The 57,307-nt window shown below is 46.5% G+C and carries 53 protein-coding genes and 3 tRNA genes (1 of these 56 cut by a window edge); 33 read left to right on the forward strand and 23 right to left on the reverse strand.

Going from position 1 to position 57,307, the window contains the following annotated elements; translation table 11 throughout:
• The 3 genes from QUA07_RS00020 to QUA07_RS00030 all read right to left on the reverse strand — a co-directional run.
• Window positions 1-661 (reverse strand): DUF5331 domain-containing protein (locus QUA07_RS00020; RefSeq protein WP_333321371.1); only part of this gene is annotated, 661 nt, incomplete at its 3' end.
• Window positions 662-695: 34 nt separating this feature from the next.
• Window positions 696-1,562, reverse strand: a complete 867-nt coding sequence (bchL, locus tag QUA07_RS00025; protein WP_006634709.1) for a ferredoxin:protochlorophyllide reductase (ATP-dependent) iron-sulfur ATP-binding protein — start codon at window positions 1,560-1,562, stop codon at window positions 696-698.
• Between the two features lie 1,093 nt (window positions 1,563-2,655).
• Window positions 2,656-4,818 (reverse strand): CBS domain-containing protein, encoded by a 2,163-nt coding sequence (locus QUA07_RS00030; protein ID WP_333321373.1) that lies wholly within the window; start codon window positions 4,816-4,818, stop codon window positions 2,656-2,658.
• Between the two features lie 145 nt (window positions 4,819-4,963).
• On the opposite strand from QUA07_RS00030, the gene QUA07_RS00035 reads away from it, so the two are divergent.
• Complete coding sequence (locus tag QUA07_RS00035) at window positions 4,964-7,522, forward strand: PhoD-like phosphatase (RefSeq protein ID WP_333321376.1); 2,559 nt, start codon at window positions 4,964-4,966, stop codon at window positions 7,520-7,522.
• A 383-nt stretch (window positions 7,523-7,905) separates the two neighbouring features.
• On the opposite strand, the gene QUA07_RS00040 is transcribed toward QUA07_RS00035, so the two are convergent.
• The 3 genes from QUA07_RS00040 to QUA07_RS00050 all read right to left on the reverse strand — a co-directional run bounded on the left by QUA07_RS00040 (window position 7,906) and on the right by QUA07_RS00050 (window position 10,147).
• Window positions 7,906-7,977: transfer RNA gene (locus QUA07_RS00040), tRNA-Thr, on the reverse strand.
• A 73-nt stretch (window positions 7,978-8,050) separates the two neighbouring features.
• Window positions 8,051-8,132, reverse strand: a tRNA-Tyr gene (locus QUA07_RS00045).
• A 197-nt stretch (window positions 8,133-8,329) separates the two neighbouring features.
• On the reverse strand, window positions 8,330-10,147 hold the full coding sequence (locus QUA07_RS00050) for an ABC transporter ATP-binding protein (RefSeq protein ID WP_333321378.1): 1,818 nt from the start codon (window positions 10,145-10,147) through the stop codon (window positions 8,330-8,332).
• Between the two features lie 23 nt (window positions 10,148-10,170).
• On the opposite strand from QUA07_RS00050, the gene QUA07_RS00055 reads away from it, so the two are divergent.
• Window positions 10,171-10,401, forward strand: a complete 231-nt coding sequence (locus QUA07_RS00055; protein WP_333321380.1) for a hypothetical protein — start codon at window positions 10,171-10,173, stop codon at window positions 10,399-10,401.
• Window positions 10,402-10,436: 35 nt separating this feature from the next.
• On the opposite strand, the gene QUA07_RS00060 is transcribed toward QUA07_RS00055, so the two are convergent.
• Entirely contained in the window at window positions 10,437-10,577 is a 141-nt protein-coding gene (locus QUA07_RS00060) for a hypothetical protein (RefSeq protein WP_172188980.1), read from the reverse strand.
• Between the two features lie 219 nt (window positions 10,578-10,796).
• On the opposite strand from QUA07_RS00060, the gene QUA07_RS00065 reads away from it, so the two are divergent.
• The 4 genes from QUA07_RS00065 (at window position 10,797) to QUA07_RS00080 (ending at window position 14,253) form a co-directional block, all read left to right on the forward strand.
• A tRNA-Gly gene (locus QUA07_RS00065) sits at window positions 10,797-10,868 on the forward strand.
• A 249-nt stretch (window positions 10,869-11,117) separates the two neighbouring features.
• Entirely contained in the window at window positions 11,118-11,522 is a 405-nt protein-coding gene (locus QUA07_RS00070; protein ID WP_333084666.1) for a hypothetical protein, read from the forward strand.
• 4 nt (window positions 11,523-11,526) lie between these two features.
• Complete coding sequence (locus QUA07_RS00075) at window positions 11,527-12,792, forward strand: glutamate-5-semialdehyde dehydrogenase (protein WP_333321382.1); 1,266 nt, start codon at window positions 11,527-11,529, stop codon at window positions 12,790-12,792.
• 321 nt (window positions 12,793-13,113) lie between these two features.
• Window positions 13,114-14,253, forward strand: coding sequence for a fatty acid desaturase (locus QUA07_RS00080; protein WP_333321384.1), 1,140 nt, complete (start codon window positions 13,114-13,116; stop codon window positions 14,251-14,253).
• A 118-nt stretch (window positions 14,254-14,371) separates the two neighbouring features.
• Here QUA07_RS00080 and QUA07_RS00085 read toward each other — a convergent pair whose 3' ends face one another.
• Together QUA07_RS00085 and QUA07_RS00090 are read right to left on the reverse strand one after the other, a co-directional pair.
• Window positions 14,372-16,075: a lipoxygenase family protein gene (locus QUA07_RS00085; RefSeq protein WP_333321386.1), complete on the reverse strand. Its 1,704-nt coding sequence runs from the start codon at window positions 16,073-16,075 to the stop codon at window positions 14,372-14,374.
• A gap of 321 nt (window positions 16,076-16,396) precedes the next feature.
• Window positions 16,397-17,530, reverse strand: a complete 1,134-nt coding sequence (locus QUA07_RS00090) for a class I SAM-dependent methyltransferase (protein WP_333321388.1) — start codon at window positions 17,528-17,530, stop codon at window positions 16,397-16,399.
• Window positions 17,531-18,083: 553 nt separating this feature from the next.
• Here QUA07_RS00090 and QUA07_RS00095 point away from each other — a divergent pair.
• The 3 genes from QUA07_RS00095 to QUA07_RS00105 all read left to right on the forward strand — a co-directional run bounded on the left by QUA07_RS00095 (window position 18,084) and on the right by QUA07_RS00105 (window position 20,122).
• Window positions 18,084-19,139, forward strand: coding sequence for an adenylate/guanylate cyclase domain-containing protein (locus QUA07_RS00095; RefSeq protein ID WP_333321390.1), 1,056 nt, complete (start codon window positions 18,084-18,086; stop codon window positions 19,137-19,139).
• 36 nt (window positions 19,140-19,175) lie between these two features.
• Window positions 19,176-19,604 (forward strand): NUDIX domain-containing protein, encoded by a 429-nt coding sequence (locus tag QUA07_RS00100; RefSeq protein WP_333321392.1) that lies wholly within the window; start codon window positions 19,176-19,178, stop codon window positions 19,602-19,604.
• Between the two features lie 62 nt (window positions 19,605-19,666).
• Window positions 19,667-20,122 carry an HD domain-containing protein gene (locus tag QUA07_RS00105; protein ID WP_333321395.1) on the forward strand — a complete coding sequence of 152 codons (456 nt, stop codon included), beginning with the start codon at window positions 19,667-19,669 and terminating at the stop codon, window positions 20,120-20,122.
• An 82-nt stretch (window positions 20,123-20,204) separates the two neighbouring features.
• Here QUA07_RS00105 and fabG read toward each other — a convergent pair whose 3' ends face one another.
• A complete protein-coding gene (fabG, locus tag QUA07_RS00110) occupies window positions 20,205-20,969 on the reverse strand; it encodes a 3-oxoacyl-[acyl-carrier-protein] reductase (protein ID WP_333321397.1) in 765 nt (254 codons plus the stop codon).
• 73 nt (window positions 20,970-21,042) lie between these two features.
• Here fabG and trxA point away from each other — a divergent pair, with 73 nt between their 5' ends.
• A complete protein-coding gene (gene trxA, locus QUA07_RS00115; protein WP_333321399.1) occupies window positions 21,043-21,360 on the forward strand; it encodes a thioredoxin in 318 nt (105 codons plus the stop codon).
• A gap of 87 nt (window positions 21,361-21,447) precedes the next feature.
• Window positions 21,448-22,041 (forward strand): hypothetical protein, encoded by a 594-nt coding sequence (locus QUA07_RS00120; protein WP_333321401.1) that lies wholly within the window; start codon window positions 21,448-21,450, stop codon window positions 22,039-22,041.
• 54 nt (window positions 22,042-22,095) lie between these two features.
• Here the strand turns inward: QUA07_RS00120 and prmA are convergent, their stop codons facing one another.
• Both prmA and serA read right to left on the reverse strand, forming a co-directional pair.
• Complete coding sequence (prmA, locus tag QUA07_RS00125; protein ID WP_333084681.1) at window positions 22,096-22,986, reverse strand: 50S ribosomal protein L11 methyltransferase; 891 nt, start codon at window positions 22,984-22,986, stop codon at window positions 22,096-22,098.
• 183 nt (window positions 22,987-23,169) lie between these two features.
• Window positions 23,170-24,753 carry a phosphoglycerate dehydrogenase gene (gene serA, locus QUA07_RS00130; protein ID WP_333321403.1) on the reverse strand — a complete coding sequence of 528 codons (1,584 nt, stop codon included), beginning with the start codon at window positions 24,751-24,753 and terminating at the stop codon, window positions 23,170-23,172.
• Window positions 24,754-25,042: 289 nt separating this feature from the next.
• Between serA and QUA07_RS00135 the strand changes: the two genes are divergently transcribed.
• The 5 genes from QUA07_RS00135 to QUA07_RS00155 all read left to right on the forward strand — a co-directional run bounded on the left by QUA07_RS00135 (window position 25,043) and on the right by QUA07_RS00155 (window position 31,583).
• Window positions 25,043-25,549: a hypothetical protein gene (locus QUA07_RS00135; protein WP_333084683.1), complete on the forward strand. Its 507-nt coding sequence runs from the start codon at window positions 25,043-25,045 to the stop codon at window positions 25,547-25,549.
• A gap of 74 nt (window positions 25,550-25,623) precedes the next feature.
• The gene (locus tag QUA07_RS00140; protein ID WP_333321405.1) at window positions 25,624-26,214 is read left to right on the forward strand and encodes a Uma2 family endonuclease; all 591 of its coding nucleotides are present in this window, start codon (window positions 25,624-25,626) and stop codon (window positions 26,212-26,214) included.
• 220 nt (window positions 26,215-26,434) lie between these two features.
• Window positions 26,435-29,725, forward strand: a complete 3,291-nt coding sequence (locus QUA07_RS00145; RefSeq protein WP_333321407.1) for a DEAD/DEAH box helicase — start codon at window positions 26,435-26,437, stop codon at window positions 29,723-29,725.
• Between the two features lie 15 nt (window positions 29,726-29,740).
• Window positions 29,741-30,565 (forward strand): SWIM zinc finger family protein, encoded by an 825-nt coding sequence (locus QUA07_RS00150; RefSeq protein WP_333321409.1) that lies wholly within the window; start codon window positions 29,741-29,743, stop codon window positions 30,563-30,565.
• Between the two features lie 238 nt (window positions 30,566-30,803).
• Window positions 30,804-31,583, forward strand: a complete 780-nt coding sequence (locus QUA07_RS00155; RefSeq protein WP_333080757.1) for a photosystem II S4 domain protein — start codon at window positions 30,804-30,806, stop codon at window positions 31,581-31,583.
• A 166-nt stretch (window positions 31,584-31,749) separates the two neighbouring features.
• Here the strand turns inward: QUA07_RS00155 and QUA07_RS00160 are convergent, their stop codons facing one another.
• Window positions 31,750-32,535, reverse strand: a complete 786-nt coding sequence (locus QUA07_RS00160; RefSeq protein ID WP_333321412.1) for an SDR family oxidoreductase — start codon at window positions 32,533-32,535, stop codon at window positions 31,750-31,752.
• A gap of 95 nt (window positions 32,536-32,630) precedes the next feature.
• On the opposite strand from QUA07_RS00160, the gene QUA07_RS00165 reads away from it, so the two are divergent.
• On the forward strand, window positions 32,631-33,965 hold the full coding sequence (locus tag QUA07_RS00165) for a hypothetical protein (protein WP_333321414.1): 1,335 nt from the start codon (window positions 32,631-32,633) through the stop codon (window positions 33,963-33,965).
• Between the two features lie 86 nt (window positions 33,966-34,051).
• Here QUA07_RS00165 and QUA07_RS00170 read toward each other — a convergent pair whose 3' ends face one another.
• Together QUA07_RS00170 and cobQ are read right to left on the reverse strand one after the other, a co-directional pair.
• Window positions 34,052-34,288, reverse strand: a complete 237-nt coding sequence (locus tag QUA07_RS00170; RefSeq protein WP_333321416.1) for a 2Fe-2S iron-sulfur cluster binding domain-containing protein — start codon at window positions 34,286-34,288, stop codon at window positions 34,052-34,054.
• 75 nt (window positions 34,289-34,363) lie between these two features.
• The gene (gene cobQ / locus QUA07_RS00175) at window positions 34,364-35,830 is read right to left on the reverse strand and encodes a cobyric acid synthase CobQ (protein WP_333321418.1); all 1,467 of its coding nucleotides are present in this window, start codon (window positions 35,828-35,830) and stop codon (window positions 34,364-34,366) included.
• Between cobQ and QUA07_RS00180 the strand changes: the two genes are divergently transcribed.
• Window positions 35,795-36,031, forward strand: a complete 237-nt coding sequence (locus QUA07_RS00180) for a hypothetical protein (RefSeq protein ID WP_333321420.1) — start codon at window positions 35,795-35,797, stop codon at window positions 36,029-36,031. The genes cobQ and QUA07_RS00180 overlap by 36 nt on opposite strands.
• 90 nt (window positions 36,032-36,121) lie before the next feature.
• Here QUA07_RS00180 and QUA07_RS00185 read toward each other — a convergent pair whose 3' ends face one another.
• Complete coding sequence (locus QUA07_RS00185) at window positions 36,122-37,699, reverse strand: Ycf66 family protein (RefSeq protein WP_333321422.1); 1,578 nt, start codon at window positions 37,697-37,699, stop codon at window positions 36,122-36,124.
• Between the two features lie 371 nt (window positions 37,700-38,070).
• On the opposite strand from QUA07_RS00185, the gene QUA07_RS00190 reads away from it, so the two are divergent.
• Complete coding sequence (locus QUA07_RS00190) at window positions 38,071-38,253, forward strand: hypothetical protein (RefSeq protein WP_333080764.1); 183 nt, start codon at window positions 38,071-38,073, stop codon at window positions 38,251-38,253.
• 370 nt (window positions 38,254-38,623) lie between these two features.
• Window positions 38,624-39,061, forward strand: coding sequence for a DUF6918 family protein (locus QUA07_RS00195; protein ID WP_333311384.1), 438 nt, complete (start codon window positions 38,624-38,626; stop codon window positions 39,059-39,061).
• A 120-nt stretch (window positions 39,062-39,181) separates the two neighbouring features.
• On the opposite strand, the gene QUA07_RS00200 is transcribed toward QUA07_RS00195, so the two are convergent.
• The 3 genes from QUA07_RS00200 to QUA07_RS00210 form a co-directional block, all read right to left on the reverse strand.
• Window positions 39,182-40,681: a HoxN/HupN/NixA family nickel/cobalt transporter gene (locus QUA07_RS00200; protein ID WP_333321426.1), complete on the reverse strand. Its 1,500-nt coding sequence runs from the start codon at window positions 40,679-40,681 to the stop codon at window positions 39,182-39,184.
• A gap of 257 nt (window positions 40,682-40,938) precedes the next feature.
• Window positions 40,939-42,345, reverse strand: coding sequence for a tetratricopeptide repeat protein (locus QUA07_RS00205; RefSeq protein WP_333321430.1), 1,407 nt, complete (start codon window positions 42,343-42,345; stop codon window positions 40,939-40,941).
• A gap of 109 nt (window positions 42,346-42,454) precedes the next feature.
• On the reverse strand, window positions 42,455-43,669 hold the full coding sequence (locus tag QUA07_RS00210) for a DUF4331 domain-containing protein (protein WP_333321433.1): 1,215 nt from the start codon (window positions 43,667-43,669) through the stop codon (window positions 42,455-42,457).
• 621 nt (window positions 43,670-44,290) lie between these two features.
• Here QUA07_RS00210 and QUA07_RS00215 point away from each other — a divergent pair.
• The 4 genes from QUA07_RS00215 to QUA07_RS00230 all read left to right on the forward strand — a co-directional run bounded on the left by QUA07_RS00215 (window position 44,291) and on the right by QUA07_RS00230 (window position 47,279).
• Window positions 44,291-44,860 (forward strand): sigma-70 family RNA polymerase sigma factor, encoded by a 570-nt coding sequence (locus tag QUA07_RS00215; RefSeq protein WP_333321436.1) that lies wholly within the window; start codon window positions 44,291-44,293, stop codon window positions 44,858-44,860.
• Window positions 44,861-45,004: 144 nt separating this feature from the next.
• Window positions 45,005-45,625, forward strand: coding sequence for a cupin domain-containing protein (locus QUA07_RS00220; protein ID WP_333321438.1), 621 nt, complete (start codon window positions 45,005-45,007; stop codon window positions 45,623-45,625).
• A 191-nt stretch (window positions 45,626-45,816) separates the two neighbouring features.
• The gene (locus QUA07_RS00225; protein WP_333321440.1) at window positions 45,817-46,290 is read left to right on the forward strand and encodes a DUF732 domain-containing protein; all 474 of its coding nucleotides are present in this window, start codon (window positions 45,817-45,819) and stop codon (window positions 46,288-46,290) included.
• 11 nt (window positions 46,291-46,301) lie between these two features.
• Window positions 46,302-47,279 (forward strand): hypothetical protein, encoded by a 978-nt coding sequence (locus QUA07_RS00230; protein ID WP_333321442.1) that lies wholly within the window; start codon window positions 46,302-46,304, stop codon window positions 47,277-47,279.
• Between the two features lie 92 nt (window positions 47,280-47,371).
• Here the strand turns inward: QUA07_RS00230 and QUA07_RS00235 are convergent, their stop codons facing one another.
• Entirely contained in the window at window positions 47,372-47,959 is a 588-nt protein-coding gene (locus tag QUA07_RS00235) for an acireductone dioxygenase (protein ID WP_333321444.1), read from the reverse strand.
• 356 nt (window positions 47,960-48,315) lie between these two features.
• Between QUA07_RS00235 and der the strand changes: the two genes are divergently transcribed.
• The 8 genes from der (at window position 48,316) to QUA07_RS00275 (ending at window position 54,893) form a co-directional block, all read left to right on the forward strand.
• A complete protein-coding gene (gene der, locus QUA07_RS00240) occupies window positions 48,316-49,677 on the forward strand; it encodes a ribosome biogenesis GTPase Der (RefSeq protein WP_333321446.1) in 1,362 nt (453 codons plus the stop codon).
• Window positions 49,678-49,843: 166 nt separating this feature from the next.
• Entirely contained in the window at window positions 49,844-50,839 is a 996-nt protein-coding gene (locus tag QUA07_RS00245; RefSeq protein ID WP_333321448.1) for an energy-coupling factor transporter transmembrane protein EcfT, read from the forward strand.
• A 166-nt stretch (window positions 50,840-51,005) separates the two neighbouring features.
• Window positions 51,006-51,464, forward strand: a complete 459-nt coding sequence (gene acpS, locus QUA07_RS00250; RefSeq protein ID WP_333321451.1) for a holo-ACP synthase — start codon at window positions 51,006-51,008, stop codon at window positions 51,462-51,464.
• A gap of 42 nt (window positions 51,465-51,506) precedes the next feature.
• A complete protein-coding gene (gene pipX, locus QUA07_RS00255; RefSeq protein ID WP_333058020.1) occupies window positions 51,507-51,776 on the forward strand; it encodes a transcriptional coactivator PipX in 270 nt (89 codons plus the stop codon).
• A 72-nt stretch (window positions 51,777-51,848) separates the two neighbouring features.
• A complete protein-coding gene (locus QUA07_RS00260; protein WP_333321453.1) occupies window positions 51,849-52,514 on the forward strand; it encodes a YggS family pyridoxal phosphate-dependent enzyme in 666 nt (221 codons plus the stop codon).
• 117 nt (window positions 52,515-52,631) lie between these two features.
• Window positions 52,632-53,249 carry a cell division protein SepF gene (locus tag QUA07_RS00265; protein WP_333158943.1) on the forward strand — a complete coding sequence of 206 codons (618 nt, stop codon included), beginning with the start codon at window positions 52,632-52,634 and terminating at the stop codon, window positions 53,247-53,249.
• A 199-nt stretch (window positions 53,250-53,448) separates the two neighbouring features.
• Entirely contained in the window at window positions 53,449-54,294 is an 846-nt protein-coding gene (proC, locus tag QUA07_RS00270; RefSeq protein WP_333321455.1) for a pyrroline-5-carboxylate reductase, read from the forward strand.
• 11 nt (window positions 54,295-54,305) lie between these two features.
• Window positions 54,306-54,893, forward strand: a complete 588-nt coding sequence (locus QUA07_RS00275; protein WP_333321457.1) for a Uma2 family endonuclease — start codon at window positions 54,306-54,308, stop codon at window positions 54,891-54,893.
• 22 nt (window positions 54,894-54,915) lie between these two features.
• On the opposite strand, the gene plsY is transcribed toward QUA07_RS00275, so the two are convergent.
• On the reverse strand, window positions 54,916-55,596 hold the full coding sequence (gene plsY / locus QUA07_RS00280; RefSeq protein WP_333321459.1) for a glycerol-3-phosphate 1-O-acyltransferase PlsY: 681 nt from the start codon (window positions 55,594-55,596) through the stop codon (window positions 54,916-54,918).
• A gap of 18 nt (window positions 55,597-55,614) precedes the next feature.
• Between plsY and QUA07_RS00285 the strand changes: the two genes are divergently transcribed.
• The gene (locus tag QUA07_RS00285; protein WP_333321461.1) at window positions 55,615-55,788 is read left to right on the forward strand and encodes a hypothetical protein; all 174 of its coding nucleotides are present in this window, start codon (window positions 55,615-55,617) and stop codon (window positions 55,786-55,788) included.
• Here the strand turns inward: QUA07_RS00285 and QUA07_RS00290 are convergent.
• Entirely contained in the window at window positions 55,775-57,106 is a 1,332-nt protein-coding gene (locus QUA07_RS00290; protein WP_333321463.1) for a DUF3086 domain-containing protein, read from the reverse strand. The two genes, QUA07_RS00285 and QUA07_RS00290, sit on opposite strands and share 14 nt — an antisense overlap.
• Window positions 57,107-57,164: 58 nt before the next feature.
• A protein-coding gene (locus QUA07_RS00295) for a DUF3119 family protein (protein WP_333321465.1) crosses the window boundary here: on the reverse strand, window positions 57,165-57,307 show its 3' end. Its footprint extends 250 nt past the window's final position; 143 of the gene's 393 nt are visible here — the last part of the coding sequence; its start codon lies beyond the right edge, outside the window; it ends in the stop codon at window positions 57,165-57,167.

Raw genomic sequence — 57,307 nt, forward strand, 5'->3', positions numbered from 1 at the left:
CCATGTCGAAGTCGGAGACCGCTTCTTCCTCGTCATCGTCCATGTCGAAGTCGGAGACCGCTTCTTCCTCGTCATCGCCCATGTCGAAGTCGGAGACCGCTTCTTCCTCAAACTCATCGAAGGATTCCTCCTCTGAGCTCAGTGCTGACGCTGCTGCTGCCAGACCTGCTGCTCCGGCGACTCCGGCGACTACTCCGGCTGTTGCCAAGGCAGCACCGCCCAATTTATTAGATTTGGCTGCGGCGGGTGCTGCAGTTGCAGTTTGAGCTGCGGCGGGTGCCGCAGTGGCAGTTCGAGCTGCGGCGGGTGCTGCAGTTGCAGTTTGAGCTGCTGTGGGTGTTGGAGATTTACCGGCCGTCTGCGGCGCGATATTTGAGGGCATACCCAGCGCGATGTCCGGGTCAAAATTGAGTCCCAACACTTCTATCAGGCTGTCTGCATCCGGCTTGAGTTTTGAGAAGGGCAGCATTAATTGCTGGAGTTCCGGCTCCAGGGCAGCCGCAATTCCCAGGATGAGGTAAGAAACAGGCCTTTTCCCGCCGTCGGGTGTGGCGACCGTGTTCTCAGCCGTCATGTGCAGGAGCAGCCAAGCCCGATTTACCTGGTAGTAGTCCAACCACTTCTGTTTGAGAGCAACTGAAAAAGTATCAAAAAAAGCCATAACCTCTTTATCCTCATCCTGATCGCTAGACCTATTAAACCATCATCAGGTCTAGCTCATCTTCCTCCTTCTTGACCACCGGTTGCACTGGATTTAGATAAAAATCTGAAAGTAAGGCAAATAATTCGCGATCGGGCGTGTCGTTGGGCACTACTCCTTCGGGCATTGCCAAAATCTGGTCAGCGATGTTGAGGTAGTAATCGCAGACATAGTTGAGGGAAGGATCGCTTTCGGCCATCTCAAACAATGTTTTGCCTTTGACGCGAGAAACGCGAATGTCTTCAATCAGGGGCAGCACTTCCAGCACCGGCATGGGTACAGAGTCAATGTACTTGTCGATCAAGTCGCGCTTTGAGGTGCGGTTGCCAATTAAACCAGCGAGCCGCAACGGGTGAGTGCGGGCTTTTTCGCGGACTGAGGCGGCGATGCGGTTGGCTGCAAATAAAGCGTCGAACCCGTTGTCGGTAACAATCATGCAGTAATCGGCGTAGTTCAAGGGGGCTGCAAAACCGCCACACACTACGTCACCTAGCACGTCGAACAGGATGATGTCGTATTCGTCGAAGGCATTGAGTTCTTTTAGGAGTTTGACGGTTTCACCGACTACATAGCCGCCGCAGCCAGCTCCTGCGGGAGGGCCACCTGCTTCTACGCAGTCAACGCCGCCGTAGCCTTTGTAGATGACATCTTCGGGCCAAACGTCTTCGTAGTGATAGTCCTTTTGCTGAAGGGTGTCAATAATTGTGGGGATCAAGAAGCCAGTGAGGGTAAATGTGCTGTCGTGCTTTGGATCGCAACCGATTTGCAAAACTTTCTTGCCGCGCTTGGCTAGGGCAACGGAGATGTTGCAGCTTGTTGTCGATTTGCCAATTCCACCTTTTCCGTAAACTGCGAGTTTCACTCTTTGTTCTCCTATAGGTTTCTATCAAAACGATGAGGGCTGGGTTTTCATGCTTTTTTTCGATCGCCCAATTGCAATAGCCCAATTGCAATAGCCCAATTGCAATGCCCTTACTGTCAGTCGATTGGAGATTTCAGATTTGAGATTAAAGAATCGACTCCACAGATGAATCTGGGGCTTCTCTCTAACTAAAATTTTCGATCTCGACGACTTTTGTTTGGGGCTTGTATCCGTCTTTGGGTTAGGCCAATTTTGGACTCGGCCCTTAGTCACCTCGTTGAAAGCATTATTAGCTAACTTGCGATGAAAAGAAAGGGGGCGTCTAAATGAAAATGCTAGTAAATTTGTTTATTTTGCATCTTTGGGAATCTTAACTGGTTTTTTGATATAAAAATCTATTTTTAGATTCTTTTTAGATTTTAAATTAATTTTAGAATACTTTCTTAATATAAAGAGGTACAAAAATAAAACAAAAATTAACTTCTCAAACAATCTGGGCTTTTGGCTTTGGGGCTAGGATCCAGGCAGTTGATGGCTTGTGCGGGTAAGTGGAACGGTCATAAACGCGCTAGTGGATGAGGCAAACTCGAAGTGAGTTCGGATCAGTTGGGTCAGGGGAGAGCAAAGTGATGGGATTTTAGATTTTAGATTTTAGATTTTAGATTGGGAAAGATTGACTTTGCTGGGGTTTCGGGTGTTTTGTAAAAAATTGTGAATTTTTAGGAAATGGTGGGGAGTCGGAGAGTGGGGGAGTGAGTCGGGAAGAGGGAGAAAGTTATGGGATTTTAGATTCTAGATTGGGAAAGATTGACTTTGCTGGGGTTTCGGGTGTTTTGTAAAAAATTGTGAATTTTTAGGAAAGGGTGGGGAGTTGGAGAGTAGGGGAGTGAGTCGGGAAGAGGGAGAGTGGATGGGGAGAGTGGGGGATTGGGAGAATATCATGTCTTCCCCATGACTACTGATACGAGTTGAAAAAAAGAATGCAACTGTAGGCCCGTGCTCCAAACCACGAGCTTAATGAGTCATTTCCAATTCTTCAATTCTTCAATTCTTCAATTTTTAAATCTAAAATCTAAAATCCTATGACTGCTGACTAATGACCACTGACGATCGGAATCTCGATCGCAAATTCAGTGCCCCGTCCAGCTTCCGAAACGCAATCGAGTCGCCCCCCGTGCTGTTCGACAACTAAATGGTAAGAAATCGACAGTCCCAACCCAGTGCCCTTGCCGACTGGTTTGGTAGTAAAAAACGGGTCAAATAATTGGTGGCGAATCTCATCCGGTATGCCCCGCCCGTTGTCGGAAATGCGGATCGCGACAAAATCGCCGCCAACAACTTCAGTACGAATTTTAATTGTGGGAACAGTCAATGGAGAATTAGGATTTGACGGGGGTGAATTTTTCGCATTTCTCGCCGCCCATTCCCCTTTCTGGATTTCTTCATCCAAAGCATCAATAGCATTGCCGATAATATTCATGAACACCTGATTGATCTGACCGGCACAGCACTCGATGTTGGGCAAATTACCGTATTCTTTAATAATGTGAATAGTTGGATGTGCGCCGTGGGCTTTGAGCCGGTGCTGCAAAATCAACAAAGTGGTTTCAAGTCCCTCGTGAATGTCAACGAGCTTGATGTTAGATTGATCGGATCGCGAAAAATTACGCATCGACACAACTATTTGGCGGATGCGCTCGGTTCCTACTTGCATAGAAGACAGGATCTTAGATAAGTCTTCTACCAAAAAATCGACTTCCATATCTGCTGCTGCTTTCCGAATTTCCGAGACTGGTTCGGGATAGTGCTGCTGGTAAAGTTGCAACAGTTGGAGCAATTCTTTGATGTAGTGGCTGGCGTGGGAAAGGTTGCCGTAGATAAAATTAACAGGGTTGTTAATTTCGTGAGCGATACCGGCAATCATTTGTCCCAAAGAAGACATTTTTTCGGTTTGCACCAATTGAGTTTGAGTTTGCTGCAACTTTCGCACAGTTTCCTCTAATTGCTGCGCTTGATTTTTCAAGCAAGTTTGCTTTCGCCGCAGGACTTCTTCAACTCGCTGGCGCTTGATAATATCCCGTCTCAACAATTCATTTGATTCTAAAAGTTGAGCGGTGCGTTCTTCAACTTGTTGTTTTAAGTCGTCGTGAGCTTGGCGCAGGGCTTCTTGGGCCCGCTGCCGCTCTAAAATTTCTTGCTGCAAAAGTTCGTTGGCTTTCTGCAATTGGGTGGCTCGATCGTCCACTGCTTGTTGCAACAGCTCGATCGTTCCATACATTTCAGATTGGTTAAAAACCTGCGGCAAATTTGTCTGAGACACAACGCCCAAAAGTTCTCCCTGGTTGCCAACTACTACCAAACGGCGGACGCAGTGGCGCTGCATGGACTGGTGGACATTCCAGAGGGAATCGGCGGGAGATATGCAAAATAAAGGCGCACTCATGGCCCTTGCTGCTGGGATTTCGGAGAGGTTTAATTCGAGGGCGTGAAACTGCACGATGTCGCGCTCGGTGACAATGCCGATCGGAATTTGATAATTTTGTGTTGGTGCGATCGCCCGATCAGGATGCTGAGTTTGCTCTTGGACAATGACGACGGAACTAACTCGATGCTTGACCATGAGCTGGGCTAAATCGAGGGCTGAGGCAGTTGTTGGGGCAGAAATGACTTCTTTAGTCATGACATCTGCTGCACAGCGCAAATTGGTTAGCAAGTTAATCGGTTGCAGGGCTTCGTGAATGGCTTCGCGGGTGATGATGCCGATAAGTCGCGAGTCCTCGTCCACTACGGGCAAATGCCGGATGGAGTGCTGGCGCAACGTGAACATAGCTGTGAAAATATCTTGAGACTCGGATTTTTTGAGGGTAATGGGCGATCGAGTCATTACGTCAGCAATTGTCAGTCCGACTGTACAAGCAGCGACGGTAGTTAGCTTGACGATATCCCGTTCTGTAAAAATGCCGATGGGCCGATTATCTTCGACGACTAACACGCAACTGCGCTTGGCTGCGCTAGCAACAGCGTTTTGTTTTTCGCCACAAAGGTGACAGGAGACGCGCATCGGGTTCATGAGAGCCAACACCTGGGCGATCGGGGTTTCTGGAGCCACGGTAAGGGGGTGGCGGTCGATCGCCCGATCTAAAGGTGACGAGTAGAGCTGCCTGCTGTTGGGGCGTCCAGCGGGTTCTGATGATTTAATTACCGACAACTGCGGGGCTGAATCTCGGAAATGGTGTAATTGTTCTTCTTGTAGCATGATTATTAATTTTAGTTAATGAATTGTTACAATTTTGGAGACTTGGGTTGGCAGACTTAGCATTAATTAACCGGGTCACAGATGCTCGATCGCCTAAAATCTGATTGCTAGAACACTCTTATTTAATTTTTATTTTTTAAATCCTATGTCGTGGACTCCCTTAAGTCATCGAATTCATCACTTGCCGCTGATCCTTGCGGGCCCGATTTTGCGCCGGACTGAAAGTCGGGCCGTGACAGTTTGGCTGGCTCTGAAAGCACCCCGCCAAGTCGAACTCAAGGTTTATTCGACAGAGGGCGGAACCGGCGAAATTGTCGATCGGCCATTGCTGCAAGGTGCGAACTCTACCGTACAGCTCGGCAAATACCTGCACGTAGTCGCGGTGACTGCTAAACCAATTAATAGCAATGTCTTGACATCTGGGGAAATTTATGCTTATGACATCAAGTTTGCGGGGAGTAGCGAGTCGAACGTCGGGGGTGCAGTCCCAGAAAATGAGAAAGAAAATCTCATTTCTTGCCTGTGGCCTGCCACCCCTGATTTATCGGCTTTGGGGCCGGAGACGATTAGTTATTTCGCTCACCAGTTGCCCACTTTTGCCCTGCCGCCACAGGATTTAAACTATTTGCGTATCGTTCACGGTTCTTGTCGCAAGCCCCACGGAGATGGCAGAGATGCGCTGCCAATCTTGGATAATTCGATCGAACAGTTTGCAGGTACGGCAAATAGCAGGCCCCACCAACTGTTTTTAACCGGCGACCAAATTTACGGCGACGACGTGGCCGATGCGATGCTGTGGGCTTTGACGGATGCTGGCGATACCCTGTTGGGCTGGGAAGAGAGTCTACCCCTGATGGATGATGCCCAAATTAAAAAGAATTTGTGTATCAGTATACCTAAAAATTCGGCAAACGAAAATGCAGGTGGCCAAGAGAGGGAAATTTTTAGAGAGTCCCCTATTCAGAAACCGTCTGATGCTGAATATGAGTCCAAAAAACCAATTGAGTTAAAACCGGGGACTCGCAGCGATATTGCCAGAGATTTTGGCGGCTTTACGGCGATGTTGGTAAATAAACCCGCCAATGCTAAAAGTCACTTATTTAGCTTGGGGGAATATTGTGCGATGTATTTGTTCGTTTGGTCGCCGGTACTTTGGTGCACGGGTTTTCCGAAGGGTAAGGATATTTGTCCAAATTCTAAGCAGGCAAAAGTCTGGGATAGAGAAGTTGTTGAACTTAACGGTTTTGCTCGCAATTTGTGGAGGGTGAGGAGGGCGCTAGCGAATATTTCTACTTATATGATTTGCGATGATCATGATGTTAGCGACGATTTGTATTTGAATCGAGAGTGGTGTTACCGGGTGCTGGGGAAGCCGCTGGGACGACGGGTGGTGCAGAATGCTTTGCTGGCTTACGCTGTGTTTCAGGCTTGGGGAAATACGCCTGCACAGTTTGAGCGCGAAAAACCGGGAGATAAATTATTAAAGGCTGCTGAAAAATGGTCGGATTCGGCGGGGACTGATGTTTCTGTTTGGGAGGAGGTGGCTTCGTATTTGGGAATTCCAGGACTCGATCCGAAAACTCATTTGCCTAAGTTGAAATTAGATGAAGATGTTTTTATTTTGGATCGGGATGGCGAGGGTGTAAGTGAGGTTTTGAATTGGCATTTTACTGTGAGAAGTTTTAAGCATGAGGTGATTGTGCTGGATACGCGGAGTTGGCGGGGGTATCCGGTGAAAAGCGCGATCGATCCGCCGATGCTTTTGACTCACAAAGGTTTTGAGGAGCAAATTCAGCAGCCTTTGCATGAAACTAATTTGCTGAATAAAACTGGGGAGTTTGAGATTGAGGCGACGCTAGTAGTTGTGCCGACAAATTTAGTGGGTTTGTGGATTATTGATGCGGTGCAAAAGCGGGATGTGGAACAGGGGAAGGTTTTTAATAGCGATGCGGGGGATGCTTGGAATTTTCACGAGTTGGCTTTTGTGAAGCTGTTGTCGGAGTTTTTTAAGCAGCGCGATCGGGTGATTGTGTTGAGCGGGGATATTCACTATGCTGCTGCTGTGCGGCTGAGTTATTGGTCTGATTGTCATTTTGGCGATTCTCGATCGAATATTGAGCCTTTGAATATGGCGAATTATCAATCAAATTGTCACTATTCTGTGTTGGCGCAGTTGACTGCTAGTGCTTTTATCAATGAGGAGTGGAAAACGCATTTAATTCATACTAAGATTAAGTCGCTGCTTCCTGAGCGATCGCACGAATGTTTGGGATGGAATGAGCCGCTGGAATTAATGAAAATTCCCAGGAGTAGCAGAAAGAAAGCTATGGCTGCTGCTTTCAGGAATAGACAATCTCTGCCTGATTGGGGTTATCGGATTGACTGGATTAAACGGCAAAGAGCTCGGGTGTTTTTGCTGCTAGAAAAGGGAACTCCGTCAGATAGAACACATAAAAATAAACAATTGTCATTCCTGCGTAGGTTGTGGAATTTTATATCGCTGTTGTGGCGCAATCGCTGGCTGCAAGAGGGTGATGAGATTGTGGGATATAGCAATATTGCGATCGTCAGTTTTCAGTGGCCTGCGGATAGTGATGGGGAGAAAGCGGTGATCCAAAATGTTTATTGGCGGCCGCTTTGGGAGCCGAATAGTGTGGTTTACAGTCAATATTTTGTGCCGCTGGGATTGGATGAGGATGATTAGATTCCCGATTTCTTGAACAAGTCGGGGATTTCGATACGGGTACAATATTCTGATGAGTTTGTGGCACTGTCCGCCGGGAGCATCTCAAGGAAAGCAGCCAAGCTAGAAACTGGAGTTGGGAGCCAGGAGCCAGGAGCCAGGAGGACAGAGGAAGAAGGAAGGAGTGTTCTTACAAATATGATATGCTCCCGTGTCCGCCGGGGGTTGAAATCCTGACTATGCAGGACTACGGGGATTTTCTTCTGATTTATAGCGTTTCCTTAGCTGATCAGGTACAACCAATCCTTATCCATTAAGGATTTTAGCTCTAAAAATGTACCTCATTTGACTGAGAAACGCTATATTGAAGCTGAAGCCCTTGGTGGATATACTATAAATTAGGAAGCCCGTGACGAGATTTGAACTCGTGACTTCCTCCTTACCAAGGAGGTACTCTACCACTGAGTTACACGGGCATAAAAAATTAAGAACCTCCAATTAAAAAATTAATTTTTAATTCTTAAATTTTAACTTTTTATTAAATTGAGGTGGGCCGAGCTAGATTTGAACTAGCGTAGGCGTAGCCAGCGGATTTACAGTCCGCCCCCATTAACCGCTCGGGCATCGACCCATTTCCATCACAGTTATATATCCTAGCACCACAATCTTTATTTGCAACATTATATTTGAAACTCTAATCATTCAGTGGAGAACCCATAAGTGAGTTAGCGGTAGACGGGAAAATTGAACACTGTTTAAGGTGTGCATTGCTACGTCTAGGCTGGGTGCCCGCCCGGAGCACCCTAAGTCTAGACTAAGAGGAAATTCCTAATTCACTAATTCCCCGGTTTCTTGCAGGGAGTGCAGGCGACGGTAAATACCTTGTTGGCTTAAGAGTTCTTCGTGGCTGCCAACTTCGACGATTCTACCGCCGTCGAGTACGACGATCGTATCGGCTTCGCGAATTGTACTCAGTCTGTGGGCAATAATTATGGTGGTGCGCGTACCGAGGATATTCTGCATGGCTATCTGGATCGATCGCTCGCTTTCATAGTCCAAACTAGAAGTAGCCTCATCAAAAATTAACACATCCGGCTCCACCAAAAGCGCCCTCGCAATCCCCAACCGCTGCCGCTGACCGCCGGACAACCGCATTCCTCTCTCCCCGACCACGGTATAGTAACCTTGGGGCAACAGCCGCACAAAATCGTCTACTTTGGCAATGCGACAAGCATCCTCAACTTGCTCGAAAGTTGCATTTCTGTTTCCGTAAGTCAAATTTTCCAGCAAAGTACCGTTAAAAACGTCTACTTCTTGGTGAACAATGGCTAAACGCTGGCGGTAGCGAGTCACGTCTAAGCTGCAAATGTCTTCGCCGTCGATCAGAATGCGGCCGGAGTTGGGTTCAAAGTAGCGAAACAGAAGTTTAACTAAAGTCGATTTCCCAGAACCTGATCGCCCGACTAACGCTACTGTCTGACGGGGATGAATCAATAAATTCACATCTTGCAAAACGGGTTTTTGACTGTCGTACCCGAAGGTCAAACCGCTGATCTCAACTTTGCCGGTAAATTTATAAGGCGACGCCGATCGAGCATTTTCTGCTAAATTAACCGCATCAACACCGTCTGGTAACTGCATAAACTCGTGGAACCGGATCATTGAAGAATAACGCCGTGCCAATAATTCGGCGATAACGCTAATCGGACGCAGTTGGGAATATGCCATGCTTGCCAGGGTGTAGACGGTAACAAAATATCCGAGGGAAATTTTGCCTGCAACCGTGGCTGCTAGGCTAAAACCGAGGACTGAAAACAAACACAACTGGACGATCGTCTGCTGGTATGTCCCCAGGATGACGTATCCTTTGTGAATGCGGTTGATCACGACTTTTGATTCGCGATCGAGTCTGGTTGTTTGCCTTTTGAGTTCATGGCTTTCTGTCGCAAAAGCTTTGACTGTTTTGATGTTGGTGATAATTTCCGAGTTGCGGCTTTCGGTATCTTCGATGTATTCATCCAGACTTTCTTCCTGCGCCGTCACCTGTTGCAGGCCTTTTAAGGTGAAACTGAGGATAAATAGAAATGAAACCAAAATTAATAAGCCAATCCGCCACTCAATTAAGCAGATAACGGCAAAAATGCCGATTAAGCGAACGACTTCGGGGATGAATTCGCCGGCAATTTCTGGGTAAGTCCAAGTATGGTTGGCGATGCCTTTGGCGATGCGGCTGGCAATCCGTCCGGCGTTGTTTTCGTCGTAGAATTCTAGGGGTAAGGTAAGGATTTTGCCGATCGCACTTCTCATTTGATCGCGCCTTGCCCTCAATGGTATCGCCCAGTGGAACCAATTTGCCACCCAAGGCTGTACCGGTGCTTTGGCGACTGTTACCAGAAAAATTAGGCCCAGCAAGACTGATAGCGATAATATTTTGTTGGGTGAGTGCTGGGTAACAGAGGCGATGGCTGTTATCAGTTTTTGGGTTACTGTATCTGTAGGTTGACCCGACAATACGTTTAATATTTGACCGATCGCGTAAGGAACAAGCAAATCGGCTAGTGCCAAAACGCTGGAGCTAGCTATGCTGTAAAGTGATATTTTCCAGTAGCGACTGTAGTATTTGAAGATGTCCTGAAAGCTTGCCATAAATTTGTGTTGAGATACAACCCTTGCAAACACTTGCATTTAGAACTGCGCTCTCGGCGCGCCGTGTTTACAAGTGTACTACAAAAGTATTCGATCCGGGAGTCATCTCGGCTCATGCTAGCGACTCGCCCGATCGGGTGATTTATGGCAATTATTCGATCGTCAGCGATCGATCCGCATTCCTGGGCAATAAATTCAAGACTAAGGGCAAAAAAATGCAAAAGACAGAATTTTTCTTAAATTCTGCCTTCTGAGCAAGACCTTATAAGTTTTACGTTTGAGTAGTCTGTTAGCTGAAGGTGTAGGCTGATTGCAACGCCCACCAGATCAAGAAGCCGATTCCGCCGGCAATGACAATCGCCGAAATGGCGATCGCTATAGGACTGTCAGCTCCCTTGAACTTCATGATTCCGCGATTTAAATCTGACATGACAGTGTTCTCCCACAATTCCAGCTTGATTGTAGCTTTGCCGTCGGCCGATGGCGGTCAATTTTCACGGCAATTACTGATTTGGTTAATGATCTGGCTGCTGAAATTTCCGGTGGGGATAGGCTTTGGGGGTTTTTACAGGGTGTCTGAAAAAAAACTTACTAAAAAGACTTGACAAATTTCGAGAATTGAGACAATATTGTTAATACCGCAGGAAATGCGGGTGTAGCTCAGTGGTAGAGCGTCACCTTGCCAAGGTGAATGTCGCGCGTTCGAATCGCGTCACCCGCTTTAGAAAATAAAAAAAATCAAGGAAACCGGAAAGTAGATGAAGAAAGTTTTCGGTATACTCCTAATGATGGTTGATAATACCTAAGTTAGTGGTAAGATTGAATGCAGAACTTGCAACTCAAAATTGCCGATCGGGTCATATCTCGGAACAGGCAGTTGAGAGCCTAGGTATGGCGGAATTGACAAGTTTGATTCAGTGGATATGTTAACGATTATTTTTGCAAAAACGCTTTTTTTATCCGATCGCTAGTGCCCTCTCAAAAAGCTCCCAAGATTGACTTAAACGATGAGTACCCCTGTCCTTGCCGACGCCGGGGTCGTCTAGTTCCCATAACGTTGACAGAAGCCTTGGGCTGCAACCGCTGTCAACAAATATTTGTATTGGACGAAAGTGGATACGTGATCGAGCAACTATCAACGAACTATCCTTACAAGCAGGCTTGGCGGTGGACGGGCAACCAGTGGAACAGAGCGCATCCGGGTTTGAAGGCTTATTACTTGCCACTGGCTTTGGGTATGATATTGGTGCCGCTAGTGATTTGGTTGCCCTTGGCGCTACACTCGCCGGGCCCGAATATTATTCTGTGGGCAATGGTCGCGGTGCTGCTAGCAATGCTGCCGGCGCTGATGGTATGGCTGGCTTATAGGCGTTAGCTAGATGATAATAGAGGATTTTACCCATTCATCAGATGCCGCAAATGTCGCGCGTCGCGCTTATCAAGCTTCTTTGGAGTTGGCTGCGACAAAGAGTGCTGATCGCGCTGCAGGTTTGCAGGCGATGGCGGGCTCGCTGAAACGCCGGCAAAATGACATTTTAGAAGCAAATACTCTGGATCTAGAAGCGAGTCGGGACATGGCGATTCCCGAGTTGATTGTGGAGTGGCTGAAGCTGACGCCGGAACGGATCAAGACAACTGTGCAAATTCTGGAACGGTTGGGGGAAATGCCAGATCCGATCGGCAGGGTGATCAATGCTTCTTATCAGGTCGATCGCTGTCAGGTTTACTGTCAGTCGCTACCACTGGGGGCGATCGCTCTAATTTATGAGGCATTTCCAGAGTTGGGGGCGATCGCAGCCGGTCTGTCTCTCAAAAGCGCTAACAGTTTGATTCTTAAAGGCGGGAGCGAAAGCTGGCACACTAATACAGTAATTGGAGAAGCTTTGGTTTCGGCGATCGATGAGGTCGGTTTGCCATCGGGATGTTTGCAGATACTGCCGCCGGATCGGGGCGCTTCGATCAGAGAATTGGTCACTCAAGACCAATATCTCAATTTAATTATTCCCTACGGCAGGCCAAGTTTGGTGCAGCAGGTGGTTAGGCTGTGTACAGCACCAGTTTTGAGGTCGGCAATGGGAAATTGTTACCTTTATTGGTCGCCGACTGGTAGTTTGGAGATGGCAAGGTGGATGATTTTGGACAGCCATCAAAGCGTTCCCGATCCTGTTAATGCGATCGAGAAAGTGCTGATTGATCGCAACCAAAAGCCTTCTTCCTTAGTTAGGCTGTGGAACAGTTTAAAAGAAAAAGGCTTTCAAATTAGCGGCGATGCGGATCTTGTTGCAGATTTCCCAGACTTGAAGCTGGCGGAACCATACGAGTGGACTCAACCGTATTTAAACAAAACCATCGCGTTTAAAGTTGTCGATAGTTTAGAGATTGCGATCGGCTGGATCAACCGCTACAGCAGCGGCCACGCTGACTGCATCGCCACTGAATCTTACTTAGAAAGTCGCCAATTTGCTCTGGATGTTAACAGCGCCTCAACTTTTATTAATGCCTCACCTCGGTTTTGGCGCTATCAAAATCGGGGAGATGCGATATTTTTGGGAATGTCCAACCAAAAAGGTTATCGTCGAGGATTGATCGGGTTAGATACGCTGACGACAATCAAAGAAATTGTTCAGGGAAACGGACTTTTTTAATCTTATAGGTTATTTAGGATTGGTTATTGAGATTAAACCAAACTGAAAAGTGGGAGAGTATTATCGATAGGTAAGCCTTTAAGAGGTGTTCCAAAATTATTTTTATAGGATACAATAATATCTGGGTAGAACAATCAGGCAGCCTTGATATAAAGCAATTTGATCACAAGCTCCCGGATAGCCGCAGTGGAGACCGATAAAATCTCCGCATCCTAACAATAAGCCGCCGGATTTATGTGTGGGTTCAATCTCAAATCGGGTACAGGATCTAATTAAATTTAGAAACTTATTAAGTCACATGAAAATACTCTTAGCGATCACATGCAATCAGAAAAATTACTCAATACTTTAGACAAGACGGCAACGCCGACTTTAGGCAAAGAAACGCTAATTAACCACTCGCTCTATATAAAAAAATTGCGTCCGTTGCTGCCGTCAAATGCCTTTGAACCAGATCCTAGCAAGTTAGCAATACTACTCATCAACGCTGCTATTTTATTGCTGGGATGGGGAATTGCTGCTAATCTCGATCGCTGGCCTGTCTATCTTTTAGGGCTTTACTTACCTTTAGCCGTCATCATGGGCAATAGTATCATAGTTTTGCTATTTAGCTCCCACGATTTGATGCACGGTAGCGTTCAGAAAAAGTCTCGCCTGACTTATCCGATCGCCTTTTTGGGACTAAGTATGCTGTTTATGCCGCCTACTCAGTGGAAAAATCTGCACAACCTCGTACATCACAATAACACGAATTCTTTGGCAGACCCCGATCGCAACTATCTGTACCAGCAACCAGACACTTGGGGAAAATGGATTCAAAATCTGTTTGTACCGTCGGTGGAAGTCAACCCGGTGTGGTTAATTGTAGGGATGGCCGGTTCGTGGTTAGTGCATAATTTCCGCAATCTCACCTCGGTACTGTTATTTAACGATAAATCTGTTGATTACGTACCGGCTGCCTTTACAGTGAGTCCTAAAGATAGATTGACAATTGCATTTGAATGTCTGGGAATTTTAGGAATTCATGCGAGCATTTTATTCTACCTAAATTTTCATCCCCTCAAAATCGCTCTTGCGTACTTTTTGCCGATCGCAATTGGTCATGCAGGCGCCATGTTTTACATCTATACCAACCACATGGGTTGCCGGATGACCGTCATTAATGACCCGCTGATCAACAGTATGTCAGTGCGGGTTCCTAAAATATTTGACCTGCTGCACTTAAATTTTGCTTACCACACAGAGCATCATATTTTCCCCAGCATCAACTCAGACTATTATCCGATGGTGCAAGAGTTGTTGCAAACTCACTATCCCGGACGCATGAATTTAATAGATGCTGGAGAAGCTTGGCGGTTGCTGATGCAAACACCACGGCATTATCAAGATGAAGTCACCTTCTCTGATTCCTCTGGTACAATGTGCGTGAATTGCTCGATTGTTGAAGACTATAAAAGCTGAGAATTCGTATTGCAACTCACATCTTGAACCATGCTGAAGAACAGGCTTTTGGGCCTGTTCCACAAAGAATGAATTTTCTTGTGGGGTGGGCGTCTCGCCCGCCCCAAAAAATACAATTCTACATACTGATGCTATTGAGTACCAACGAAGGCTTGAGAGCAAAATAAGGGATTACTCGTTTTTGATTGTTGGCATCAATCCTTTGTTCTGCCATATTCAAATTTTGCTGGAACTGTCTGGCTAAAAATGCGATCGGCGTTCCCTCAAAAACTTCATCAAAGCTCATCCGGTAGAGTTCTTGGAAAGATTTATCGTAATAACCTAAACGGTCATATCGATAAGCTGACAAAATAAACAGAATTTTCAGTTGTTCAGCCGCTCGCTTGTACGGAGGAAGCAACCGTAAAATGTCCTTTTCCGTAATCACTTCGAGAGTCCCAGAAGCATTAATTTTGGGAATGTCCCGGTATGCTGCCAAGGGCATATTGGGAGCAAAACTCATGTATTCATACTGGGGAAAATTGACTGCTGAATGCTGCGGGCCGCAGGTAAAAATTATGGTTGTGACAATTTTAATTAATTGTTCAACTGTGTCGATTTTACTGGGCATTCCTTTGACTTTACCGCCCTCATTCGAGGCTAATTCTTGGGCCCAAGTTTGCAGTTCCACATCTTGGACGAGTGCTTCATTTGTCGGGTAAAAGAATTTGAGATAGCCACATACAAAGGTTTCGATCGCATTCCACAGCAGCAATCCATCATCTCGGTAAGGATAGTGAGGCAGTTGATTTGGATCGTCCATGCCCCGATTTTTCAGTTCGGTTGGGAAGGCAAATTGATCCAGACTCCAGTTACTGCAAGCCTCTCTAGCTATTTCCATTGTCTCTGGCAAGCTACCGCTTAGCAAGTCATCGACTGGCCCGCCCGGAGCGATCAAATAAGAACGTGCCAGCTCGTTGTTAGTCAACATAAACCGAAAGTGCGGTTTCAGCAGCAGGCTAAGGGGGTGATTTTTAGCCAACTGTCGGGCGGTGACGATCGCGATTGGTTCCATCACCAGATGAGTTCGACCTAAATGCGAGCTCATTTCATGGTGATTGGCATCTGCTACTTGCACGCAGAGTTTGGCAAACAGCCAATCGACAGGAGGATCGAATGGGGTGTAGACATGGCTACCTGGCGTGGGATCTAGTTGAATGGCAATCGGTGTCATTTCACCGCGATCGCGGATTCCCGTCCACCGCCAAGCGAAAAAAGCTCGCGGTTTTGGCAAGAATTTTCTGCCTTTTTCATAGCTGCCGCCTCCAATTTTTGAAGGCGCGCGATAGTGTTGGTCGCTACCCGTATAATCGGCAATGTAAATGTTTTTTTGTTGCAACTCTTGACCCAGATCGAATAATGGGTGAAAGCTGGAAATTTGTGCCAGTGTTTGCGCCCGAGGATCGCCGGCATCTAACAAACGAAGCACCATCGGATTTACTCCAGACAGGCGCTGTTCTGCAAAAGAGCGATCGGTTTGGTAGATTTTGGCAACAGCAGGTAGCGGCAGCAGAGTAAAGAAATCTTCATAGTCTTGGAGCTCGTCGAGAGGATCGAGAAAACTTCTCGAATCGGCCGCCAACATATTTCCGGGAAGTTCCGATGTTGCTAGTATCCGCTCTCCAATATACTTGCTCGAAAAGTTCTCGACTGCGGGCACATCTTTCAATAATGCCAAAGGTGATAAACTCTCATAGTCAAACTGATAAGCTTGTTGCTGACGATTCAAGGAATCTTGGCGCTGTTCTTGGTTGGGGTCGTCTTGAGGAAGAGAAGGTTTCATATTGTCTACCATTGTATAAATCAACTCTCTTTTTGTAGTAAAATATCGGACATCATCACTACTGATCGACGATGGAATTTAAAAAGTATTGTGCGGGTTCATGCTTGATATAGGTCTTATTCACCGATCGATCATCTGATTCCGGACTTTTTTAAACTCAGACAAATTTCTCAAAAGAATGCAACACTTCTAGATCGCCCTCAATCCACATAGGGCGGTTTCATTATCTAGATAAGTAGGTCGCACTTGAGAACCCCGGCTTCTCAAAGAAGTCGGGGTTCGGGGTGTTCGGTTTTTTGAGCTTGGTCTAGTGATGAGCGATTAGGCATGAGTCATTAAATATTGACCGTTGCCGTTATATTCGCCGTCGCAACTCGCGAAATTAGACACAAACCAAATCAAGTAAAACCGCCAGATGCGACGAAATTTGGCATAGTCGATGCCGTAGTCCAAATCTTTGACTATTGCCTGAGAATCGTCAAAGTTTTTCAGCCACTTAGCAAAGGTTGTGGAGTAATTGTATCCGTTGAGATACCATCTTTGAATTGTTTTGAGGTCTTTGTTGTGACTGGGAACTGCATCGTATTTCCAGTAACGGCCGTGGGGGAAAATATATTTGTGGGTGAAAACGCTGGATATATTGTTGGGAGTGCGAACTGTGATGATGTGAATGAAAACTTTGCCGTTATCCTTCAGGAAAGATGCCAGCTTTTGGAAAGCTTTCGTTAAATTGCCTACATGCTCAAAAACTCCGATGGAGAGAATTTTGTCAAATTTTGTCTCGAAGTTGGCGTCGTTCAAATCGCCTTCATATAGGGTAAATCGACCTGAACTAAGGTAGCTTTCGGGGTCTTGCATCTTCTGACGCATATACTCGCATTGGTGGTGGCTGAGGTTAATGCCAGTAGACTGGACATTGGGGAATTTGGAAAGAATGTAATTGGGAACGCAACCCCAACCGCAGCCCAAGTCTAAAATATTGTCGCCATCCTGAATCTCTAGCTTTTCAATCACATCATCAATCATCTGCATTTGCGATTGTTCTAGGTTGGCGGCTCCTTTTTCCCACAATCCCATGCTGTATTTAGGATAAATGAGTTTTCCATCGCCTAACATCGGATTCAGCATTGCTTGAGGTAAGTCGTACTGAATCTTCATTAAATCCCGCGACCCTTCGGCTGTATGGTCTGTTTCTGTTAGTACCCATTCGTAGGGTGCAAGCAGGGACGGGAAATGCTTAAAAAAGACGGGCATACAGGTATCAAAAAGCGATCGCAATACTGAATCTGGGACTTCTAATCCGTTGATGTAAGACTCTGCTACTGCCATTTGCACGGCGTTAACTGCACTGACTGCGAGGCGGGTTGCTCCGTAGGCGATCGGACTTTTGCTATGTACATCTCCCACGATGGGAATGTGGTTTTCGATGTTTTGTAGGGCTGTTGATGAAGTCATGGTTATACAGGTTTTAAAGATGATGCTATTCTATCTCACGAAAATTGGCTGGTGGTTAGAGAGCCAAAAAGCTGAAACTATTGCCAAGTAAGGTTTGCACAGCAAAACTTCGCAAAATCATAAAAATATATGGCGGTTGAAGGGGATTTGATAACGGATTTATAGGGCTTTGGGCGATCTTAATTTTATTAAGAATTATGTCAGTCCCTTTTAGATCTTAGATTTTAAATTTTAGATTAACTCCACAGCTTGAAAGGGGGTACTTTCACGGTGCGATGGCGGTTTTAGTGCTCAGTTATACCATTTTAGATTTGAGAATAGAGAATGAATGATCGGCTAAGAGTTGGACTATTGCCTAGAGTGGTATTCTTTTTTTAAAGTGGTGTCAGTTTAGCGGCTGAGCTGACGAAACGAGAAGCAAATGCCGATCGCGCCTTATAGTTAAGGAATCAGGGGATGCAAAAAAGATGCTGAGAAACCGGGTTTGCATACAGGTTCGCTGCAATAACAGATGTCCGCGAGATTCCTCGCTAATTAGCTAGACGCGCCACATATGCCACAGATTCACTATCTGCCGGACGATCGCATGATCGAGATAGACGACGACGATATAATTCTCGAAGCTTCCCTGCGTGCCGACATTCCCCACACCCACATCTGCGGCGGTAGCGCCCGATGTTCGACTTGCCGGGTATTGATTGTCGAAGGTTTGGAATTTTGCTCTCCGCGCACTTCGCCGGAAGAGGAACTCGCTAAAAAATTGCGTTTAGAACCCGAAATTAGGCTGGCTTGTCAGACGCAGGTTGCAGGCGGCAAGGTAATTTTGCGCCGATTGGCGATCGATTCTGAAGACTTGGAATCATTTAACGACGAAATGGCCGGAAAGTCAATTTCTACTCCTGTGGGTCAAGAGAAAAAAATTGCAATTTTGTTTGCCGATATTCGAGGGTTTACTGCGTTTGCAGAATCCCTGTTGCCCTATGATGTAATCTATGTTTTAAACCGCTATTTTCAAAAAATGGGTTATGTAATCAACCGCAATGGCGGCATGATTAATAATTATATGGGAGATGGTTTTATGGCGCTGTTTGGGTTGGAAAATCCCGACAAGGCGGCGGAACAAGCGGTAAGGGCTGGGGTGGAGATGCTGGAGGAACTAGAGAAACTCAATCCCTATTTTGAGACTTTATACCGTCACCAGTTGCGGATTGGGATTGGCATTCACTGCGGTTTGGTGGTTGTTGGGAATTTGGGCGCGTCGAAGAGTCAGACAGTTACGGCGATCGGGGATGCAGTAAATTTGGCCAGCCGGATCGAGGCTGCTAACAAGCAAGTAGGAACGAGTTTATTGATTTCCGAGGAGACTTATCAGGAAGTTAAGGAATTGGCGATCGTCGATCGGTGCCTATTAGTTGAAATTCCGGGAAAAAGCGGCGAATATCCGCTCTATGAAATAGTGGCGATGCCACCGCTGCCCGTGGAAATCCAGGAGATTTCCCAGGTAAGGACACGTTCTCTTGGGCAAAGTTTTGTCAATAAGTTGCGGGCTTTGTATGCTGCGCTGTACAATTGGATTAGGAAAATTTGGCGTCAAATCAAAAAACTATAGAGCAACTCTTTTTAATTTTGTTATTCCATCGATAACATGAATATTCCTCAGTCAATAGTTCGCATTTTTCTCATGCTCCCCAAGGGTCAGATTGGGGCACAACTGCGAGATAATATTCCAGGTATTGCCAGTCAAGGAATGCTTTCTACTTTTGGTGGTGGCGTGGACATTGGAGAAAGTCCACAGCAGGCAGCAGTGCGAGAATTGGAGGAAGAAACTAGCCTAAAAACCAATTATTACAAAATGGAGTTTATCACAACTTTTACTCACCAAAAAACTCAAAATGATAGAAAAATATTACAAAACAACCACCTTTTTTTGGCTAGAGTTAGCGATTGTGATCAAATAGAAATCAAAGAAGGTGTGGGTTTGGTAGTTTTGAGAAAAGATGTAGATTTTGAAAAAGTCAACGCAGGGGAAGGTACTCAAATGGCTTGGAAGTTGTTGCAGAAATATTTAAAATAAAAACTCCCACACTACGTTTTCCCCGCGAGGGTACTGAAACTTTAATAGAGAACTTCTGTACTATGTTGTTAAATACGAATTCCAAGTACGAATTATTATTACAGCGGGCGATCGCGATCGCCGCTAAAGCTCATGAGGGGCAGGTTGATAAGGCAGGCAATCCCTATCTCGACCATCCGCTATTTGTGATGGAAAATGTAACTTCTCTAGAGCAAAAAATCGTAGCAGTTCTACACGATGCGGTCGAAGATTCTGAACTGACACTTGAGCAACTTAGAAGCGAAGGTTTTCCTGAAGTTATCGTCTCGGCGATCGAGGCGATTACCAAAATAGAAGGAGAAGCTTATGCAGCTTATTTAGAACGTGTGATTGCCAACCCGATCGCACTGCGAGTTAAAATCGCTGATGTTACTCATAACCTCGATCTTCGTCGCATCGCCAATCCGACAGACGCAGATTTTCAACGCCTTGCCAAATACAAAAAAGTCCTCAGTCAGTTGCGTGCTGCCTTAAAGTAATTATTAACCGCAAATATCCGCTTTCATCGTGGCACAGGCATCTTGCCTGTGCGATATCTGCGGTTAAAAAAATCCCCAAATCCTAAGCCATCACCATCCCCCCATCCACATTAAAAACCTGCCCGGTAATATAAGCCGCCGCCGCATCTGCCGCCAAAAACTTCACCATCCCCGCAACTTCCTCAACTTCCCCGTATCTCCCCAGCGGAATATACTTCAAAATCTCCTCAGACTTGACATCCTTAGTCATATCTGTAGTGATAAAACCCGGTGCAACCGCATTCACAGTAATCCCGCGACTCGCCAACTCTTTCGCCACAGTTTTAGTAAACCCAATTACCCCAGCCTTCGCCGCACTGTAATTAGCTTGTCCCGGATTGCCCATTTGCCCAGCAACCGAAGCAATATTAATAATTCGGCCGCTTCGCTGTTTCAGCATGATTTTACTGGCAGCTTTCGCACACAAAAACACGCCGGTTAGATTCAAATCAATCACCGCTTGCCAATCTTCCAACTTCATCCGCAGCAGCAAAGTATCGCGAGTAATGCCGGCATTGTTCACCAAAATGTCAATCCGTCCCCATTTTTCCATGACATTACTGGTGAGTAAATCTACTTGGTCAGTTTTCGAGACATCTGCTGCAAGTGCGACAGCTTCTCCTCCTGCTGCGACTATTTCTGCTACGACCTCATCAGCAGCAGCACTCGAACTCGCATAGTTGACGGCGACTTTAGCGCCCTCTGCTGCTAGTGTTAAAGCAACGGCGCGGCCGATTCCCCGCGACGCACCGGTCACGACAGCAACTTGACCCTGCAATCTCTGAAAAGTCTCTGGCAATAGTTCCATAATTGTATCCTCGCAATCTACCAGAGAATTTTGCACTAAAATCGAGCCAGAACCAAAAAAATTATTTTGTCTTATGGCAGTTCAAAAACAGTTCAGCAGTTTTGATGAGTTAGTATCGGGCTCTGACTTGCCGGTGTTAGTAGATTTTTATGCTACTTGGTGCGGGCCTTGTCAGATGATGGCAGGGATTTTGGAGCAAGTGAGCGGTCAGATGAAAGACAAGCTCATGGTTGTCAAAATTGACACCGATAAGTACGAACAGTTGGCGTCGCAGTATCACATTTATGCTTTGCCGACTTTGGTGTTGTTCAAAAATGGCGCTGAGGTCGATCGCATTGAGGGAGTGCTGCAAGCGGCGCAGTTGATCGATCGACTGCAACCTCACTTGTAGCAGGAGCCAATTATCTCACACGTAGGGTGCGTCAGCTCATATCTGATTAATTATGAATAAGATAATCGTAGTTGACGCACTCTACCTATGAAGACTCCCAGCCACGCTATTATCAATCTCGCTATTCTCGGCAAACCGCAACTGCCACAAGCTAATCTCATTATTGCGATCGGCGGAATTTTGCCGGATATTCCGATATTTTTATTTTACTTTTGGGCGAAATACATTGCTCGCTTGCCCGCAGCTACAATTTGGTCAGAAGCATATTATGAGCCTTTTGTGCAAAATATTGTGGCTCTGTTTCATTCAATTCCCCTGGCGGTTATTGGTTTGCTAATTGCTTATTACTTTGGCTGGCCAAGTGTGCAAATTCTGTTTATCAGCATGATACTACACTCTCTGGGAGATTTGCCTGTCCACAATGACGACGCTCACCGGCACTTTTTTCCGTTCAGCAATTACCGTTTTATCAGTCAGTTTTCTTATTGGGATAGGAAGCACTATGGGTCTATTGTTTCTCTAGTGGAAATGTTGTTAGTGCTGATCTCAACTTACCGCGTTTTTGGTTTTGTTAATTCTTATACTGGAAAAACGTTGTTGATTTTGGTGAATGGTTTTTACTGGGCTGGCGCGGTTTATTTTCAGGTGCGAGATTTATTTAAATTCACTTCCCAAAGATGAAACATGAACTCAAAATTACCAATTAGCAATTAGGAATTAGCAATTACCATATTGTTAACTCCGCCGAATATTAAAACAACACCAATCTTGGCGCTTCCACAGAGTAGCCACAATCCAGCCGTGCTGTTCTAGAGTGTCAGCAATTGGCTTAGCTTGTTCGAGCAAAATGCCGCTGAGCACGGCCCAAGTAGTGGGTTTGCTAATTGCAGTGAACTGCGGGATTAAATCAATGATTACTTCTGCTAAAATGTTGCAGATCAAACCGTCGATCGGCTCATCGACCATTTCTTTCAAGCGATCGATACTGCCGAGCTCTGCAACCAACTGCTGAGAATTAACGCGGTTGAGTAGTCTATTGCTAATGGTCGATCGCACTGCCAAAGGATCAGTATCCAAAGCATAAACTTTTGTAGCGCCCAACAACACTGCGCCGATCGACAAAATACCCGATCCGCAGCCGATATCAGCAACGATGCACTCTTTGTCATCAAAACCGAGACGCATCTCCAGCGACTCCAGACACAGTTGAGTAGTGGCGTGAGCACCTGTACCGAAGGCCACACCGGGATCTAAACGCAAAATAATGCGATCAGTATCAGTCGGTAAGGGCAGCCAGGCCGGGTTAATTAAAAAGCGATCGCCCACTTCTTGAGGCTGCCAGTGCTCCTTCCAAGTGCTGCCCCAGTCTTCGTCTTCAATCAAATCCCACTGCATCGCAGGTAGGGGCAAACCTGCACACAGAGCATCTTGGCGCAGCCACAGAGACAGAGCGGCCAAATCCAGCAATCCTGCCTGTTCTTCGGGCAAATAAGCCGACATCAGGCAGGAATTGCTTTTGATCTCAGTAGCAGTTCCCTGACAGTTAAATCGTTCCAGACGCCAAAAGATGATATCTTCCAGCGCCGGATCGCAAAGAATTCTAATTTCCCACCAGCTATGTGCCATACAATTTTAGATTTTAGATTTTAGATTTTAGATTGGCCCAGGGGAACTGGAGACTGGGAACTGGAGAGTGAGGAAGGAGGATTGGCTAATAGAAAAATTCCCGCTTTCAGGCCAATGACCAATGACCAATTACCCATTACCAATTATCAGCCCTGGCATCCAAAATCTAAACTCCTAAATCCGTCAAAGATTTACCGTGTAAGCATCCCGAATTCCCGGAACTTTTAGGATCTCCGCCAGTATCCCTTCTGGTAGAGGGTCATCGAGGCTCAAAACCATCACCGCATCGCCTCGCACGATTTTACGGCCTACCTGCATACTGGCAATATTGACATTAAAACTGCCCAATTGGGAACCAATTTTGCCAATAATCCCCGGCATATCGCGGTGCAAGGTAAACAGCATATGGTGAGTGGGGGAAACGTTGACGGGGAAATCGTCAACGCTGGTAATCCGAATTTCGCTTTCGCCGAGGACTGCACCTGTCACGGTGTGTTCGCCGAGAGTTCCCTTAGCCGAGAGGTGCAGGGAGCCTGTGTAGTCGCGAATCGAGGCGTCTCTGGTTTCGACGACGCGAATTCCGCGTTCTTTGGCTTCAATGCTGGCGTTGACGTAGTTAACGCGCTCTCGCAGGGCTTGGGAGAGCAGGCCTTTGAGGGCGGCGACGACTACGGGCTGGCTTTGGTTGCTGGCTAATTCGCCTTGCAGTTGGACGTTGAGGTAATCGACTCTGCCTCCGGCTAGCTGGCTGACGAGGTTGCCGAGGGTTTCGGCGAGTTGCAGGTAGGGTCTGAGTTTTTCGATCGAGTCTGGGTAAATTCCTGGTATGTTAACAGCCGATCGCGCGGGCAGCCCCAACAGTACATCGCGGATTTGTTCAGCAACATCGATCGCCACATTCACCTGAGCTTCCGCTGTGGATGCTCCCAAGTGGGGCGTCAGCACGATGTTCTGGCCGACAGTCCGCAACGGGGAATCAGCTTCGAGGGGTTCATGTTCGTAAACGTCCAAAGCTGCGCCGGCGATCTGACCTGATTTGATGGCTTCTGCGAGGGCTGCTTCGTCGATGATGCCGCCTCTGGCGCAGTTTATGATGCGGGCCGTGGGCTTCATTTTCGACAGCACTTCAGCGTTAATTAAGTGCAGGGTTTCCGGCGTTTTGGGGATGTGCAGGGTGATGTAGTCGGATTCGCGCATCAGCAGTTCGAGTTCTACCAAGCGGCAGCCCAACTGGTCGGCTCTTTCGGTCGAAATGAAGGGATCGTAGGCCAGCAGTTTCATGCCCATTGCTTTGGCTGCGGCGGCGAGGTGGGAGCCGATTTTGCCCAAACCGACGATGCCGAGGGTTTTTTTGTAAACTTCTACGCCGAGAAAGCGGTTGCGTTCCCATTTACCACCTTTGACGGATTCGTTAGCTTCCGGGATGTGGCGGGACATCGAGAGCATCATGGCAAGCGCGTGTTCGGCGGCGGCGATCGTGTTGCCTTCGGGGGAATTGACGACTACAATTCCTTTGCGGGTAGCGGCGGGTACATCGACATTATCTACGCCGACGCCGGCTCTGCCGATAATTTTAAGTGAATTCCCGGCTTCTATGATTTCTTTGGTAACTTGGGTGCCAGAACGGATCATCAAAGCGTCGTAATCTGGAATAATTTTTACCAGTTGTTCGGCTGAGAGTCCTGTGTTTACGTCAACTTGCGCGACTTGGGAGAGGATGTCAATTCCGGCTTGGTCGATCGGATCGGATACTAGAACTTTAGGCATAGCAAGCAATTGAGTGCAATAGTAAAAATAGACCGAGCGTTGGCGAGCTCAAAGTTGAGACTTACACTTAGAGCAGTATCTAACAGCTCAGCTCAAGCTTGCCTTTGTGCAGTTTGAATTGTATCTGTATTCGGTCAAGGTCGGCCGTTTTTTGCATGAAATATTTTAGCTTTGCGGGCGATCGGACTCTCTGACCGTCTGAAAATCCCCCAAGTGCTTAGCTAGTATGTCTTTTCGGTCTATAATAGACTTTGGCTATTCAAGCCTAACTATCAGGAATTGTTTTCTAATGAATTATCTTATCGCCGTACTGCCCGATCGAATTCAAGCCGAAGCTGCCTACTGTGCTCTGGAAAAAGAAGGCTTGCCTATGAAGCAAGTGAGTATTTTGGGCCGCGGCTACAAAACTGCTGATGAATTTGGCTTGATCGACCCGAACCAGCAAGCGAAGAAACAAGCTAAACTCATGGCTATTTGGCTGATTCCCTTTGGCTTTATTGCTGGGGTTACTTTCAGCTTGATTACTGAGTTGAAGACTTTTGCCTGGGCGGGGGAAATTGGCGATCACGCGATCGGCGGCGTACTCGGTGCGATCGCCGCTGCGATGGGCAGCGTCTTTGTTGGCGGCGCCGGGGGTATGGCTTTTGGTAGCGGCGATGCTTTGCCCTACCGCAACCGTTTGAATGCGGGTAAATTTTTGATTGCGGTTAAGGGTACTGATGATTTGACTGGGAAAGCTGCGAAGATTTTGCAGCAGTTTAAACCGGAAAATATCCAAGGTTATACAGAGACTTAGTTATTTGTTTGTTAACAGTTGACGGTTAACTGTTAACTGTTGACATTCAACTCGTGTAATATTTGGAGGCAGTTATGGAATTACAAACTATCCCCCTACATTCTCCCCTAGAATTAACGCTCGAATTAACTGATGAGCAGTTTTTTCAGTTGTGTATAGACAACCGGGATTTAAGATTTGAGCGCACTGCTAGTGGAGGATTGATTATTATGCCACCTACGGGTAGCGAGACGGGTAATTTCAACATTGACTTATCGTATCAACTTCAATCTTGGAGCCGTCAAAATAAGCATTTGGGAATTGCTTTTGACTCTTCAACTGGATTTAAACTGCCCGACGGTACTGATATTTCTCCCGACGCTGCTTGGATTCGGCGCGACCGGTGGGATGCTTTAACTGCGGAAGAAAAAAAGAAATTTGCGCCGATTTGTCCCGATTTTGTGGTGGAATTGCGCTCGACCACTGACTCCCTAGAAAAATTGCGGGCTAAAATGAAAGTGTATGTGAAAAATGGAGCGAGGTTGGGATGGTTGCTCGATCGCAAAAATCGGAAAGTAGAAATATCCCGTCAAGGTAGAGAAGTAGAAATTTTAGATGAACCTGCAACTCTGTCAGGCGAAGATGTACTACCAGGTTTTGTTTTGGATTTAACTGATATTTTCTAAATTTGTAAGAAGACTGGGCGGTTTCAACCGCATCTATAAAGTCAAAAGCTGCAGAGGCGGGTTAAAGAGTAAAGAGTACAACAGGGGTAAAATTAGGTTATTCTCTTTAGTCGGCATCCAGCAGACATGGTTTGTATAAACCTGCTTTCAACCGCCTTCTTATCTTTTCCCACTCATTCATGATATGATAGGCTGCCAAAGGTTGCGTTTGGTATGACCTATGAAAATCCTCCACGGGACTTGGATTCCTCAAGCAGAAGAGAATTTTATTCAACCTGGAACGTTTTATATTTGGGTTGAAACCACTGAAAAGAAAAAACAGCCTGCTAAGGTTCATCCCCGACAATTGGAGACGGCACAGTTAAGAGAGTTTCTAACGAAAGAAGCCGGGATTCAACTGCAACCAGTCAGCAATACAAGTGCGATGGGGCGAGAATACGCGATCGCCCCTCGGTATTTTTTACTGCCCACTGCCGACAGCCAGCCGTTGCCATCTTTAGAACTAGCACGATATTTAGAGACAGAGTTACCCGAAACATTTGAGTTGGAGTATTGGGAAGTTGATTGTGTGTCCATCGCCACCCACACTTTGACTAAAGTATTGAACGATCTGCATTTTTTGGCACTCTACGATTTAGCAGAAGTTCAGTTTGGTTCAGACTTACTATTTTGGTATCACTACACCCAAAGTTTTAAGCAAATTGTTCTGAAAGATCATTATATTCCGGCGTTGCGCTATCGAGAAACTGCTCCGATCGCGATCGCACCCATCGAAACATCCGAACCCGCTGAGAAAGCCACGCGCGGGCGTAAGAAAGCGGGCGAGACAAAAACCAAAACAACTGCAAAAACTCCAAAAACAACTGCCATAATTGCACCCAGCTTTGAGATTTATCCGGGATGGGAAATTGTTTCAACACAGTACGAAAATGATTTACAACGCTATGTTGAATGGATGCCTTTAGTTTGTGTGTCCGGTTTTCGGAAGCTCCAGCTACAAGATACACCAAAATTCTACGATCGCGAACGGTTGCTGCGGCATTTTTCCGAGTGTGCGCTCGCGGAAATTGTCACTCAAACCCCCATCCCAGCATCGTTTGAAAATAAGATTGCGGATTCTTTACTCCAAATCTGCCTCAACCAAACACGAAAAATCGCGCGAGTAAGCCTTGAACAATACCGGCAATGGCAAACCTGGCGCGATCGCATTACGCGCAATCAATCTGCTGACTCATTCTCCCTCTGCTTTCAACTACAATCCCCCGAAAACCCCGAACAGCCTTGGGTTTTAGAGTTTCAGGTGGCTGCGAAAAAAGACCCATCTCTGCGGATGCCGTTGCAGGATTATTGGCGATCGCGATCGAGTCAACAAAAACAGTTGCAAACACAATTCGGAGACAACTTTGAGCAACATTTGCTGACAAATCTCGGCTACGCTGCCCGCATTTATCCCCAACTTTGGCAAGGGTTAGAAACCGACAAACCTGCTAACATTTCCCTCAGCTTAGATGATGCTTTCACCTTCCTCAGCGAGTCCGCTTGGGTATTAGAAGATGCCGGATACAAAGTGATTGTCCCCGCTTGGTGGACGCCGAAGGGACGACAACGGGCGAAGATTCGCCTGCAAGTCAAAGGGAAGGGCAGCAAGAGCGCTGCAATCAAGGGCAAAGGATTGTTTTCGGCGGATTCCTTGGTGGAATATCAATATGAATTGGCGATCGGGGGTGAACGGGTTAGCGAACAAGAATGGCAGGCGTTAGTAAATAGCAAAACACCGCTGGTGCAGTTCCGAGGACAATGGATGGAACTGGACAAAGACAAGATGCAGGAGATGCTAAATTTTTGGCAAAAACATCGCGAAGAAAACCCTGATTTGAGCCTGATTGACTTTATGAAGTTGACGGCAGAAGGAGAAGCTAGTGAAGAGTTAGAGGTGGAGCGCGATCGGGCTTTATCGGATATGTTGGAGAAGCTGAGCGATAAGAGTCGGTTAGAGTTAATTGCAGATCCAGCAAAGTTTCAGGGCAAGTTACGGGATTACCAAAAGCGCGGCGTTTCTTGGTTGAGTTATTTGGAAAGTTTGGGACTAAATGGCTGTCTTGCCGATGATATGGGTTTGGGTAAATCGGCGCAGGTAATTGCTCGATTATTGCAAGAGCGGGAAGTTTTATCTACTACAAAAGAGACCGAAAAAAAGACAGAAAAAGCGATCGCACCTTCGGTTCTCCCCACGCTGCTAATTGCGCCCACATCCGTAGTTGGTAACTGGCAAAAGGAAATGGAAAAATTTGCTCCAGAATTGCGATCGCTGATTCACCACGGCCCTCAACGTTTGCAAGATGCCAAAGCATTCAAAGCCGCCGTCCAAGGTTGCGATATGTTGATTACTTCCTTTACCTTGGTGCGAAAAGATGAGAAGCTGTTGAGCAGCGTAGCGTGGCATCGCGTGGTAATTGATGAAGCGCAGAATATTAAAAATCCGAAAGCGGCGCAAACCAAGGCGATTTTAAAGTTACCCGCTACCCATCGACTAGCATTGACTGGAACACCCGTAGAAAATCGATTGCTGGATTTATGGTCAATTTTTAATTTCCTCAATCCGGGCTATCTGGGCAAAGAGGCACAGTTTCGGAAGTTGTTTGAGATCCCGATTCAAAAAAATGGGAGTCGCACGCAATCGGCAGCGCTCAAAAAATTAGTGGAACCCTTTATTCTCCGGCGCCTGAAAACCGATAAGTCGATTATTCAGGATCTCCCCGACAAAGTTGAGCAAAAACTCTACTGCAATCTCACCCGCGAGCAAGCTTCGCTTTATGAAGCGATTGTGAAAGAGGTAGAAGAAGAAATTGACGCGGCGGAAGGGATGAAGCGCAAGGGGATGATTTTGGCGACACTGCTGAAGCTGAAGCAAATTTGTAACCATCCGCGCCAGTTTTTGCAAGATGAAAGTGAGTTTACACCAGAGCGATCGCACAAACTGGAACGGCTGATCGAGATGATTGAGGAAGTCAAAGCAGAAGGCGAAAGTTTATTGGTATTTACGCAGTTTACAGAACTGGGAAGCGCGTTGGAAAAATATATTAAACAAACGCTACATTACAACACTTACTACATCCACGGGGGAACCAGTCGCGAAAAACGGGAACGGATGATTTCAGAGTTTCAAGATCCAGAGTCTGAACCTTCGGTATTTATTTTGTCACTGAAGGCGGGCGGCGTGGGAATTACGCTGACAAAAGCCAATCACGTGTTCCATTTCGATCGCTGGTGGAATCCGGCGGTGGAAGATCAGGCGACGGATCGGGCGTTTCGGATTGGACAGGAAAAAAATGTGTTTGTGCATAAGTTTGTGGCAATTGGCACTTTGGAAGAAAAGATTGACCAAATGATTGAGGACAAAAAGAAATTGGCAGGGTCAATTATTGGTGCGGATGAGTCGTGGTTGACTGAGTTGGATAATGAGGCATTTAAGAAATTAATTAGGCTCAATAAAAATGCGGTTCTAGATTAGGAGAAACCAAAAAATATGTCACAATTTACTCGAACTTGGTGGGGCAATAAATTTATCGATGCGTTAGAAAGATTGACAGATTATGGACGACTCGGAAGGGGACGTTCCTATGCACGAAACGGCAAGGTAAAAAGCTTTGGCATGAATGATGGGTTAGTGATGGCACAGGTGAGAGGCTCGGTTAATCCTTATTTTGGGGTTTATAAGGAGCCTCTGTACACAACTCAAATTGAGTTTGAGCCAATTAGTCAGGAAAAGTGGCAAATGGCGATCGCCCAAATGGCATCAAAAGCCAGCTTCATTTCTCGGCTGCTGCTCAACGAAATGCCCGACAACATTGAAAATGCTTTCTCACCCCTAGGATTGCACCTTTTACCCAGCAGCCGCGAGGACTTTAAGACTACTTGCTCTTGCCCAGACTATAGCAATCCCTGCAAACATATTGCCGGAGTTTATTATTTGGTGGCGGCCGAATTGGACAAAGATCCATTTTTACTGTTTGAATTACGGGGGCTTTCTAAGGAAGTGCTGCACCGCGAATTGGCAAAAACGCCTTTGGGAATGGCGCTTTCTGCCGAGTTAACGGCGGATGCAGCGGCCCCTGTGGCGGTGGATTCCTATTACACGCGGGCGATCGCCAGTGAGGCGCAAACGGTCAGCCTGAAAGAGTTTTGGCATGGTGCGAAGCGATTACCGCAGACGATTGAGGTGGCAGCGCCAAGTGGGGTAAGTGCGATCGTGGTGAAGAAACAGGGAGATTTTCCACAGTTTTGGCACAAGGATGGTTCGTTTATTGAGGCGATGGAAGAACTGTATTTGCGGGTGAAGAAAAATAAGTAGTTGAGTGGACAATTTTGCTGCCATACTCGATCGAACTCTTGCAAAAACTTTAACTCGAAGACTTCATCGATTTGGTACAATAATCGTGCTCATCATATCAGCTTTACCAGCAACTAAAATCATAAGATCGTTATTTGATGATTTTAGACTATAATTAAGTTAGTGCGACTGTTAAAAAAGTAGACTTTTTAGTTACAGCAAGCTTTGGCAATTTCAAATTAGAATCTAGCATTAACTGATGTTACCAAGAGAAGAACTGTTAAAAGGCATTGAAAACCGCGAATGTGTGGCGCGGGCGATCGACCAAGCGGAACAAGCAATTAAAACTTGGGAAGTTACTCTGACTGATTTTCTGTCGCCTCCAGAATTGGCGGACACTCTGACGGTATTTAAGCGCTTAACTGATGTGGAATTAGTGGCTTGGGGCGGCTACCCGCAAGCTGAAAGACAAAGAATTGCGATCGCGCGATCGGATATCCCGATCGACTCTGGTAGCGTTAACGTTGCTGCGGTAGAAATCGCTGGCAATTTCTTGTTCGATACAGCTTCTCACCGCGACTTTTTGGGGGCGATGTTGGGTACGGGAATTGTCCGCGAGAAAACTGGCGATGTGATTGTTTTGGGAGAACGCGGCGCGCAAGCCATTGTCATGCCGGAGATGGTAGAGTATTTGGAGATGAGTTTGCAGCAAGTGCGATCGGTTCCTGTACAAACGCGCCGCATTGAGTTGAGTGAACTCAAAATTAGAGAACCCAAAAAGAAAGAAATGACAACCGTGGAAGCATCCATGAGATTGGATGCTGTCGCTTCGGCTGGATTCGCAATGTCTCGCAGCAAAATGGCCGATTTAATTGGCAGCGGTGACGTGCGAGTTAACTGGAAAGACGTTACTCAAGCTAGTTATAATGTCAAGTCGGGAGATTTAATTGCTGTTACGGGCAAGGGAAGATTGGAAATTGGGGAAGTTGCTGTTACTAAAAAAGAACGCTATCGAGTCCAGTTAACTCGGTATTTGTAATTCTCGGAATTAGTAATTGGGAATTGGGAATTGGGAATTTTTTTCCCTGTTCCTTTTTCCCTATCTCGGCTAAATGGGTTAAATCTCGTATACAATCTGTTGCCGAACTTTCCTAGAACCCACCTCGGTTAAATCCGTTAAATCCCGTAGACGACTTCCTTCGTAATTACGCTTTCGCCCGAAACACCTTTTCTACCGACTTCACCAAAAGTTCTCGCGGCATCAATCGAGGCATATTTGCAATAATTTGATTGGGAATTCCCCCTGTCACAACATTAGACTCATTTTTGTCTAAAGCTTTCAAAGCATCTCGCACTACTTCCGCTGCGGGAACGAGTTTTTGCCCGCTGCTGGATGCCATTGATTTCGGAAATTCAGCTACTGCGAAAAAGTCCGATTCGGTCGGCCCTGGACAAAGGCACAAAACGCGAATTCCTAAATCTTTGTTTTCCGCCCAAAGTGCGTCGCTGAAACTTAAAACAAAAGCTTTAGTCGCTGCATACATCGACAAGTAGGGCATCGGTTGAAAAGCTGCGATGGAGGCAACATTGATGATACTTCCTGATTTTCGCTGCCGCATTCCCTGCAAAAATAAGTGCGAGAGTTCCACTAATGCTACAATATTTAGTTGCACCATTGGTAGTTGTTTCGCAAGCGGGCGATCGGCAAAAACACCGTAATCGCCAAAACCCGCATTGTTCACCAACAAATCAACCGTCCAACCTTTTTTAACAACTGCGTCAAATACAGCAGTTCCAGCGGCCGGTGCGGTCAAATCTTGAACGATAATTTCGACTAAAATATTGAATTCCTGTTGCAGTGTAGCAGCTAGCTGTTGCAATTTGTCTTCGGATCGAGCTACCAAGATTAGATTGTGCTGGCGTTTCGCTAATTCGGCGGCAAAGGCTGCACCAATTCCGCCAGAAGCACCGGTGATTAAAGCAGTCGGCATGAAATTAATTCGGATATTTGATGTGGGCTTTATATATTTTAACAATTATTTACACGGGAACCTGTAAAATAATTAAAAGGGAATAGGTGAGTTTTATGGCGCGTCTTACCGATCGAGCTTTTGAAATTTTGCGGGCAGAAGTTGACAAGTGCGCGGCGGCTGATAGTCTAGCGGGTGATGTCTACCGACGGATGGTAATCAAGCGGTTGGAGAAGTTACGATCGCAAAACGGCACTTTCGCCTCAAGAGAAGAAATCCGCGATACCTTCAAAGACGAATTTCCCAACTTCAGCGAACAAGCTCTCAAAGCTGCCGTCAAAGCCAACCGCCCGCCCGGATTGTTCGGTAAAATCATCTTTGCTGGGAGTTTGCTGGGAAGTGCTGCGGGGATAATTTGGCTGATTAATCTACCTTTTCCGATGATTCGCTGGCCCGTGGCGAAAACAATGCCGATGTTGTTGCTGCCGAGTTTTATCAGTATGGATAGCAATTACCGGCAGGCGATCGCCCTTGTGGAACAATCCGATCAACTAATCAATAAAGCCACGGCTGTCGCTGATTTTGACTTGGGCGAAATTAAAGCAAAAGAGGCGCAAAAACACCTCGACGCCTTGCCAGTTTGGTTTTTAGGTTATTATCCACAAACCTACTGCTCTTTTTTCGGCTGCCGTTGGCGGTTTACAGTCGATGAATTTCAAGCCGCCCGCAAAAATGTGGGGCGGATGGAGGCTCAGATTTTCCAGCAAAAAAATGCTTTTACTCAGTTAAATCAAGTCGAACAAACGCTAAAGGCCGCGAAACAGGAGTATCAGCAAGCCAAAACTGCTGCGGATAGACAAAAAGCGACGGTAAATTGGCAAAGTGCGATCGACCAACTCAATCAAATTCCCGCCGAAACCCTCGCAGGAGAAACGGCTAAGAAAACACTCAAAGCAGCAGAAAGAGACTTTCAAGCAATGGGCGGCGTCGCCACTGGTTCTGTGCAGGCTGACAACTTAATTGAAGCTGCTAAAGAATTTGCTCTCTCCGCCGCCGTCGCCTCCCAAAAGCCTCCCCATCCCGCCGCACAGTGGGAGCAAATAGCAGAATTGTGGCAAGAAGGAATTAACCGACTAAAATTGATTTCTGTCGATAACCCTGGTTATCTCGACGCTCAAACTAAACTCGCTGAATATCAAAAAAATTTAGGAATTACCCAGATTAGACTGGAAGCAGAAAAAGATTCTGCCAAAGCCTTGCAAGAAGCTAAAAGCTTGTTGGCAAACTTGCAAAAAGATGTGAATTCTCAAAATCCCGGTTACTCCCTCAGCCAGTTGCAACAAATTATCAATCAATTAGAATCTGTCAAACCCGGAACCACTGTTTATCCCGAATCCCAAAAATGGCTGCAATCTGCTCGCAAGAAACAGCAAGAATGGCAAAAGAATTAGTCAGTTGTCAGTTGTCAGTTGTCAGTCAACAGTTAACAGTCAACCGTCAACCGTCAACAGTCAACCGTCAACCGTCAACTGACAAATTACCAAGTCGGGTCAACATACAGATTGATTGTCACTTGCTTTTTCCCCGCAGGGATGCCGGAAATACAAGCACAAATTGTATCTCCGTCATCAATTTCTACTTCGCAAGCGTGACAAGAACCCATGAGACAGCCAGTAGGAATAGAAACCCCTGCACGTTTGGCTACATCTAGTAAAAGCTCTCCTGGTTCCGCTTCAACTGTCACGTTATCTGGTAAAAAACAAACTTTTGTCATTGAATTTGAACCTCAACTCTAATAATCAACAGTCAACAGTCAACAGTCAACAGTCAACAGTCAACAGTTAACTAATTAACCTAAAATATGCTTGATATCTAAATGCTTTTCCACAGTATCTGCTAGAGAGTCTAACAGAGCTTCTCGGTGTTCTCTGTAATTAGGAATACCAGTAGGCAATGCGCGGAGTCCCCGCTGCTGCCGCAAGTGATTTAACCAAGCTCGCCGCCAAGCTCCGTTGTCAAAGATGCCGTGCAGGTATGTACCCCAAATTGATTGAGAAGTATTAACAATGCCTAAACTAGCATCGTCAAATAGCGGTTGAGTCAAATCTGACTCTAGGATTTGCGTTTTTCCTTGATGAATTTCGTAACCGGAAACTGGCAAACCCGGTTGAGGATAGTTAGATGTTACGATGCGTTGGCGGGCAATTTTGTTCGGTGCCATCGCAGTTTTCAAAGGCAGCAATCCCAATCCTGGAAATTCTCCCCTTTCTCCCTCAACGCCTTCTTTATCCGTGATACTTTCTCCCAGCATCTGAAAGCCACCACAAACTCCCATGACTGTACCGCCAGCTACTAAATAATTTTGAATAGCTTTTGCCATACCTGTTTGGCGCAGCACGTGCAAATCGGAAATTGTAGTTTTAGAGCCTGGTAAAATTACGGCGTCTGGATGGCCTAAATGGTCTTTTGGGCTGACATATTTGACGGTGACGGAAGTTTCCGACTCTAAGGGGTCAAAGTCGGTAAAATTGGAAATTCGGGGCAGGCGGATGACCGAAATATTTATGTCGGTTTGAGAATTGGGAGAACGTCGATCGAGCAAATCGAGAGAATCTTCTGAGGGAAACACTTCGTCTATCCAAGGAATCACCCCAACTACCGGGATTCCAGTCCTTTCTTCTAGCCAAGTCAGACCCGGATCTAAGATCGATTTTTGTCCTCGAAACTTATTAATAATGAATCCTTTAATTAAAGCTCGTTCGTCGGGATCGAGCAATTCCAAAGTACCGATGATGTGAGCAAAAGCACCGCCGCGATCGATATCAACTACTAGCAAAGTCCGAGCCTTTAAATATTTAGCTACCCGCATATTTGTTAAATCGCGGTGTTTGAGATTAATCTCAGCAGGGCTGCCTGCTCCCTCACACACAATCATGTCAAATTCTTGCTTGAGAAATTCTAAAGAGTCCCGAATAGCTTGCCAGCCGATATCGAAATACTGCTCGTAATATTGAGATGCTCGCACATTGGCGATCGCCCGGCCCTTGACAATCAATTGAGAAGTCATGTCTCCTTGTGGCTTGAGCAAAATCGGATTCATCTCTACCCAAGGTGCGACGCCCGCAGCCCAAGCTTGCACTGCTTGAGCGTAACCAATCTCTCCGCCGGCCGCTGTGACATAGGAATTCAGCGCCATATTCTGACCTTTAAACGGAGTTACCCGCCAGCCTCGCCGAGAAAAGATTCGACACAAAGCTGCCACGAGTAAAGATTTCCCTGCGTGAGATGTTGTTCCCACGACCATAATTGCTTTCATAATATTAAAAGAGAAGGAAGAAGGCAGAAGACAGAAGGCAGAAGGCAGAAGGCAGAAGGAAGAGGGAAGAAGGCAGAGGGAAGAAGGCAGAAGGAAGAGGGAAGAAGGCAGAAGGCAGAAGGAAGAGGGAAGAAGGAAGAGGGAAGAAGGAAGAAGGAAGAAGGAAGAGGGAAGAAGGAAGAGGGAAGAAGGAAGAAGTAAAAAGTAAAAAGTAAAAAGTAAAAAGTAAGAAGGCAGAAGGCAGAAGGCAGAATCAAAAAAAATTCTGGTTTCTACCTTTTGTTTTCTGCCTTAAGATGACGGCTTATCTTCGTCGGATAGTTTCTCAGACTTGGATTCAGTGGTTGGTTTAGCAGTTTCGACTAGATTCTGATCGGGGGGATTCGGGGGACTCAATTCAGTTTGTTCTGCCTCAGAAGAGAGTTCTTCACCTGTAGATTCGATCGAGATCACTGATACTGAAACCGTTTCCACCTGCACGCTCAACCCAGGTTCTCCCGGTATTTCTATCTCTACAGGCGCTGCCATTTCCACCACAGTCATTTCTATAGATACAGCAGGGGCTTCTGCTTCCGGTATGCCGGCTGCTGCTTCCGGTTCACCAACTGCAGCCAGAGGTGTCTGGGTTTCCAGAGATAAAGCAGGGGCTGCTGCTTCCGGTTCACCAACTGCAGCCAGAGGTGTCTGGGTGTCAGCGGACGATCGATCTTCGATCGGAGTTTCCCCTATTTTGTCAAAACTCGCGATGTCTGCCGCCATCAACTCGGCCATTGCTTCAACATCGGTGGGAAACGGCACTCCAAGGCTTGTTTCCACAACAGTGTTGCTGCTTTCTGCGGCCACTTCCGCAGCCGCCTGGGCTAATTCGGATTCGAGAATTTGGTCGATAGCCGGTGCAGGAGTTGCCGTTATTTGAGATTCAGGTGCGATCGATTCTGGAGTCACTGAAGGTTTTGGCGTCTGCGGAGTTGCATCAGACTTGTTTTTACCCGCACCTCTTCCCAACATACCGCCGAGACTATTTTTGATATTGCCGAACAGACTTGCGAAACCGCCGGATTTTTTAGCTGGTTTAGGAGGAGTTGGGGCCGCCGCTGCCGCTGCCGCCTGCGACTCTTTAACGGCTGTCCTCCATTCTGTTTCCTCGTCAAAATCATCGGCTTCTGGCTGCTGTTGAGGCTCTGGCTGAGCCTCTGCTGGCTCCACACTTGGTGCAACGGCTATTTCTGAAATTTCTAGAGGTAGAGGTGGAGGAGTGAAGCTGCTGGCTGCTGATTCTGTTGGGGGTTGTGAAGTCTCAGCAGCAGGAGTTTCGACTGAAAACACTGGTATTTCTGCAATTGCAGGTGGTTTCGAGTCGGGGATTTTCAAGTCAGGAGCGATCGCACTTTCAGCAATACTTTCAGCTATGGGGGGAATCGCTGGCTGTTCCTCTAGCTTTACCTCGCCCTTATCCAGAGTGGGTGCTGGAACCACATCAGTTTTCGGTTTGGGCGATCGAACAAACTTAGGTTTTTTCGCTGCTGCGGGTTCTTTTTTCTTGGCAAACAAGCCAGCAAACGGCACGCCTGCTGCTGCCAAATTCGCCGACTGAGGAATCGGCGTTTGCTCAGCAACGGGCGTCACCTGCCGGCGCAAAGTCAGAGTTTCCCAGGCAAACCAGCCCAACATCGCCACGCCCGCCATTTGACCAAGCAGGAGAGCACCAGTAATTCGTCCCGCACAAGCCCATAAAATTAACGCATAAAAAAGCCCTACCCCGCTCCACGTAAAATCACTTTTGCGGTGCACTTCTGGAAAAAAGAAGGCCGCCATGTAAATACTGAAGCTGCCTAGACCGACCGCCAACGCCAGAATGTATGCAAGCATATTGTCGGTACCTCCGCTGTGTCAAATAACTTCTACGCGCTAATTCTACCTTTGAGAGAGACTCAACGGCTTCTTTCTCTAGGACAATTCTTGATTTTTAGGGAAGTTTGGCAATGCGCCGTGTATAGGATTTAACACGTTCAACGGATGTTGACGCCAGAAGTGCGAGTCAAGATTTCCCAATCTTCCCCACACCCCCTATTCTCATCACCCCCTATCCCCACACCCCCTATTCCCATCACCCCCTGCTCAGTGGTGATAGATGTCACTTAAACTATGCCCGTGCGATCGCACCAAGGGACTGAGGATGTTTATATGTTGTAGGTGTAAGAGGAATTATGCCCTAGGGCGTATGTATGGGAGACAATGCCATGTTAGAAAAACTATTATTAGCTGCCGGCTTAACCTTATCGCTTCAAATATTTCCCGGACTAAGCACTTCCGCGCCGTTACCGAAAAATTTGGTATTGCGATCGAGCGATCGGCCGGCTCAAACCCAGAAACTTCCGATCGTTGCAGTACCTGCAGGCATCCAGCCGAATGTCCAATCCTAATGATACGTGCCAGCTCATACGTGCAAATGCGATCGGACTTAGGCAGAGCCTTTCTAATATTTTTTTCGAGTTCTTCTCTTTATGTGAGTGTTCACAACTCATCAGTTTGTAGTAAGGGCTTTAGTCCTCATTAATATCACCTAATAAGGACTAAAGCCCTTACTACAAACCGTAGGCCAATAATTAGTAGTATATAGAACATTAATCCCCATAAAATACTAAACAAATCTCAACATCAGGCTGTCTTATAGAGACATTCAAACCTTAAAAAACTTGGGAAACCTTGAGTAAAGGCTCAAAATAGATATATGATGTCAAATTAAGCTTAAAGCTAATAAGCACATTGACTATTAAATCAAGGAAAGTGAAAATGGGACTTAGCGATATTCTCTTGAATGAAAACCACAGAGAAACTTTTGTTGATGACTGTGTAAAGTTGATAGACCAACAAGTTGCAGCAGCGCCGGGATTGGGTGGTTTGGCTCTTAAAGCTGCCTACTCTACTGTCAAGGGGATACGGGCTGACTATTGCGCCCAAGTCCTCGATCAACTTCTGCCAGAAATCTCGATCGCACTCGATCCGATGTGGACTGAAGCCGTAAACAATGGCAACCCAGTAGAATATCTAGCCCAAAGAAAAGGTGAAGTAGCAGACGAATTGCTCCAGATAAGTGACAAAAGGGTCGAGAAAAGCACAAGATCGATGGTTAAAGGCGCCTATGCCAAACTCCGCCCCTCAGCTAAGACTTACGTGGAAAACGGAGTACCGGATTTAGCCGAAATTATTAATAAACATAGTGCGGCCTGATAAGTGAGCAACGGCTAAAAAACAGAATACCCAGATACCCGGCTTCTTCAAGAAATCGGGTATCTAAAATCAGACTTATTCGTAAGTTTGCCGTTAGGAGGGAGAGTCCTAATTTTATGCTTATCCATTGCCAACTACCCATTGATTGGCAGCCAATATTTTCAACATCGCCTGTCCGGTAATTCCCAACCCCAATAACATTACAAACATCGCGCTAATCGCAGGCAGAAATTTGACTGCTGTGATCTGTTTGGGCAGTTTATCAAAATTTCGTTTGGCATAAACTAAGATTAATCCGATCGCACTCAGCACTAAAGCCAATCCCAAACTAAACGCCACCACTAACGTCATTCCCAAACCAACATTGCCCAAAGCCGACGCGCTCAACAGCATCACCAAAGCGGAAGGACAAGGCAACAAACCGCCGGAAATTCCCAATGCTAATAAGCTTTTCCAAGTAATAGGATCACCGTCAGCACCGGGCGGCAAATGCGAGTGAATCCGGCCGTCTCCGTGATGGTGGTAGTGGTGAGATATATCGGGTTTTACAGGCTTAAATTCTCGCTCCCAACTTCCTCTACTCAAAAGATTTACTGGTTCTTCACATTCCGCATTAAGGACTTTAGTCCTTAGAAACCAGTTTTTATTAAAAACTTTACTTTTAATTTTTTTGAAAACTTCAGTCCTAACTACCAACCTCGTCTTAATTTTTGATAATAAGTTAAGCCCGATCAAGGCTACTAATAAACCTGAGATTAAACTCAGCCAAGGATCTAATTTTTCTGGGTCAATTAAGTTAGAAGCAAACAAAGTAATTCCGCCCACCGCAAACACGCCGGCAGTGTGAGTAATTGTAGTCGTCGCTGCTAGAAATAAAGCGTGTATCGGAGTAGCCCGCGAACCCACTAAATAAGCGCCGACTATGGTTTTTCCGTGTCCCGGCGACATCGCGTGCACGCATCCCCAAGCAAATGCTCCCGCTATTGCTAGCAGCAAACTCCAACCTGAATCCCAGATTGATTCATTTCCCGCTAACAAAAAGTCGCGGTTTTGTGGCGTAAATACAAAGCTTTTTACAGCACCCGCTTGCACAATCGTGGCTTGGCAGCTAGCTGTCGGAACTTCGGGCAAAAACAGATTGTAATTAATCCGCAATTTCTCTGGTTTGGAGATGGAAATTGAGTCAGGTAAACCGGGGGTTTTATCTTGAGAAGGTGCGGGCCAGGTGTATTCTAAAATTAAGGTGCTGTGGGTATTGGGCTGCGGGATAACACTGGCGCTTTTAGCTGCTATTTCTAGCGGTTTTACTGCTACGGAGCCTTGAAGGTTGCTACTGTTGGTGAGGCGGATTTGTTTGCTAAAAAACTTTTCTAGCTGTGTTTGGTGGCTGCGAACTTCAGCAGGTTGTAGCTGGCTGTCTCGATTGTCGTCGGCGAAGTTTATTAAACCGGTTGGGAAAGTTAATGTTATTTCGGTTTGCAAATCGTTGACTACTATTTCTGCTACGGATAAGTCTGACCAGTGCGAGTAAACTGGTCTGGTTGAGGTTGTTAGTAATAAGGAAAGTGTCAGGAAAAATAGGATAAATAATTGGGGAATTCGGTTTATTTTGTACTGCATAAATACATCTTTTTCGGTAGTTTTTTTTTTTGTGATTTTTAAGGCGATCGATCTTTTCGTGAGTCCCACAGTCCGCCGGGGATTGAAATCCCCGTCTCATAGCGAAAGTCGGTTGAAACCGACTGAATAGCTAATCAAATTCAACAATTGCGGATTTCAGTCCTATGCAAGAGGACTTAAGCTTTGAGGCAGGGGTTGAAACCCCTGGCGGATTGACCCAATGGCGAACTTTGCCGAGTTGCAGCTATTAGCTAATCTCAAAATTCATAGCTTCCCAAGCCCAATGCTTGGCGAGCTCGATCGTCAAAAGTCGGGTCAATTTCCTTGGACTTTTGAAAATAAGCGCGAGATTCGGTATCCTTACCTAAAGTCCGGGCGATCGCACCAGCCCGGTAAAACATCCCCGCATCCCGAATCCCCGATCGCACTATTTCGGCCATCACTCGATCAGCCTTTTGCCATTCCCCAGCGGCGGAAAGCGCCCAAGCCAAAGTATCCAGCGTCGCCGCATCCCGCCGAATTTTCACCTCCTCCTGCATTAACGCCAGCGCTTCCGTGACATCCTGCGATCGACCTTTTTCCAGCAGCAAACTTGCCAAATCCCTGCGGTGGCCAAAACCCCCAGATCCAGAAACCTGTTCCTGTCGCAGCCCAGCTTCTGCTTTGTCACGAAGTCGCCGGGATTCGATCGCATTTCCCTGCAAATCCTTCACCCTCGCCATACCGCGATCGACAATGCGATCGAACACAGTCGCAACCCCGCCAGAATACGCAGAAACCTTGCTGTAATAGCCTTCCGCTTCCCGATAATTGCCCTGCCGCGTCTCCAAATCCGCCAAATAAATCAGCGCCAGCGGGTATCGCGGCACCAACCGCAGCGCCTCCAAAAACAGCGCTTTCGCCTGCACAAACTGGCCACGACGCGCGTAAAATCGACCCAAGAGCGATCGGGCCCGCGCCGAACCACCAACCTCTCCCGGTTCCTCCGCCGCCATTGCTTGGCGGTAATCCTGCAAAACCTCAGCATCTCGGCCCTGAGACTCTCTCACTAAAGCTCTCAAAGTGAGAGAACCCAAGTTCGGAATCCGGTTAACTAAAGCTTCTGCGGCTGCATTTGCCTCGCTCACTTTACCCATCGCTAAGTGAGATGTAACTGAAAGGGCGATCGCATCTTCATTATCAGAACCCACCTGTTTAGCAAAGCGCAAAGCAGTAGCAAAATCGTGTCTTGCCTCAGCAATTCGAGCTAAAACTAACAGCGCACCTTGGTTGTCAAAAGGTAAATCGGCGATCGACCTTTGAGCCGCTTGTTCTGCCAATAAAAACCAACCTCCCTCCCCTGTTGCGCGAGCCATTTTTAAATAAGATCCCGCCAGCGCCGCCCGGTTCAAACCGCTGCGGGAATCAACAGCCAACCGCTGCTGGTAAAAAGCAATCTCTTGCTGAATTGCTTCCTTTTGATTGGGATTATTTCTCAAACTTTCCGAAAAATGATAGCGGTAATTAATATCGAGATTTTTGGGATTTTGGCTAGAAAAATTATCTAAAATAAAACGCAAATTAGGCGGTAAATTCACTACTACCATCCCAACTAAAGGAACCGCTATCAGCAGCCACCACGACAAATTATCCGATTTTATTTCCGGTTTAGTTTTAGTTTTCATACATCCGCGTTAATCAGCGTTCATCTGCGGTTAAAAAAAGCATTTTCTATCAGTCATTAGCCAAGAAGCAATGACTAATGACTAATGACTAATGACTAATGACTAATGACTAATTAGGCAAAGCCAAATAAGGAAAATTCCGTTCTAAAGGTTTGTGTCCCTGAGCCGGATTTCCCGGAGTTCCGTTATATGAAACATTATCGCCAACCGGAGAACCCACCAAAGCTCCCAGAGTAATATCAATAACGTCGTCCATCAGCATACGACCTCCGATCAAGCTTCCTTGAGCATTTGTAGCGCTAGCGTAGCCGCTGGTTTTTGTGGTATCAATCCGCATGACATCGGGTAAGAAAGCTCCGGCGATCGCATTTGGATCGACATTATCCCGACCGTCCAAAAGATCCACAGCATTCAGAGTAGCAACAGCTTCCTGACGCACCGGAGCAGCAGCAGCGCTTAAATCAGATCTCGGAGGAATATTATTGAATGCTTCCAGATAAGCGGGAGTAACTATTAAACCCTCATTAATTGCAGGTCTGGCCAAACGCTCGAATTGTTTGAAACCGCCAGCTCCGTCTCTGATAGAAACAGTTGACCAAACATCAAAAGTATTCGCCCCACTTCCTGCTTGCAAAAACGCTTTCGGAACGCGCACGGCAATTGTATTGACGTTGTAACCTTTAGTAAAGTCGATCGCTTGATTCGGTTGCTTAAAAGCAGTGCGCGGCCCTGTTCCCAAAGCTGCGGCGCGAACTCGGAAAAATTGTTCGACATCAAAGAAAAACGGGTCTTCGCGTAAACCCGCAAATACAGTCAAGTTAGAACCGCCCACAGGTACTGTATTCAAAACAGCATTAGAATTCAGCGGAGTTGTGGCAATTAGCCCGCCGTTAACTGTAGTCTTAGTAGTTGTCTCCGAGCCGTTGCGAACAACAGTTACAGCTACCGCTTGCATACCTTGATTGTTAGGCGGACTGAAGGCAAACCGCAAGATAATATCCGAGCGTCCAGTAGGTGTAGAATTCACGTCACCTACTTGCGTGATGTGAAATTGGTAGAGGGCTGTAGTGCTGAAATAATATTGATAACGGGCTACAGACCTGGGATTTGAATTCATGGTAAATACTAAATCCCCGTCCGCAGCCCCGGAGTTTTGGTCTTTTTCGCGATATACATACAGGTCAGTTAAATTGACCGCGCGACCTTTGATATCTACTTCGCCGTCGTCGTGGTCAGAAGCGACAATTATCCCTGGAGTTAATAGAGCAATTAGAGCTACTTCAATAGCTAGTATGGTTCGGCGAATTTTTTTTGTGAGCTTCACAGTTAGCACCTTTATGTCAATGAAATTTTTGCACAAATTAATGGTAAATAACCCGCATTCGCGGGTTTTACTTTTGTAGCAACAGGTTGAAATCTGTCAACCTGTCGGGCTTTTGCGCTATTGCTGAGCCTTCTCCTATTGGTGGTATACGAAGGTTTGGCAATTTTGGATCTGTGCTGCCAGACTAATTTATGTAAAAAAGTGGGTAATTAAGGATTTACTCGTTCCCGGACTATTCTTGGAAATGCCCGATCGGAGACACATCCTCCCTCGCTCTACAAGAGACAGAGCATCGCTTATATGGGTTTCCAGACTCTTCTTGGGAGCGATCGAACAAAGCTTGGGAACGAGTGAATGGCGCGGTTTTGACTCTTCACGCTCAGGGATTTTTTCGTTCTGCATAAAGCGGATTGGTAAGTCTCCAAAAAATCACTAATTAGGTGGTAAAATCCAAGATGACTTGGGATTTTTACAATTCAAAGCACGACAAAATTAGCCTGAAAAGGCATCCTCTAGCTTGTACCCCCAACTTCAAACTTACAATTATGTTCTGTAGTGATATACGCCGAATTGTTAATTTTGGATCTGTGCCGTCAAAACAAAAATTTTGGGTACACTGAAATGACAGGCCAGAAGTCAGGCGATGAATCGCTGCTTTTAGTGCAGATTGCCCGGAAAGACCAAACGGCATTAGCTAAACTTTACGATCGCTACGGTCGCCCAAGTTACGCTCTCGCTTACAAAATCCTGGGTTCGGTAGAAGAAGCTGAAGAAGTGGTAATCGATGTTTTTTCCCAAATTTGGCAAAAAGCAGCAACTTACGATCCTTCTCGCAGTCGAGCAGATACGTGGTTGTTCATGCTGACCCGCAGTCGTTCCCTCGATCGCCTGCGAGCGATCCAGCGAACAGTCCGGGCTGCTGAAGCTTGTCTGGAAGAGGCTAAAATACCCATCTCTAGCGTTGCAGAACCGATGGAAGATGCAATGTTTAAAGAACGCAGGGAACAAGTCAAAGCAGCCTTAGAAAAACTGCCAAAGGAACAGCAACAGGCGATCGAACTCGCCTACTACCAAGGGCTGACTTGCGCGGCGATCGCAGCTAAAACTGGTATCCCGACAGGTACAATCAAAACCAGAATTCGGTTGGGTATTTCCAAATTGCGTCAAGCTTTGAGCGAACATTTTTTTTAGATGGTCAAAAAACAAAATTTAAGTTGTTTAACCTCAATCTAAAATTATGGCCTCTCCAATCATCCATCTTGAGTGCGAGGGCAGCAGACCAATTTCCAGTTTAAAATCAACCTAGGCTGAATTACAATTAATGGCGGAAAACAGATGGAAATGATGCCAGACGAGGAATATAAAATCCTTGCAGCCCTTCAAGCTCTCGATATCCTCGACGAGTCAGAACGCGGCGCATTTGCAGAGAAATTGAAAGAGTCCGCAGAACTTACAACTGAATTAGCTGCTTTGGAATCAACAATTGCCGCGATCGCCTACACAGCCCCCCCAGTTCCAGTCGCCCACGACCTCAAAAACCGCCTGTTACAGCGCATAGCCGAACTGCCACCAACCCAGGCAGAATCAGCCAATTTAAAGCCAATTGTTACCTCTCCAACGGAGAACAAGGCTCCATCTTTAATCGTGCGATCGAATGATGTCAAATGGAAATCTTATGGAGTTCCGGGAGTCTCATTTGGCAAGCTTTATATTGACAAAACAAATCGCCAAATTACCTGCTTGCTGCGACTCGAACCGGGAGTAACATTTCCCCTGCACCGACACGCTGCCTCGGAGGAAGTGTTTGTATTAGAAGGAGACTTAATTGTAGAAGGGGAAATTTGCCATCAAGGCGACTACATTCGATCGGTTCCCGGTTCCATACATTCCTCCCTCACACAAGGGGGATGTTTGCTGTTAATGAAAACTTCTATAGACAACGAAATGCTCGTCTGATATTATGTTTGTTGAATTACCGACAGCTTGGAGGGCGGGTTTATGTAGATTTTTAGTTAGAATTACAGATTGTCGGTGAAACCAGCCCCTACAATTATTTTGGTTAATTTACCAGACACGCTCTAACTCAAAAACACCCGTCTTGCTCCGCATTCTGCGGTTAAAAATGCCAAATATATTACATAATTTCCATGCTAAATTACTCGCGTTTAACTGCTGTTATGTCCGCCGTTATTATACAATTTGTACCCAGCAACCAAAGCGCGATCGCCCAAGAACGCGAAGGATGTTTTCTGGTTAATTCAGTGGGAGAAGTAATTAACTTAAATTTGTTGTGTTCGCCTCAAGAATCCGACATTAAGCTGACAGGAAACGATGGGAAATTTCTCGAAGACTACAAACGCTTAGCAAAAAGCTACTCTCCCGAAGCAACGGATAATTTACTGCAAGCCATCCAAAGGGCCCCTGGTCAAAAAATTGCGGCCGCTAAAAGAATGTGTGCGGAAGCAAAATCGGGAGTTTCTCTGCCGGAAGTTAAATTAAGAGCGATCGGGCAAGCTGTCAGTATCGAAAATCCAACTGTCAAAGAAAGTTTTCTGGCGGATGCCGATATTATTACTACTCTTGCCGCCAACCATTATTGCCCGGAGTTAGCCAGTAAGTAATATCATGAAATTTGGAGAGACACGCTAAGCGAGCATCTCAGTTTTGCTTTTACTATCCCTGTGCGATCGTCCGCCTCCCACTCCTAAACAATACTTGTTACAAAACTGAGATGCTTCCCACGGTAATGCCGCGTCTCTACTTGCAGCAACGATCCATGAAATTACCGGAAATGAAACATTTAAAATCAAGTTCCGCCGACTTGCGGGATTTATTCAAAGACAGCATTACAGTTAAATATCTCGCGGAACCGCTGAAAGCTGTCCCCGCTTGCGAAGACGCAGCCAAGTTGCGATCGTGGATGGAGGCCCGCGATTTTGACGTGCTCGGTATCGAAGAAAACGGCACGGTTTGCGGCTATGTAGAACGATCGCACTTAAAGACAGGCAAGTGCAGCGACTACCAGCAAATTTTTCACCCCTCCCAATTAATTGCCGCCGCCACTCCTTTGATGGAATTGCTGCCGCTGCTGCGAGAAAAACCGAGATTATTTGTATTAGAAAGCAACAGGATCGACGGGATCGTTACCTGCGGCGATTTGCAAAAAGCACCGGTGCGGATGCTGCTGTTTGGATTGGTGACGCTTCTGGAAATGAATTTATTGCGGATCGTGCGGATTTACTTTCCCCAAGATTCTTGGCAAAAATTGCTTAAGGGCGATCGCATTTTAGCCGCCAAACACCTATGGGAAATGGGGCGATCGCGAAATGAAGCAATTGACTTAATTGATTACCTGCAATTCTGCGACAAGCGAGATTTAATCCTGACTTCTGCTGAAATAGTCGATCGGCTGGGGCTCAAATCCAAACGCTACGGGGAGCGTTTTTTAAAGTCAGCAGAAGCATTGAGAAACAAATTAGCTCACGCTCAAGATTTAATTAACGGTTCTTCTTGGCCGGAAGTAATTTTTTTAGCTCAGGAAATAGAAGCGCTTTTGCAGCGTTGCGAAGAAATTGAAATGGCTGCACCTAATGAGGTAGAGAGCATTTAATCCTCGTCTCTTAGAGAGATATTTTGTTTATTGAGTCGCCATTTCAATCGGCTATTTTGATAGAGGAAGGTGCGCCGAAGCGCACCCTAAATTTAGTTTTTAATTTTTAGTTTCCTGTTCGTATACTGAGGAACCCAGCCTTGAGCAGTGGTGTAATACTGCAAGGCTTTCAAGTACAACGACGGAGTGAGATAAAACCAATGTTCGGTATTGGCAGGCACTTTAATGTATTCTTCAGCTTGCAGCATTAATTGTACCTGAGAGCCGTTAGAATACACAAACCCAAAAACGCATTCCCCAGCTAAAATGTGAAGAACTTCTGCATCTGTGTGGGTATGAGTGCGATGGCTTTGAGTCATCAGCGCGTAAATCTGCTGCGAACCTGGATGCAGCACTTTTAAGTCGCACCACCGATATCCGCTGGCGCGCTTAAACTGTTCAAACTCGCTATTATATGCTGCGAGAATCTGCTGTTTTTCTGTTACATTGAGAATGTCTTGAACTAGCAGTTCTTGAAACGCCGGATTTTCGTTTGTGGGCAGGGAATCGATCTCAATATTTAAAACTGCCAGTTGACTCGCAATCGCCCGGATATCCGTATATGTTCTACCGTCTTCTAGTTGCAGAACAGCCATATTACCACCTAATTTGTTGAGCTTTGAGGGAAATTTAGTTTCCATTTTTAAGCTGCTGTTTTAAGCTTTGGTCAAAAACTAAACTCCTGCTTATTTTCAATAATAGCCGATCGCTAAAATCCTATATCTACCTTCATAATCATCAAAGAATTACCACACATGAGATGATTTGTTGAGTTATTTAAGTTTTATTTCTAATTCTCAGATTGGGGCTGGGAATGCAGATCCATAGGCTGTGGCTATTTTTTAGGGTTCGATGTTTAAACGGGCGATGGGTAAAACACCGCCTACAGCATGAAAAGAAAGAAACACAGCCTCAATCTATAAAATTCCCGTCAGATTAGCTTACAATACAAGACTAAAGCTCAAAATTACGGCGCAGCCTAATTGCTGCTACTTTTATGTCTCTACCTATAGTTGCTATTATTGGACGCCCCAATGTAGGCAAATCGACGATCGTCAACCGTTTAGCCAACACCCAAGACGCGATCGTCCACGACGAACCAGGAATCACGCGCGATCGCACTTACAGACCAGCATACTGGGGCGATCGGGAATATCAAGTCGTAGACACCGGCGGGCTAGTATTCGACGACGAGACAGAATTTCTGCCTTTAATTCGCGAACAAGCCATGGCGGCCCTCGCAGAAGCCAGCGCAGCCATTTTCGTAGTAGACGGAAAAACTGGACTCACCGGCGGCGACGAAGCGATCGCATCTTGGCTGAGACTGCAAAAAGTCCCAGTCATTCTCGCCGTCAACAAATGCGAATCGGAAAATACAGGACTCACCCAAGCAGCCGACTTTTGGCAATTGGGAATGGGAGAACCTTACCCAATTTCCGGCATTCACGGCAACGGCACCGGCGAATTGCTTGACAAATTAATTACTTACCTTCCCACGGAAATATTACCAGAAGTTGAGGAAATTAAAGTAGCAATTATCGGTCGTCCCAACGTCGGAAAATCGAGTTTGTTAAACGCATTTCTCGGAGAAAATCGCGCCATAGTCAGCCCGATTTCCGGCACAACCCGCGACGCGATCGACACCTTAGTAGAACGCAACGGTAAAACCTACCGCCTGATTGACACAGCCGGAATTCGCAAAAAGAAAAACGTCGAATACGGCGCAGAATTTTTCGGGATCAACCGCGCTTTCAAAGCCATCCGCCGCGCCAACGTCATACTGTTAGTAATTGACGCAATTGACGGCGTTACCGATCAAGACCAAAAATTAGCCGATCGCATCAGCCAAGAAGGTCGAGCCTGCATCATAGTCGTCAACAAATGGGACGCAGTAGAAAAAGACTCGGACACAATATACGAGTACGAAAGAGAAGTCAGAACCCGACTTTATTTCCTCGACTGGGCAGAAATGATTTTTGTTAGCGCCATGAGTGGACAGCGAGTTGAAAAAATCATTGAATTAGTAGACAAAGCCTCCGACGAACACAAGCGCCGCGTCACTACCGCCGTGATTAACGAAGTCATAGAAGAAGCCACAACCTGGCACTCAGCCCCAGTTACCCGCCAAGGAAAACAAGGCAAAATCTATTACGGTACTCAAGTGCGATCGCAGCCACCGACCATCGCCCTATTTGTCAACGATCCCAAACGCTTCACCGAAAATTACCGCCGCTACATGGAAAGCCAATTCCGCAAACACCTAGGCTTTACCGGTACACCAATGCGGCTACTTTGGAGAGGCAAAAAAGTTCGTGCCACCGAAATGAGCACAACAAACAGAGCACTGCGCGTCAAGTAATTTTCGATTTTAGATTCAATAAAAAACGCAATTTAACGACCAAAGCAAATTGCGTTTTTTTCTCTGCTCTTCCTTCTCTGCTCTTCCTTCGCGTCTTCGCGCTTCAATAAATTATTATTAATAATCGACAATCTAAAATCTAAAATCTAAAATCTAAAATCCCCAAATGGACTTACTTAGATCGCTCCCCATAGGACTTTACCTAGAACAGCCCGTAACCTGGCTTCACCGACTAGACTCCCGCGTAAAACTAGCCTGGCTGATGACATTTCTGATTGCGCCAATACTCGCCAATCCCATCTGGCGGTTGATGCTAGTAGGAATGTTAATCGTACTGACACTAACAGCAGCAATTCCCTTGCGCGTGTGGAAACAGCAAATGGGAATGCTGCTGCTATTCTGCCTATTAGTATTTTGCCTCAGCGCGATCGCCCCCGACGGACTCCCCGCAGAACACCAGCCCCGCATCCCCGCCGACGAATTAACCTTTTCCCAACAGCCGGCAACCCTTCGGGCCCCTCAAAAGCCCAAACCCTGGTACCAATCTTTTAACTTAGGCTCAAACTCCCCAATCCTCAATCCCAAAGCCCAAAGCCCAAATCAACTCCCCCAACCCACAAACTACCGTTACGTTGTATTCAAACAAGGCCCGATTAAAATCACTCGCAAATCCCTAGATTTAGCTATCAACGTCAGCACCCTATTTTTCACAGTAATTTACAGCACCAACCTCTACCTTCTCACCACAGCCAGCGAAGAAATTACCGCCGCCCTTGAAAACTTAATGCAGCCCTTGCGCCGCTTGAACTGGCCTATTACCGAAATAGCCTTAACATTAACTTTATCTTTGCGATTCATTCCCCTAGTATTGGAAGAAATACAAAATTTAGTGCGATCGGTCAGAACCAGAGCGATAAACTGGAAAAAACTCGGATTTCGCAGCGCCGCTCAAGTTTGGTTGATGATAGCAGAGCGGCTGTTAGAAAACTTGCTCCTACGAGCTGAACAAATTGCTAGCGCCATGAAAGTTCGCGGCTTCACCAGTCCCGATCGACACCGGGTAGAATGGCACCAGTTGCAATTGAAAATCCGAGACTGGATAGCCCTCGGCTGCTTGCTCGTCCTCTGGAGCGCCCGCTTCGTTTGGGGTTGGGACAGTTGAGATTTTAGATTTTAGATTTTAGATTTTAGATAGAATAATTTTGAAGAATTGGGAATGAGTGATGAAGCTCGTCGTTTGGAGCACGGGCCTAGAGTTGAGTAAGTTTTGTCTGCTACGCGACAGTCCTGCTAAAGTAATGGAGACAAATATTTAGAGAACCAAGACCTTGAACATCTATCTTGGGACAGATATCGTATATGTTCCGCGCATTCAAGCCGTATTAGACCGGTTTGGCGATCGCTTCCTCGAAAAAGTTTACACACCCGCCGAACAAAGGGATTGCGGGCAACTAAATTCTCAACACAGCAGCATTAAAGGTAAAATGAATCGAGTTTCCTGCAACCAACTAGCGGGGCGCTGGGCAGCAAAAGAAGCCGTTGTCAAAGCTCTAGGCACGGGATGGCGGGGAATACGGTATGCAGATGTGGAAATTCGGCGCTCCGAAAACGGTGCTCCCAATGTGCAACTGCACGGAACCGCAGCAGCACAAGCCTCTGTTTGGGGAGATTGCCAGTGGCAGTTGAGCCTCAGCCATGACGGAGACTATTGCACGGCTACGGCGATCGCCCTTTGTAGCCCGCCGTCAAACAACGCCGTCGGGCGATCGAGCGAAACTAAAATCTAAAATCTAAATCTTTAATCTAAAATTGATCGATTGTGAGCGTGAATGACTACCGAAACTTACCTGAATCATCCAAACTTTGGCCTCCTCTTCAGGGTATCCCAGGTTGAAGACAGCCAAGAATTATTTACCACCCTATACGCCCAGCGCCTGTTTTTTTTGGTGACAAACGGCCCTGGCGGGCTGAGATTTGAACCCATCAGCCGCTCCGACGCTCGCCTCATGGTTGAAATTCGCCTGCGAACCCTGCGTCGCAGCGGTCAATATCACGAGTACGACCAATTGCAGACCATTCACCAGCGCACATTTCAATAACGAAAATCAGTAATTTGGTAATTGGTAACTGTCTTAATTTTCCTTCCCTCCCGTCAAGAGCGTTGAGTACCCATGACCATAGCCTCTCGAATTAACAGCATTCGCCAACACTTGCCGGACTCAGTGCGGTTAATTGCCGTTACCAAACAGGTACCGACTGATGCTATCCGCGAAGCATACGACGCCGGTATCCGGGATTTTGGCGAGAGCAAGGTTCAAGAGGCTGCCGAAAAACAAAGCCAACTGCAAGATTTACCGGATATCAACTGGCACTTAATCGGGCACTTGCAAGCCAACAAAGCTGCCAAGGCCCTAGAGCATTTCCAGTGGATTCACTCTCTAGACAATTTAAAACTCGCTCAGCGACTGTCGCGCTTGGCGGGGGAAATGTCCTGCTCTCCACAAGTCTGCCTGCAAGTCAAAATGTTGCCAGACCCGGACAAATACGGCTGGAGCGTTCCTGAACTGCTTGCCGACCTTCCAGAACTCAACAAATGTCAGCATATCAAAATTCAAGGTTTGATGACAATTCCTCCGCTGGGATTAGATGACTCGCAAATCCTAGAATTATTTAACAGCACTCGCGAACTTGCACAGAAAATCCAGCAGCAAAATTTGCCCTGCATTCAAATGCAGCAGCTCTCGATGGGGATGTCGGGAGATTATCATTTGGCAATTCAAGCAGGTGCTACTATGGTACGGCTAGGACAAACCTTATTTGGCTCTAGGAGGGGATAAATAATTGAAATCTTCTGATAAAGACAATTTGGGTTAAATATAGAATAGTCAGCTACCCGCGACTAACGCGCAACGCGAGTATAGTCGGGGCAGCCAAGTCGTGAAGGAGCGTGAATCATGAATATTTTTTCTAAACTGCGAGATTTTGTAGGCATCAACAATGAGCCTGAGTACGATGACGTTTACGACGAAACGGAAGGGGAGCGCTATCAGAACTTCTACCAAGCGCCTGAACCGAACCCCGCTGCAGTCGCAGCCGCAGAAGAAGAACGTCGTCAAAATCGTAGAATGCGGGAGCGGTCAGTAGTAGGATCGACAGGTATGGATGTCGTTGCACCAACCGGGGGAGTAGGGTCAGTAATGAATAACGTGATAGGAATGCCTGGAGCTATGAACGGGATTTCGGAAGTAGTAGTAATGGAGCCGCGCACTTTTGAAGAGATGCCGGCAGCAATTCGAGCGCTTAAGGAACGGAAGTCTGTGGTTTTGAACCTGACAGTGATGGACCCAGACCAAGCGCAAAGAGCTGTGGACTTTGTGGCGGGCGGTACTTATGCCCTGGACGGTCATCAAGAGCGAATTGGCGAAAGTATTTTCTTGTTTACGCCTAGCTGCGTGCAGGTGAGAACTCAGTCTGGTGTGGTTCACGAAGTGCCTCCTGCCCAAGGTCGCCCTCGTCCTGCTGCTCCTGCACCCACAGTCTGGCCTGCAGAACAAGCTCCAGTAGCTCAGTAGTCAGTAGTTAGTAGTCAGTTGACAGTGGTGAGTAGTCAGTAGTCAGTAGTCAGTAGTCAATAGTTAACAACTAATAACTGTGGAATAAACACTGCGGATTAATAACATTAGCTAACAACTAAGTAACCAATGACAACTGACAACTGACAACTGACAACTGACAACTTATAACTCAAAAGTGACAAGTGACAACTGACTAATGACTAACATAAAATTTGGTACGATCGGCGGCGGGGTAATGGGAGAAGCTCTCTTATCCCGCTTAATAGCAGAAAAAGTTTATTTGCCTTCAGAAATATTGGTGAGCGAGCCTGGGGTAAAGCGCCGCGAGTTTTTGACTGAGAAATACGGCATTGGAACAACAGCCAGCAATCTAGAAGTTGCTGCCGCTACAGAAGTGCTGTTTTTGGCAATTAAACCCCAAGTTTTTGATACGGTAGCTTTGGAGTTGGCGGTGGCGGCCGATCGCAAACAGGGAAATAATGGAGAAACGGCTAATTCCCAGCCAGAAGCGCTGGTAGTGTCGATTTTGGCAGGAGTGCCACTCAGCAAGCTAGAACCAGCTTTTCCGGGGCGGGGAGTGCTGCGGGTGATGCCGAATACTCCAGCCACAGTAGGAGCGGGAATGAGCGCGATCGCTCCGGGAAAACTTGTTCAACCGGCTGATTTAGAATTGGTAAAGCGCATCTTTCAGGCCGTAGGAGAAGTGGTAGAAGTACCTGAGAGTATGCTGGATGCGGTGACAGGGCTTTCGGGTTCCGGGCCTGGTTATGTAGCAATTTTGATAGAGGCCTTGACAGATGGCGGAGTTTGTGCTGGACTGCCACGGGCGATCGCCTCTCAATTAGCTTTGCAAACTGTATTCGGTACGGCGAAGCTCATGCAAGAAACGGGAATGCACCCGGCACAATTGAAAGATCAAGTTACGAGTCCCGGCGGTACAACTATTGCGGGAATTGCTAAATTAGAGAGTAGCGGCTTTCGTTCTGCGCTAATCGAAGCAGTAAAAGCAGCTTCTTTGCGTTCTCAAGAATTAGGTAAATAGGTGTTAGTGCCATGCTGACTTTAAAATTAGATTTAAGTCCGTGGATCAAGTTGACAGACGATCAGTTTTACGAACTGTGCCAACATCACCCCGATTATAAATTTGAACGGAATGCAAAAGGAGAACTGCTGATGGTTCCACCAACGGGAGGAGAAACTGGAAACCGTAATATGGATTTATCCTATCAATTGCAAGCTTGGAGTCGCCAAAATCCGAATCTAGGAATTGCTTTTGACTCTTCCACCTGTTTTAGACTCCCAAACGGTGCAACTCGTTCTCCCGATGCTTCTTGGATAAAACGCGAAAGATGGGAAGCTTTAACTCCCGAACAAAAAAGGAAATTTCCGCCACTGTGTCCTGATTTTGTAGTGGAATTGCGCTCGCCCACTGATTCTATCAGAGAAACTCGAGATAAAATGCAGGAATATCGGGAAAATGGCGTTTGTTTGGGGTGGTTGATTGACCCGCAAACGCGGAGTGTGGAAATTTATAGGATCGATCAAGAAATAGAAATATTGCAGTCCCCTGTTACGCTGTCAGGGGAAAATGTTTTGCCCGGATTTGTGTTGGAACTAGGGCCAGTTATGGGAAATAATTGAAAAGGTGTCAGGCCGTTTCAGATTAATCGCTACTTGCTGTTTCCAATTTCTCTCCAATCCTCGGTTCCGTACCATTTAACAGCCGCTGAATATTGCTCCGGTGCCGCACAATTACAAACACACCGCCCGCAATTCCAAACAATACATAAGCCAGCGGCTGATGTAAAGCAAACATCAATCCAGCAACGCTAATTGCCCCGATAATCGAACTTAAAGAGACAATTCGCGATACCGCAAATACTATTCCGAAAATTCCGAAAGTTCCCAAACCTACTGGCCAGTACAAACCAAGCAAAACTCCCAAACTCGTAGCCACTGATTTACCGCCGGTCAACCCCAGCCAGATTGATTTGCTGTGGCCCAAAACAGCAGAGAAACCCGCCAAAGTTGCCATCCAAGGGATGACAGTTGCAGTATTTTCTAAACCTGCTGCGGTTGCTAGCTGCTGGGTAAAAGTAAGAGAGTAAATGTAGCGGATTAGGACGATCGCACTTACCCCCTTCAACACATCAACCAGCAACACCCCCAACCCCGGCCACTTCCCCAAAGTCCTCAGTACGTTAGTCGCACCAGTCGAACCCGAACCAACCTCTCGAATATCAATTCCCAGCATCCATTTCCCCAAGGCATACCCAGTCGGAATCGATCCCAGCAGATAAGCTGCTATTAGCAATGCGCCATTTAAAATTATCCAGCTAGCCATTTTTTAATTTGAGATTTCGTGTACAGCAGAAGGAAGAAGGAAGAAGGAAGAAGGAAGAAGGAAGAAGGAAGAAGGAAGAAGGAAGAACCAATTCCGGTTAATTTCCCCCGGATTTTCTTCAGTCCGCGCAGGCGGACGAAAGTTTGTATAGCAGCGAATTATATTCGCCCGGACTTGCTCAAAAATCCTTAGCAGCCATCAAAGTTTGCGGATCTGCAGCAAAGGCCAGCCATAACGGAAATTGCAGGATTGACAAACTAATTAAATCCTCAGTTTCATCAATCACAATTAGTGGCAATTTGCCATCTTTCACCAGTCGATCGGCTTTTTGAGCCAAAGCTTCCGCCGACTCAAACATAATAATCCCCCTTTCCGGGCCAAAATCGCTGCGAGTAATGCCCAAACAGTCCTGCAAACCCCGGCGCCACTCTCCCAAACGTTCGGGACTGTTGGCGAGCACTAAAGTCCGCACCCGTCCACCGTAGACGCTTCTGAGTACAGAAATAATTGTCGAAGTAATCAAGATATTTTGCAAGCGCGAACCCATAGTCCGCAAAGCACCCCTTCCTCCTTGAGTGAAAAACCAGTTAGAAACTCGTTCCGCGTGGATGGGTTCAAAAGTGCGGCGAAGTTGCCAAGGCGGGCCGTAGTAGTCGGGGACAGTGCGATATTGATCGAGGGTGCGGCGAATTTGTTTGGCTTGTTCTTGAAATCCCTGTTCGGCAAATTTGGGATTTACTGGTGCTGAGGATTGAGACTCTTCAGCAGCAGTTCGCTGTGGTGTTTCTGGGGCCGGCGGTGTCAAATCTAAGAGTTCGGCGGTAGCGGCCAAATCCTGCAAACTGCCTACTAGATAGTCTTTGAAACCCTGGACTCGAATTGCTAAATCTTGGGAAACGCCGGCAAAAGTGGTTCGCATTTCCTTTTGAATTCGATCGCGCCGGCGTTCGAGTTTTTCTACTTCGATTTGTAGCGCTTGTTTGCGCTGATCTAGTTGAATCAAGCCGTCTTGTACCAAACGCCCGATCGATGCTTGAGCCTGGCCCAACGCTTCTATAGCATTGGCTTTCTCGGCTTCCAAGGCTGCAATTTTTTCAGTCAAAGCTTGTTCTTGCTGGTGCAATTCTTTGACTCTCTCTGCCAACTGTTCGGTAACATTGTCTGGGATGGCCGTTACCGTTTCTGCGGTTGCTGTTGGCACAGAGTCTGTTGGAAGCTCGATTGGAGCGATCGGACTTTCTGATTCGCCATCGTGGGTGTTGGGCCCAATTTGGGCGATTGCGCCTGCTTCGTCCACGAATTGGGCGATTTCGGCATCTTCCTCTGCCAGCGGCGGGTCTGTTTCTGGCGGGAGTTGGGCTGGCAGTTCATTTTCGTCGAGCCACAAATCCTCTGTTTGAGATAGAAGTTGGTATTCCGTCTCATTCACGGGCAAATCGACTTCGCCGTCACCGCTTGGGGCGGCTGGTTGTGGTTGCGGTTCTTGGGTTGGAGATTCGTCTGAATTCATGGGAAATTTTGTTCGGCGTGGGCACGGAAAAGTTAAAAATTAAAAATTAACAACTTTTTTAGTCTTGACGGGGACAGCGCTGTTCTAAGCAGGTCTGTAGCATTTTACGATCGAACAGAACCGGCAGAAAGTGAATGCTGTTAATTTCTTTGAAATAGAACAAAATCGGCACCGCAGGCCAAAATATCCGCCAATTTTGCC

This window comes from Microcoleus sp. T3_A4 (genome assembly GCF_036700465.1).
GTDB lineage: Bacteria > Cyanobacteriota > Cyanobacteriia > Cyanobacteriales > Microcoleaceae > Microcoleus.

What these genes read in the sequence shown, in the direction of transcription:
- QUA07_RS00275 (WP_333321457.1), top strand. Translation starts at nt 54,306, where the DNA reads ATGCTGACTTTAAAATTAGATTTAAGTCCGTGGATCAAGTTGACAGAC.
- QUA07_RS00095 (WP_333321390.1), top strand. Translation starts at nt 18,084, where the DNA reads ATGCCACAGATTCACTATCTGCCGGACGATCGCATGATCGAGATAGAC.
- QUA07_RS00235 (WP_333321444.1), bottom strand. Translation starts at nt 47,959, where the DNA reads ATGGAAACTAAATTTCCCTCAAAGCTCAACAAATTAGGTGGTAATATG.
- QUA07_RS00185 (WP_333321422.1), bottom strand. Translation starts at nt 37,699, where the DNA reads ATGCTTGCATACATTCTGGCGTTGGCGGTCGGTCTAGGCAGCTTCAGT.
- QUA07_RS00030 (WP_333321373.1), bottom strand. Translation starts at nt 4,818, where the DNA reads ATGCTACAAGAAGAACAATTACACCATTTCCGAGATTCAGCCCCGCAG.
- der (WP_333321446.1), top strand. Translation starts at nt 48,316, where the DNA reads ATGTCTCTACCTATAGTTGCTATTATTGGACGCCCCAATGTAGGCAAA.
- QUA07_RS00190 (WP_333080764.1), top strand. Translation starts at nt 38,071, where the DNA reads ATGTTAGAAAAACTATTATTAGCTGCCGGCTTAACCTTATCGCTTCAA.
- QUA07_RS00090 (WP_333321388.1), bottom strand. Translation starts at nt 17,530, where the DNA reads ATGACTTCATCAACAGCCCTACAAAACATCGAAAACCACATTCCCATC.
- QUA07_RS00160 (WP_333321412.1), bottom strand. Translation starts at nt 32,535, where the DNA reads ATGCCGACTGCTTTAATCACCGGTGCTTCTGGCGGAATTGGTGCAGCC.
- QUA07_RS00205 (WP_333321430.1), bottom strand. Translation starts at nt 42,345, where the DNA reads ATGAAAACTAAAACTAAACCGGAAATAAAATCGGATAATTTGTCGTGG.
- QUA07_RS00290 (WP_333321463.1), bottom strand. Translation starts at nt 57,106, where the DNA reads ATGAATTCAGACGAATCTCCAACCCAAGAACCGCAACCACAACCAGCC.
- QUA07_RS00100 (WP_333321392.1), top strand. Translation starts at nt 19,176, where the DNA reads ATGAATATTCCTCAGTCAATAGTTCGCATTTTTCTCATGCTCCCCAAG.
- QUA07_RS00060 (WP_172188980.1), bottom strand. Translation starts at nt 10,577, where the DNA reads ATGTCAGATTTAAATCGCGGAATCATGAAGTTCAAGGGAGCTGACAGT.
- QUA07_RS00035 (WP_333321376.1), top strand. Translation starts at nt 4,964, where the DNA reads ATGTCGTGGACTCCCTTAAGTCATCGAATTCATCACTTGCCGCTGATC.
- proC (WP_333321455.1), top strand. Translation starts at nt 53,449, where the DNA reads ATGACTAACATAAAATTTGGTACGATCGGCGGCGGGGTAATGGGAGAA.
- QUA07_RS00075 (WP_333321382.1), top strand. Translation starts at nt 11,527, where the DNA reads ATGATAATAGAGGATTTTACCCATTCATCAGATGCCGCAAATGTCGCG.
- QUA07_RS00085 (WP_333321386.1), bottom strand. Translation starts at nt 16,075, where the DNA reads ATGAAACCTTCTCTTCCTCAAGACGACCCCAACCAAGAACAGCGCCAA.
- fabG (WP_333321397.1), bottom strand. Translation starts at nt 20,969, where the DNA reads ATGGAACTATTGCCAGAGACTTTTCAGAGATTGCAGGGTCAAGTTGCT.
- QUA07_RS00225 (WP_333321440.1), top strand. Translation starts at nt 45,817, where the DNA reads ATGCTAAATTACTCGCGTTTAACTGCTGTTATGTCCGCCGTTATTATA.
- QUA07_RS00120 (WP_333321401.1), top strand. Translation starts at nt 21,448, where the DNA reads ATGAAGACTCCCAGCCACGCTATTATCAATCTCGCTATTCTCGGCAAA.
- QUA07_RS00080 (WP_333321384.1), top strand. Translation starts at nt 13,114, where the DNA reads ATGCAATCAGAAAAATTACTCAATACTTTAGACAAGACGGCAACGCCG.
- QUA07_RS00245 (WP_333321448.1), top strand. Translation starts at nt 49,844, where the DNA reads ATGGACTTACTTAGATCGCTCCCCATAGGACTTTACCTAGAACAGCCC.
- QUA07_RS00220 (WP_333321438.1), top strand. Translation starts at nt 45,005, where the DNA reads ATGGAAATGATGCCAGACGAGGAATATAAAATCCTTGCAGCCCTTCAA.
- QUA07_RS00155 (WP_333080757.1), top strand. Translation starts at nt 30,804, where the DNA reads ATGTTACCAAGAGAAGAACTGTTAAAAGGCATTGAAAACCGCGAATGT.
- QUA07_RS00150 (WP_333321409.1), top strand. Translation starts at nt 29,741, where the DNA reads ATGTCACAATTTACTCGAACTTGGTGGGGCAATAAATTTATCGATGCG.
- QUA07_RS00165 (WP_333321414.1), top strand. Translation starts at nt 32,631, where the DNA reads ATGGCGCGTCTTACCGATCGAGCTTTTGAAATTTTGCGGGCAGAAGTT.
- QUA07_RS00105 (WP_333321395.1), top strand. Translation starts at nt 19,667, where the DNA reads ATGTTGTTAAATACGAATTCCAAGTACGAATTATTATTACAGCGGGCG.
- QUA07_RS00135 (WP_333084683.1), top strand. Translation starts at nt 25,043, where the DNA reads ATGAATTATCTTATCGCCGTACTGCCCGATCGAATTCAAGCCGAAGCT.
- QUA07_RS00200 (WP_333321426.1), bottom strand. Translation starts at nt 40,681, where the DNA reads ATGCAGTACAAAATAAACCGAATTCCCCAATTATTTATCCTATTTTTC.
- QUA07_RS00260 (WP_333321453.1), top strand. Translation starts at nt 51,849, where the DNA reads ATGACCATAGCCTCTCGAATTAACAGCATTCGCCAACACTTGCCGGAC.
- pipX (WP_333058020.1), top strand. Translation starts at nt 51,507, where the DNA reads ATGACTACCGAAACTTACCTGAATCATCCAAACTTTGGCCTCCTCTTC.
- plsY (WP_333321459.1), bottom strand. Translation starts at nt 55,596, where the DNA reads ATGGCTAGCTGGATAATTTTAAATGGCGCATTGCTAATAGCAGCTTAT.
- trxA (WP_333321399.1), top strand. Translation starts at nt 21,043, where the DNA reads ATGGCAGTTCAAAAACAGTTCAGCAGTTTTGATGAGTTAGTATCGGGC.
- prmA (WP_333084681.1), bottom strand. Translation starts at nt 22,986, where the DNA reads ATGGCACATAGCTGGTGGGAAATTAGAATTCTTTGCGATCCGGCGCTG.
- QUA07_RS00145 (WP_333321407.1), top strand. Translation starts at nt 26,435, where the DNA reads ATGAAAATCCTCCACGGGACTTGGATTCCTCAAGCAGAAGAGAATTTT.
- QUA07_RS00050 (WP_333321378.1), bottom strand. Translation starts at nt 10,147, where the DNA reads ATGGCAAGCTTTCAGGACATCTTCAAATACTACAGTCGCTACTGGAAA.
- serA (WP_333321403.1), bottom strand. Translation starts at nt 24,753, where the DNA reads ATGCCTAAAGTTCTAGTATCCGATCCGATCGACCAAGCCGGAATTGAC.
- QUA07_RS00170 (WP_333321416.1), bottom strand. Translation starts at nt 34,288, where the DNA reads ATGACAAAAGTTTGTTTTTTACCAGATAACGTGACAGTTGAAGCGGAA.
- QUA07_RS00215 (WP_333321436.1), top strand. Translation starts at nt 44,291, where the DNA reads ATGACAGGCCAGAAGTCAGGCGATGAATCGCTGCTTTTAGTGCAGATT.
- QUA07_RS00140 (WP_333321405.1), top strand. Translation starts at nt 25,624, where the DNA reads ATGGAATTACAAACTATCCCCCTACATTCTCCCCTAGAATTAACGCTC.
- cobQ (WP_333321418.1), bottom strand. Translation starts at nt 35,830, where the DNA reads ATGAAAGCAATTATGGTCGTGGGAACAACATCTCACGCAGGGAAATCT.
- QUA07_RS00265 (WP_333158943.1), top strand. Translation starts at nt 52,632, where the DNA reads ATGAATATTTTTTCTAAACTGCGAGATTTTGTAGGCATCAACAATGAG.
- QUA07_RS00195 (WP_333311384.1), top strand. Translation starts at nt 38,624, where the DNA reads ATGGGACTTAGCGATATTCTCTTGAATGAAAACCACAGAGAAACTTTT.